We start from the raw sequence: 57,671 nt of genomic DNA on the forward strand, positions 1-57,671 counted from the left end.
GGTGTTTCTCGAGGAAGGCCATCGCAAGGACTGGCTGGAGTCGCACCTGATCGTCGGCCTGGGCAGCGTTGCCCTGGTCAGCCTGATCACCTTCGTCATCCTGCAGTTTTCCAAGCCACACCCGCTGATCAACCTGCGCATCCTCGGCAACCGCAACTTTGGCCTGTCGAGCATCGCCAGCCTGGGCATGGGTGTGGGCCTGTACGGCTCGATCTATCTGCTACCGCTGTACCTGGCGCAGGTACAGGGTTACAACGCCTTGCAGATTGGCGAGGTGATCATGTGGATGGGTATTCCGCAGTTGTTCCTGATCCCGCTGGTGCCGCAACTGATGAAGGTGATATCGCCCAAGGTACTATGCGCGCTGGGGTTTTGCCTGTTCGGCGCTGCCAGTTTCGGTTCGGGGGTGCTCAACCCGGACTTTGCCGGGCCGCAGTTCAACCATATCCAGATCATCCGCGCCCTGGGCCAGCCGATGATCATGGTGACCATCTCGCTGATTGCCACCGCGTATATCCAACAACAGGATGCCGGGTCCGCGTCGAGCCTGTTCAATATTCTGCGTAACCTCGGTGGCGCGATTGGTATTGCCTTGCTGGCCACCCTGCTGGATGCGCGCACCAAGGTGTACTTCGACTACCTGCGCGAATCGGTGGTGCCGAGCAACCCACAGGTGGCTGAGCGGCTGGCGCAATTGGCGGAGCGCTTGGGCAATGACAATGCAGCGCTGGGCAAACTTAGCGAGATTACCCACCAGCAGGCGCTGATCATGGCTTACAACGATGCCTTCCACTTTGTCGGGATCGGGTTGGCGGTGAGCATGGTGGCGGTGTTGCTGACCCGCAAGTTGCCGGAAGGGTTGAAGGCTGGGGAAGCCCATTGAGGCTATTACAGATTAGATACGGTCCCTGTGGGAGCGGGCATGCCCGCGAACACCGGCGCAGCCGGTGCCAGCCACCGCGTTGAATTCTTCGCGGGCACGCCCGCTCCCACAGGGCCCGCGCCCGGCTTCAGCTGCTAATCAACCGCTCCCTCAGCTGCGCAATCTCGTCACGCAACTGCGCCGCAGCTTCGAACTCCAGGTCGCGGGCGAACTGCATCATTTTCTCTTCCAGCTGCTTGATGCGCTTGGTGATCTCGCCCGGCGTACGCAGTTCGGCCTCGTAACGGGCGCTCTCCTCCGCCGCCTTGGCCATGCCCTTGCGCTTCTTACTGCGCGCACCGGGCACGGTGGCACCTTCCATGATGTCGGTGATGTCCTTGACCACACCCTTGGGCACGATGCCGTTGGCTTCGTTGAAGGCGATCTGCTTCTCGCGGCGGCGCTCGGTTTCGTCGATGGCCCGCTGCATCGAGCCTGTTACGTTATCGGCGTACAGAATGGCCCGGCCATTGAGGTTACGTGCCGCGCGGCCAATGGTCTGGATCAGGGAGCGCTCGGAACGCAGAAAACCTTCCTTGTCCGCATCGAGGATGGCCACCAGCGACACCTCGGGCATGTCCAGGCCCTCGCGCAGCAGGTTGATGCCCACCAGCACGTCGAAGGTGCCCAGGCGCAGGTCGCGGATAATCTCCACCCGCTCCACCGTATCGATGTCCGAGTGCAGGTAGCGTACCCGCACGTCGTGGTCGGCCAGGTAATCGCTGAGGTCCTCGGCCATGCGTTTGGTCAACGTGGTCGCCAGCACTCGCTCGCCTGCCGCGACACGCTTGCGGATCTCGGACAGCAGGTCGTCGACCTGGGTCAGCGCCGGGCGCACCTCTACCTGCGGGTCGACCAGCCCGGTCGGGCGCACCACCTGCTCCACCACGCGTCCGGCATGCTCAGCCTCGTAGGGGCCCGGAGTGGCCGAAACGAAAATGGTCTGCGGGCTGACATCCTCCCACTCGTCGAAACGCATCGGCCGGTTGTCCAGCGCGGAAGGCATGCGGAAGCCGTACTCGACGAGGGTCTCCTTGCGTGAACGGTCGCCCTTGTACATGGCGCCGACCTGCGGAACGCTGACGTGTGATTCATCGATCACCAGCAGCGCATCGGGCGGCAGGTAATCGTACAGGGTGGGCGGCGGCGCCCCGGCCGGGCGCCCGGACAGGTAACGCGAGTAGTTTTCGATGCCGTTGCAGTAGCCCAGCTCGAGGATCATCTCCAGATCGAAGCGGGTGCGTTGCTCCAGACGCTGCGCTTCGACCAGCTTGTTGGCCTTGTGCAGGTATTCCAGACGCTCCTTCAGTTCTTCCTTGATGCCCTCCACCGCTTCCAGCAGGGTTTCCCGCGGGGTCACGTAGTGGCTCTTGGGGTAGAACGTGAAACGTGGCAGCTTGCGGAAAACCTCGCCGGTCAACGGATCGAAGGCGGCGATGTTCTCCACTTCATCATCGAACAGCTCGATGCGGATGGCTTCCAGATCCGATTCGGCCGGGAAGATGTCGATCACATCGCCGCGTACCCGGAAGGTGGCGCGGGCAAAGTCCATTTCGTTGCGGGTGTACTGCAGGTCGGCCAGGCGGCGCAGCAGCGCGCGCTGGTCGAGCTTGTCGCCACGGTCCACGTGCAGGACCATTTTCAGGTAGGTCTCAGGGCTGCCCAGGCCGTAGATGCACGACACAGTGGTCACGATGATCGCGTCACGCCGCTCCAGCAGCGCCTTGGTCGCCGACAGGCGCATCTGCTCGATGTGGTCGTTGATCGAGGCGTCCTTCTCGATGAAGGTGTCCGACGACGGCACATAGGCTTCCGGCTGGTAGTAGTCGTAATAGGAAACGAAGTACTCCACCGCGTTGTTGGGGAAGAATGCCTTGAACTCCCCGTACAACTGGGCGGCCAGCGTCTTGTTGGGCGCCAGCACCAGCGTCGGGCGCTGCACCTGCTGGATGACGTTGGCAATGCTGAAGGTCTTGCCCGAACCGGTCACCCCGAGCAACGTCTGGTGCGACAGCCCCGCCTCGATGCCTTCGACCAACTGGCGGATAGCCTCGGGCTGGTCGCCAGCCGGCTGGAAACGTGTGACGAGCTGGAACTCGGACATGAAGGACCTCGCGGTGCAGCAGCTGTAAATTTAGCCAGTAGTCTATACCCAAATGCGCCCGTTCGGGGGCGCTTTCAAGGCACAGGTGTGGGCGCCTGCAACGGTGGACACGGCATTTAGACCAATGGTCGAAAAATATTTGCGCAAATAGCCCCAAAAGCTGCGCCAGAGTGTCGCGGTGACCGGTCGGTATCACTATACTGACTCCCCGTTTGTGCACCGCTTCAGTGCATTCGGCTGGAGCGTGTACGCCCTATCACACTCCAATCAGAGCCAAGGTAACAATGAGCCTGTTTTCCGCTGTCGAGCTGGCACCCCGCGACCCTATTCTGGGCCTCAACGAAGCATTCAACGCCGACCCACGTACCGACAAGGTCAACCTGGGCGTAGGCGTGTATTGCAATGAGGAAGGCCGCATTCCGCTGCTGCGCGCCGTGATCGAAGCCGAAACCCAGCGTGCCGCCCAGCACGCTTCGCGCGGCTACCTGCCGATCGACGGCATCGCCACCTACGACCAGGCTGTGCAGAAGCTGCTGTTCGGCGCCGAGTCGCCACTGCTGGCCGCCGGCCGCGTGGTCACCGTGCAGGCCGTCGGTGGTACCGGCGCGCTGAAGATCGGTGCCGACTTCCTCAAGCGCCTCTCGCCCAACGCCGTGGTTGCCATCAGCGACCCTAGCTGGGAAAACCACCGTGCGCTGTTCGAATCGGCCGGCTTCCCGGTGCAGACCTACCGCTACTACGATGCGCCGACCAACGACGTCAACCGCGCGGGCATGCTCGAAGACCTCAACGCCCTGCCATCCGGTTCGATCGTGGTGCTGCACGCCTGCTGCCACAACCCGACCGGTGTCGACCTGAACCTGGACGACTGGAAGAACGTCCTGGAAGTGGTCAAGGCCAAGGGCCACGTGCCGTTCCTCGACATGGCCTACCAGGGCTTTGGTGACGGTATCGCCGAAGACGCCTTCGCCGTGCGCCTGTTCGCCGAGTCGGGCCTGGAGTTCTTCGTTTCCAGCTCGTTCTCCAAATCGTTCTCGCTGTACGGCGAGCGCGTCGGCGCACTGTCGATCGTCACCGCCTCCAAGGACGAGAGCACCCGCGTGCTGTCGCAGGTCAAGCGCGTGATCCGCACCACCTACTCCAACCCGCCAACCCACGGCGCAACCATTGTTGCCACCGTGCTGAACAGCGCAGAACTGCGCCAGATGTGGGAAACCGAACTGGCCGAAATGCGCGAGCGCATCCACGGCATGCGCAAGCAGATGGTATCGCTGCTGGCCGAATACGGTGCCAACCGCGACTTCAGCTTCGTTGGCCGCCAGGTCGGCATGTTCTCCTACTCGGGCCTGACCGTTGAACAGGTCACCCGCCTGAAGAACGACTTCGGCATCTATGCCCTGGACACCGGCCGTATCGCGGTGGCCGCGCTGAACCAGAGCAACATCCACGTGGTGACCAAAGCGATCGTGGAAGTGCTGTAACTCATTGTTTTGCCTGGGGGTGGGTTGACTTCTCCCGGGCAATCAGTAAGATACGCGCAGATTCCGCGATAGCTCAGTCGGTAGAGCAAATGACTGTTAATCATTGGGTCCCTGGTTCGAGTCCAGGTCGCGGAGCCAGACATTGAAGAAGCCCCCGGATGCGCAAGCAACCGGGGGTTTTTTCGTTGCGCTGGAATTATTGGTCAGCAACGGTGAACGGCGGGCCGAGATTGGCCAGCAGGGCCGGCCCTTTCGCGGGTGAACCCGCTCCTACAACGGCCTGCGCCGAATCACCGATGCGTGTGTAGGAGCGGGTTTACCCGCGAAGAGGCCGGCATCGCCAACAGAGGCCTCAGCCACTGCGCCCAATCGGGTAAAACGCCCCCCGACTCCACACCCCAAGCCATTCCTCCCCGTCGATCACATGCGGCACCGCCAGCTCCACCAGTTGGTAAAACACATTGCGATTTATCAGCGCCTCCAGGTTGCTGCGCATCAGCACATACGGTGATGGCTCCTGCGTCAGCGGGTCGATCACCACCCGCAGGGGGTTATCTGGCCCCGCCTCGACCTGGTCCTCGACATTGCTGGTAAAACGCAGCACCTGCTGCTCGCCTTCGCCCTGCACTTCAAGCAACACGGCCACGAACGGCGCATCGTCGACACGAATGCCGACCTTCTCTACCGGGGTAATCAGGAAGTAGTCATCGCCGTCGCGGCGAATGATGGTAGAGAACAGCCGCACCATCGGCTTGCGCCCGATCGGCGTGCCCAGGTAGTACCAAGTGCCATCGCGGGCAATGCGCATGTCGATGTCACCACAGAAATCCGGGTTCCACAGGTGCACCGGCGGCAGCCCCTTGGCCTTGGGGATCTGCGCCAGAAGGTCATTGGCCTTGCCGGAGTCGCTCATCACGCTTGCCTCATTCACTCATGCCCAGAAGGCTACGAGCGTACTCGCGCATCGGCGCACCAAGCAAATCCTCCGGGGTGTTGTCGTGGAACGTCAACAAACCGCCACGGCTCTTGATGCGTGCGGTGTCGATCAGGTAACGGGTACTGGTTTCGATCAGCATCATCTGCACCACGCCAGTGTCCCAGCCCAAGCGGTCGACGGCCTGCTCGTCATACCACTCGTCACCATTGCCGATGCGATCGTCGGTACGTGCGAAGCGCGTATACAACACGTAGTCCGCACCCACCGCGCGCGCCTGGGCGATGGCCTCTTCGAGGCCCAGCGGGCCCTGGGCGCGACGTACCATCGGGAAGTATTCGACGAAGCTCTTGAAGGCCTGCTGGGCCACTGCATTCTGCCGAGGCACCGGCCCCTCCCCCGGCGGCACGAATGCACCCTGGCCAATGAAGATGAACGAATCAGGCTGCAGGCGGATCGACAAGGAGCGACGAGTTTCGCTGTGGTCCAGCAGACCGGCATCGCTCATGTGATAGCGGACGCCTTCGCCCATATCGCTGACATTCATGCAGCCGCCCAGCGCCATCAGCGCCAGCAGCAAGACCAGGCTACGCATCTTTCCTCCAGTGGCCGGCGACGAAAAACCGGCGAATAGCCGGCGGATGCAGCTTTTGCGCCAGCTTCAGCCACCGATCACTTTCATGACTGTCACGCCGCCGGAAAAGGCCACGTCCTGCTTGTCAGCCAAAGCCTTTACCAACAACCGCTGCAAGGCCGGCAGCGCCTGATGACGCGGTTTTTCCAGCAGGTCGCCGACGAAGTGCCGGTTACCTGACGACAGGCAGCCATGCAGCCACCCCGTAGAAGACAGGCGCAGCCGCGAGCAGGTACGGCAAAACGGCACGCTTTCGTTGGCAATGACGCCGAAGTGGCCCCTGCTGGGGATGTGGTAACGCATGGCAGTGGCGTCCAGCGGCGCATTCACCTGGGCGTAGGTATGCTGGCCGCCGATCAGCGCAAGCAGCTGGTCGAGGCCTACAAACTGCTGGAGGAAGGCGTTGCGATCGTGAGAGAGGTGGCCCATGCGCATCAGTTCGATGAAGCGCAGCTCGAAGCCGCGCGCAAGGCAGTAATCCAGCAAGGGCAGTACCTGATCAAGGTTTTTCCCGCGCATCGGCACCATGTTGACCTTGATTCGCATACCCAGGGCGCTGGCCTGCTCCATTGCGTCCAGCACAGTGCCCAGGTCGCCGCCACGGGCAATCTGGCGGAAAGCCAGCGGGTCGAGGGTGTCGAGGGAAACGTTCAGCCGACGAATCCCGGCCGCCTGCAGTTGCGGCAACTTGCGCGCCAGCAACTGGCCGTTGGTGGTCAGCGAGACGTCATCAAGGTCGAGTTTGGCCACGGCAGCCAGAAAGGCATCCAGGCGCGGGCTGACCAGTGGCTCACCGCCAGTAATCCGCAGGCGCTCAATGCCGGCGGCTTCGATCAGATAGGCCACGCCACGGGCCAAGGCATCCGCCGACAGCTCGTCCTGCGCCGCCACCAGCCGCTTTCCGTCAGGTACGCAGTAGGTACAGGCGTAGTTGCAGGCAGCCGTCAGGCTGACGCGCAGGTTGCGAAAGCGCCTGCCTTGACGATCGACAATCATGAATGACTCCGGCATGGATGAAGGGGCCGGCAAAACCTGACTCATAAATCAGGTTTTTGCAAGCCCCAATGCGCAATGCCGAATTTCCAAACGATAGCCAAACGCTTCGGGCTGCACTGCCGCGCAGCGGACGCACGAAGCAGTTTCGTTAAATGCTCAGTTCGAGGGTTCCGGGTCGCGCTTGCGCTTGTTGCCCATACGCACGCCAATGTCCATCAGGAACTGGAAGAAGCCTTCCTGGTCTTCCAGCACGTTGCTCCAGAACGGCGAGTGGTACAGCGCCACAGCGCCGTGCACCAGCGCCCAGGCAGCGCAGTAGTGGAAATACGGCGGCACGTCTTCGAGCTTGCCTTCGCTGATACGGCCCTTGATCAGCTGGGTCAGGCGGTCGAAATTGGAGGCACGGATGCTGTGCAGCTGCTCGACCATTTCCGGCACCTGATTGCCCTTGACCACCTTTTCTTCAAGGCGGTCGAACAGCCGGTAGCGTTGCGGGTCGCGCATGCGGAACTCGAAGTAGGCGCGCGACAGCGCTTCCTTGTCACGGTCGACGTCGGCCGAGTGCAACAGCTCGTTCAGGTCACGCTCGTAATCGAGCATCAGGCGCAGGTAGATCTCCGCCTTGGACTTGAAGTGCTTGTAGATCGTGCCTTTGCCGATGCCCACGGCGTCGGCGATCATCTCGACGGTGACGCTGTCTTCACCTTGCTCGAGAAACAGCTTGAGCGCGGTATCGAGGATTTCCTGTTCGCGACGGCGAAACTCACGGACCTTACGAGGTTCTTTCTGCATGGGAAGGACTGGATGACAATCGAAGCGGTTTATTATGCCTAACTTGCGGGAAATTGCACGGATCATCCACGCATGTCTGTGTTTCACGATGCATACGGCCATGCGCTGCGGGAGGAACGAAACGTTGGCGTATTCCAAATCTGTTTAAAAAACGTCCAATATGCACTGGCACTGCGCCAAACCTGACCAATACTTGAAGTGTTGGCGCGGCGCATCCCCCCCAGTGGCGCGCCGATAAAGGTGCTCAGGGACCGCGTACCTTTGTTTTACTCCTAATGGTCTTAACCCGGATTCCTCCCCCAGAACCCGGGTTTTTTTTGTGTTTTTGTGGGGAGGATGGTGTGACGGCTGTCAGGTGCGTGACGCAAGATTGTCAGCGCCTGTGAGATCGGGCGCCGCCCGCGCGGCGCTCTCGGGTAAATCCGCTCCTACGCTTGTTTCGGGCCAATTAGGCCTGGGGGATTTGCGTGCGAACGCCTTGGCACACGCCTCGATATCGCGTCGTACAAACAAGGCGGCCGCGCGCGCCTGGCACAGGACGGACTGGCCCGAAACAAACGTAGGAGCGGGTTTACCCGCGAAGCGCCGCGCGGGCGGCGCTCGATCTCATAGGCGCTGCAAGGGCTGTGTCAGGCACTTGTGACCCTCACACAATCTCTAACCCCGGTAAATCAAGCCACCCGCGCCAACGGGAACAGCCGCTTGAAGTTGGCGGTAGTCTGCTCGGCCAACTGCTCATAACTGGCCCCACGCAGCGAAGCCACATACTCCGCCACCTCCCGCACATACTGCGGCAGGTTCGGCTTGCCCCGATGCGGAATCGGCGCCAGGTACGGCGAATCGGTCTCCACCAGCAAGCGATCGACCGGCACCTGCCGCGCCACTTCCCGCAAGGCATCGGCATTGCGGAAGGTCACGATTCCCGACAGCGAGATGTAATAGCCAAGGTCCAGCGCGGCCTTGGCCATGTCCCAGTCCTCGGTAAAGCAGTGCAGTACGCCAGCCTGCGGCAGGTTGGCCTCACGCAGCAGCGCCAGGGTATCGGCACGCGCCGCCCGGGTATGCACGATCACCGGCTTGCCGGTCTGCCTGGAGGCCTCCAGGTGCAGGCGGAACGAGGCCTGCTGCAGCTCGGCAGCCTCCGGCTCGTAGTGGTAATCCAGCCCGGTTTCACCAATCGCCACCACATGCGGGTGGGCCAGTTCGCGCAACAACCATTCCAACGCCGGGGTTTCGCCAGGGGCAAGGTCCAGCGGATGCACGCCCACCGAGCAGTCGACGTCAGCGTACTGCTCGCTCAGCGCCTTCACTGCACCCGCATTCTCGGCACTGACGCCAATGCACAGGAAATGCCCGACCCCACGCTCACGCGCCGCCTGCAGGGCAGCATCGAGGGAGCCCTGGTGAGCAGTGAGGTCAAGACGGTCGAGGTGGCAATGGGAATCTACGAGCATGGGATAACGGCACACATGAAAAATGGAAAATCAGCGGGCACCCGGCAGTTGCAGCCAGTGAGCCAGCAGCGATTCAAGCAACAAGGCGCGGTTGAGGTTGGCCTTGCCCAGTACCTTCTGGCGCTGTTCGAGGATCCATGCCTGCACCTCCAGCACCTTGGCCTGGCGGCTCTTCTGCGCCAGGTATTGCACGACCTTGCGCATATCGGCCAAGCCTAACCCTTCTTCGTCCTGGGTCAACTGGTAGCGCAGGATCAGGTGCGTCCAATCGCAGAACCAGTCGAACAGCAGCAACAACGGTACACCGCTCCAGGCATCGGCCAGCTGGCTGGGCGATTGCTGCTGCTTGAGCAGCTTCTTCACCCCGTCGGTTACCAGCGCGCGTTGCTCGCGAACCCCCTGCGCCTGCAGGCTGACCGCCATCAATGGCGAACCTGCCGCCAGCGCCAGCAGCTCATCGCGCTCGACCTCGTCGCAGTCGGGTAACGCGCCAGTCAGCCATGCCTGGCTCTGGGCCAGACTGGGCTGCGGACAGGCCACCTGCTGGCAGCGGCTCTTGATCGTCGGCAACAGACGGCTGGGCTGGTGCGTCACCAGCAACAACACGGTATCACCGGAAGGTTCTTCAAGGCTTTTGAGCAGGGCGTTGGAGGCGTTGACATTCATCGCCTCCACCGGCTCGATCAACACCACCTTGCGCCCGCCCAACTGCGCGGTCTGCACCACAAAGGCCACCAGCTCGCGTACCTGGTCGACCTTGATCGGCTTGTCAGCCTCCTCCGGCTCGAGGACGAAGTTGTCCGGGTGGCTGCCGGCCTTGAGCAACAGGCACGACTTACACGCCCCACAAGCGTCCAGGCCCTGCGGCTGCTGGCACAACAGGCGCGCCATCAGACGCTCGGCCATGGCCCGCTTGCCAATACCCTGCGGCCCATGCAGCAGGTAAGCGTGGGCGTGGCGGCTGCGACCGGCCAGTTGCTGCCACAGCGCCTGCTGCCAAGGGTAGGCCTCAGCCACGGCAACGCTCCAGAATGCCTGGCAGCAGTACGTCGATGTCACGCTGCACCGCCTCCAGGGATTGTGCCGCATCAAGCAGGCTGTAGCGCTGTGGCGCGCCTTGGGCGCGCTGCAGGTACGCCTGGCGCACCGCTTCGAAGAACGCCTGCCCTTCCTGCTCGAATCGGTCCAGGCGGCCACGGGCGGCGGCGCGGGCAAGGCCCACTTCCACCGGCAGGTCGAAGACCAGGGTCAGGTCCGGGCGCAGGTCGCCCTGGACGAATTGTTCCAGAACCGCGATACGCTCGACCGACAGACCACGCCCGCCACCCTGATAGGCATAGGTGGCGTCCGTGAAACGATCACACAGTACAACAGCCCCGCGGGCCAGCGCCGGGCGGATGACCTGCGCCAGGTGCTGGGCGCGAGCGGCGAACACCAGCAGCAGCTCGGTGTCGGCCGCCATGCCTTCGTCGCTGGGCGTCAGCAACAGTTCACGCACCTTTTCCGCCAGCGGCGTACCGCCTGGCTCACGGGTCAGCACCACGTCCAGGCCGTGCTCGCGCAGGCGCGCGGCCAGGTAGTCGCGATTGGTGCTCTTGCCCGCGCCTTCGGGGCCTTCCAAAGTAATAAACAAGCCGCTCACAGGCAGTCCTTAATGTTGTTCGTCAGGCGTCGGCCGCTCGGCCGCTTGCGCACCGCCGGCAGGGGCATCCTGCGCGGGCGCTTCATCGGGGGCTGGCTGCGCAGTTGGCTCATCCGCTGCTGACGGGTCCGCTGCTGGGGGCTCAGGGCGCTGCGCATCGTCGGCGCCCGATGCCTGTTCGGCATCATCGGCACCTGGCTTGGCCTCTTGCTGCGGCGCGGGACTGGAGCGGTAGTCCGATCGGCGCTTGAGCTGGAACTCGCGCACTGCCGAATTGTGGTCGTCGAGGTCGTCGGAAAACACATGGCTGCCATCGCCGCGGGCGACGAAGTAAAGACTGGTGCCATTGGACGGGTTCAGCGCCGCGTGAATCGCCTCGCGGCCGACCATGGCGATCGGGGTCGGCGGCAGGCCGGTCATGGTGTAGGTGTTATAGGGCGTCGGCTCGCGCAGGTCGGCGCGGGTGATCTTGCCGTTGTAGCGTTCACCCATGCCATAGATAACCGTCGGGTCGGTCTGCAGCATCATACCCAGGCGCATGCGCCGCACGAACACGCCGGCGATCTGCCCGCGCTCCTGCGGAATGCCGGTTTCCTTTTCTACCAGGGAGGCCATGATCAGCGCCTGGTACGGGTCACGATACGGCAGGTCGGTGGAACGCTCGGCCCACTCCTTGGCCAGCACTTCGTCCAGACGCATGTAGGCCTGCTGCAGCAACTCGACATCGCTCATACCCCGCACGAAGCGGTAGGTGTCGGGGAAGAAACGGCCTTCGGGGAACACACCGGTATGGCCGAGCTTGTCCATGACCTCGGCATCCGACAAGCCCTCCAGGGTATGCTTGATCTTTTCATGCTTGGCCACGGCCGCACGCACCTGGCGGAAGGTCCAGCCTTCGACCAGGGTGAGGTTGTACTGCACCACGTCGGCACGGCGCCAGGCGTCGAACAATTGCTCGACGGTCATGCCAGGGGTAAGACGGTACTCACCGGTGTGCAGGGGGGTGCCGGCCATGTTGAAGCGCCAGTACAAACGCAACCAGACAGCGTCGTCGAGCAACCCTTCCCTTTGCATGCTGTAGAACATGCGGTTGGGGTTAGTGCCATTGGGCACATCCAGCAGGCGTTCCTGCGTGATGCGCAGGGGCTGCTCCAGGACCGAGTTGACCTTCCAGGCCGACCAGCCAAACACCAGGCCGGCAAGGATCAAGCCCATTTCCAGCAACAGCAGGAATTTACGTCTCACGAATTCAGGTTTCCAGTAACGTACGGGCAACGGCCTGCAGTTTACGAGTGAGCGGGCCCGGCGACCAGTTTAGCGCGGCTACGCCACACACGGGCCAAATGCCGTAAACGCTATTGCAAACAAATACTTCATCCGCTTGCTCAAGCGCCTCGAACGACAGGTCGCAGACGTGTGCCGCAATACCCAGCAGCGGGGCCTGTTCCAGCAGTGCGGCACGCATCACGCCCGCCACGCCACAACGGCTAAGGTCGGCGGTAAGCAGCGCGCCATCGCGCACCAGAAACAGATTGCTGTATACCCCTTCGATCACCCTGCCCTGCGCGTCACGCATCAGGCCTTCGGCATGGTCGCTGTCCTGCCATTCGGCACGGGCCAGCACCTGCTCCAGGCGGTTAAGGTGTTTGAGGCCGGCCAGCAGTGGTTGTTCCCCAAGCCGGGTCTGGCAAGGGAACAAACGCACGCCATGCTCAGCATGCTCGACAGGATAATGGGGTAATGGGCTGCCTTGCAGGATACGCCGCGGCGCTGCATCGACAGCTGGCGCATAGCCACGCTGGCTATCGCCACGGGTAAGGATAAGTTTGACGACACCCTCACCCAGCTGGCTGGCGTAACGCAGCAACTCGTCGCGCACCAGCGCCAGGTCGGTGTTGATCGCCAAGCGCTGGCAGCCCAGCGCCAGGCGTGCAAGGTGGCCGTCCAGCAAGCTGGGCCGGGCACCTCGCACGGCGATGGTTTCGAACAGGCCATCGCCGTAGGCCAGGCCGCGGTTCTGCAGGTTGAGTGCAGTCGCCGGCTGGCCGTCGATCCAGCTGTGCATCAGTCGGCAAACCGGCGGAATACCAGCGAGCCGTTGGTGCCGCCAAAGCCGAACGAGTTGGACAGCACCACGTCGATCGGCATGCTGCGCGCCTGGTGGGGAACGAAGTCGAGGTCACACCCTTCGTCCGGCTCGTCCAGGTTGATGGTCGGTGGGGCCATCTGGCTATTGATTGCCAGCACGCTGAAGATCGCTTCCACCGCGCCCGCGGCGCCCAGCAAGTGGCCCGTCATCGACTTGGTCGAGCTGACCGCCAGCTTGTAGGCATGCTCGCCGAACACGCGCTTGATCGCCGCCACTTCGGCCACATCGCCCGCCGGGGTAGAAGTGCCGTGGGCGTTGATGTAGCTGACGTCTTCCGGCTGGATACCGGCATCGCGCAAAGCGTTGGCCATGCAGCGGGCAGCGCCCTCGCCAGAGTCGGGTGGCGAGGTCATGTGGTAGGCGTCGCCGCTCATGCCAAAGCCAACCAGCTCGGCATAGATAGTCGCACCGCGGGCCTTGGCGTGCTCCAGCTCCTCGAGCACCAGGGCTCCGGCACCGTCGGACAATACAAAGCCGTCACGACCCTTGTCCCACGGGCGGCTGGCCCGGCTGGGTTCATCGTTGCGGGTAGACAGTGCGCGCGAAGCGCCAAAACCGCCCATGCCCAGACCACAAGCGGCCATCTCGGCGCCACCTGCGATCATCACGTCAGCTTCACCGTAGGCGATATTGCGCGCGGCCATGCCGATGCAATGGGTGCCAGTGGTGCACGCAGTGGCGATGGCATAGTTCGGCCCTTGCAGACCCAGGTGGATCGACAGGAAACCGGAGATCATGTTGATGATCGAACCCGGCACGAAGAACGGCGAAATGCGGCGCGGCCCTGAATCGTGCAGGGTGCGGCTGGTTTCTTCGATGTTGGTCAGACCACCGATACCCGAGCCCATGGCCACGCCAATACGCTCGCGGTTGGCATCGGTGACCTCCAGGCCGGCATTACGCACGGCCTGGAAACCAGCCGCCAGGCCGTACTGGATGAACAGGTCGAGCTTGCGGGCCTCTTTGGCCGACAAGTACTGCTCAACCTCGAAGCCTTTCACCGAGCCGCCAAAACGGGTGGAGTAGGCAGACAGGTCCGTGTGTTCGATCGGACCGATGCCACTGCGGCCAGCCAGAATGCCCTGCCAGGTGCTCGGTACATCGGTACCCAGTGGCGACAGCATACCCATACCGGTGACCACGACGCGTCTACGCGACACAGTACTCTCCTTTTCTAATAACAGAGTCTCTTGCCATTGCATTCAAGTGCTGGAATGAAATGGCAACAAGCTCTTGGTGCGCGGTGAACGAAGCCGCCTGATAAATGCGAGGCGCTCGCAAAGAAAAAACCGCACGCCGGCGAAGGCAGTGCGGTTTTCCCCGACAAGAAACGTCGACTGTAGCGTCTTAGGCCTGGTGGGCTTTGACGTAGTCGATGGCAGCTTGAACGGTAGTGATCTTCTCGGCTTCTTCGTCAGGGATTTCGGTCTCGAATTCCTCTTCCAGAGCCATCACCAGTTCAACGGTGTCAAGCGAATCGGCACCCAGGTCATCGACGAAGGACTTAGTCTCAGTCACTTCTTCTTCCTTGACGCCCAGTTGCTCGGCGACGATTTTCTTGACGCGTTCTTCGATGGTGCTCATACCTAGTTTTCACTCCTAATGGATATATGTCAGGCAGCTGGCCGGTGGCTAATTTTATAGAAAGACGTTCGCTTTTCAAGCTAAACGCACCTTCAGGCTAGTCACCACACCCGCTGCCTGGAATCTGGTTGCAGCTTTATAACGGATTTTAGGCTCGCAGTATGACTCTTTTTTTACGAAACCCGTCACATTGAGTTGCAGTATTACATGTACATCCCGCCGTTGACCGGCACGGTAGCGCCGGTCACGTAGGCGGCGCCGTCGGACGCCAGGAACGAAACCACCTTGGCAATTTCGTCAGCCTGGCCCAGGCGGCCCAGCGGAATCTGGGTCTGCAGGGCTTCGCGCTGAGCTTCCGGCAGCTCGCGGGTCATGTCGGTATCGATGAAGCCCGGGGTCACCGAGTTGACGGTGATGCCACGCGAACCCACCTCACGCGCCAGGGCGCGACTGAAGCCTTCCAGACCGGCCTTGGCCGCCGCGTAGTTGGCCTGACCTGCGTTACCCATGGCACCGACGACCGAGCCGATGCTGATGATACGACCCCAACGTGCCTTGGTCATGCCACGCAGCACGCCCTTGGACAGACGGTAGAGGCTGTTCAGGTTGGTGTCGATGACATCGAACCACTCGTCGTCTTTCATGCGCAGCATCAGGTTGTCACGGGTGATACCGGCGTTGTTGACCAGGATGGCCGGCGCACCGAACTGCTCGCCAATAGCGGCCAGTACGGCTTCAACCGATTCGGCGCTGGTCACGTTCAGCTCCATGCCGGTGCCGGTGATGCCGTGTTCTTTCAGGGTGGCAGCGATGCGCTCGGCGCCGGACGCCGAAGTGGCGGTACCGATCACGGTCGCGCCCTGGCGGCCCAGCTCGAGGGCGATGGCCTGGCCAATGCCACGGCTGGCGCCGGTAACCAGTGCAACTTTACCTTGCAGGCTCATGCAAGCTTCTCCAAATCAGGCCAGTGCCGCGCGGGTGGCAGCAACGGCGTCAGGGGTGTTGAGGTTGTAGGTGGTCACGCCGTCGGCGCAACGCTTGTTAAGGCCAGCCAGGACCTTGCCCGGGCCACACTCGACCAGGTTGACCGCACCGTTGGCGGCCAGGGTCTGCACGCACTCGACCCAGCGTACCGGCTGGTACAGCTGTGCCAGCAGGTCGTGCTTGAGGGCATCGAGGTCGGCGGCGACGGCAGCAGTGACGTTCTGCACCACCGGAATCTGCGGGGCCTTCCATTCGATGGCATTGACCGAATCGGCAAAGCGCTCGGCGGCGGGCTTCATCAGGGCGCAGTGCGACGGGACGCTCACCGCCAGTGGCAGGGCGCGCTTGGCACCTTTGGCCTTGCACAGCTCCATGGCGCGGTCTACCGCCGCCTTGTTACCGGCGATGACCACCTGACCAGGCGAGTTGAAGTTCACGGCGCTGACCACTTCATCTTCAGCGGCTTCGGCGCAGAGTTCCACGACCACAGCATCGTCCAGGCCGAGAATGGCAGCCATGGCGCCGTGACCGGCCGGTACGGCTTCCTGCATCAGCTGACCGCGGCGCTCGACCAGGCGAACGGCATCTTTCAGGCTGATGCTGCCAGCGGCGACCAGGGCGCTGTATTCGCCCAGGCTGTGCCCGGACACGAAGGCAGGCTTGGCACCGCCCTCTTCCAGCCACAGGCGCCACAGTGCGATGGACGCAGTAAGGATTGCCGGCTGGGTCTTGTCGGTCTGGTTGAGTTGCTCTTCCGGGCCGTCCTGGACCAGCTTCCACAGGTCGTAGCCGAGCGCTTCGGACGCTTCCTTGAAGGTTTCGATGATCACTGGCTTCTCGGCGCCGAGCTCGGCGAGCATGCCCAGCGACTGGGAACCTTGACCGGGAAAGACGAATGCGAGGGATGCAGACATTGAACAAGCCCTTATGATCTTGTCGTCGGATAGTGTGCGCCAGGCCCGAGGCCAGGCGCGGAATCTGAAAACTTGGATGGAAACATAGACCAAGCGGTCACATTTAAGCACTTCATCGGCGAAATGCCTAAGGCAACAGATCTTCAAGGCGGCCGTGCAGCCGCTGCGGCAGGTTTTCCTGAATTTCGATCAGCGCCCGCTGGATGGCACTCTGAAACCCCTGCACGCCCGCCGAGCCATGACTCTTGATGACGATACCCTGCAGCCCCAGGAAGCTCGCCCCATTGTGCCGCGCCGGCGCCAGGTCGGCCTGCAGACGCTTGAGCAGCGGCATGGCAACGGCCCCGGCAACGCGGGCAAAAGCACCGCCCTTGAACAGTTTTTCGATGCGCGCACCAATCATCGTCGCCAGGCCCTCGCTGGACTTGAGCAGTATGTTGCCGACAAAACCGTCGCACACCACCACGTCTGCCTCACCCCGGTACAGGCCATCCCCTTCGACGAAACCGACATAGTTGAGGCCGCGGGCGTTCTGCAACAGCGTGGCAGCCAGCTTGACCTGCTGGTTACCCTTGATGTCCTCGGTACCGATATTCAACAGCGCCACGCGTGGCCGATGCACACCCAGGGCCTGAGCGGCCACCGAGCCCATTACCGCGAACTGGTAGAGGTTTTCGGCACTGCAGTCGACATTCGCGCCCAGATCGAGCAGTTGGCAGTAACCCGCCTGGGTCGGGATCGCCGCCACCATGGCCGGCCGGTCGATACCCGGCAGGGTCTTGAGCACGAAGCGCGACAACGCCATCAGCGCCCCGGTATTGCCGGCACTGACACAGGCCTGGGCTTTTCCGTCGCGCACCAGTTCGAGGGCGATGCGCATCGACGAATCCGGCTTGCCACGCAACGCCTGGGATGGCCGCTCGTCCATGCCGACTACCTCACTGGCGGCGACAATCTGCAGGCGCGCGCGATCCGCAGCTGGCAGGCCGCTGACGAGATCTTCAAGGAGGGAGGGTTGACCGACGAGGGTCAGATGAAGCGAGGGGGTAGCCGAAAGGCAGGCAATGCTAGCCTGGACAATGCTGCGGGGACCGAAGTCCCCGCCCATTGCGTCGATCGCGATGACCTGAGCGGACAAGGATTACTCGTCAGCGCCCTTGTCGACCACTTTACGACCACGGTATACGCCTTCTGGCGAAACGTGGTGACGCAGGTGAACTTCACCGGTGGTTTTCTCTACCGACAGCGCGTTTTCCGACAGGGCGTCGTGCGAACGGCGCATGTCACGGGCAGAGCGGGATTTTTTGTTCTGCTGAACAGCCATAATTGATTAACTCCTAAACGTTTGGGTCACGCTTTAACTGCGCCAAAACACTGAACGGGTTGGACCGCGATACCTCGTCCTTGCTCGATTCGGGCTCGTCTGCGCCCGCCGGCTGCTGGCATTCTTCCGGATGATGAGCAGGCACGATTGGCAAGGCGAGCAAAAGCTCCTCCTCAACCAATGCCTGCAGATCCAAAGGATCTTCGCCCAGTTCCAGCACGTCATAGCCTTTCGGCAACGACTGGGTATTCGCACCCTCCTTCACCACGGCGTATGTACATTCGCTGTGGATCGGTAGGGTGACCAGCTCAAGACAACGCTGGCAAACCATCTTGACTTCGACGTCCAGCTCGCTGTGGATAACCACCACGTGCTGTTCATCTCGTTCAAAATCGAACTTCGCCTGCACCGTACCGACATTGTCGGAAAGCGGGTCGCAGAGTCTTTCCAAATCAGCGAGTTGCAGCGAACCGTTAAGGGTTACGCCACGATCGGCTAATTTGCGCGGGTCAACGTGAGGTGGAATCGGGTCATTCAACATAGGCGCAGCATTCTAGGGATGCCCCCCGCCCCTGTCAAAGGAAATTAGGCGGCATCGTGCGTGATAGAATTGGTTCAACCGAACCCGGAGTCTACCATGCTTCCTTTGTTACTGGCTTCCAGCTCTGCCTATCGCCGCGAACTGCTCGCACGCCTGCACCTGCCCTTCACCTGGGCAAGCCCCGATATAGACGAGCAACGCCTGGATGGCGAACCGCCCGTAGAGCTGGTGCGCCGGCTGGCCAGGCAAAAGGCCGAGGCATTGGCAGGCAGCCACCCCCGACACCTGATCATAGGCTCGGACCAGGTTGCGGTATTGGGCGAGCAGGTGCTGGGCAAGCCGCATACGTTCGAGCGCGCCTGCGAGCAACTGCTGGAGTGTAGCGGGCAGCAGGTGAGCTTTCTTACCGGGCTGGCACTGCTGAACAGCGCCACCGGGCAATGCCAGGTGGATTGCGTGCCTTTTACCGTGACACTGCGTGAACTAAGCAGGGAGCAGGTCGAGCGTTACGTGGCAGCAGAACAGCCGCTGGATTGCGCAGGGAGTTTCAAGGCGGAGGGGCTGGGGGTGAGCTTGTTCCAGAGCACGCACGGGTGCGACGCGACCAGCCTGATCGGGCTGCCGCTGATTCGGCTGGTGGATATGCTGACCAAGGAAGGGGTGATGGTTCCGTAACCTGGCTGGGGATTTGGGCGCCCGGCAGATCGAGCGCCGCCCGGGAGGGTGAACGATCGGGGATGCTGGACGGCGGGTCCGGCCTATTCGCGGGTAAACCCGCTCCTACAACGGGCGTGGCGACACCACCTCATGCCCGCGAATGCGATGGTGCTGCGACGGTGAATGGCCAGGGATATTGGCCGGCAGGCCTGGCCTATTCGCGGGTAAACCCGCTCCTACAACGGGCATGGCGACACCAGCTCATGCCCGCGAATGCGATGGTGCTGCGACGGTGAATGGCTAGGGATATTGGCCGGCAGGCCTGGCCTATTCGCGGGTAAACCCGCTCCTACAACGCACCGCTGGGCACCCCGATCGATGAGCGAGCCTGCGCGCGATGCGCCGCGCGGGCGGCGCTTGATCTGCCAGACACCACAAGAACTGCGACGAACTCAACGCAACTGCGGCCCCTGGAACCCCATCCACATCGCCAGGTGCTCAGCCACGCTGGCACCCACGCGCTTGGAGAAGCGATCGAAAGGCGACTCCTGAACGGTGAAGTCAACCAACTCCTTCTCGCCCACGATCTCACGCGCCACATAGCTGGCACTGCCCAAGCCATCCACCAGCCCCAGCGCCTTGGCCTGCTCACCCGACCAGATCAGGCCGCTGAACAACTCCGGGTGCTCCTTATCCTTCAGGCGCTCACCCCGCCCCTGCTTGACCATGGCGATGAACTGCCGGTGCGTGGTATCCAGCACACCCTGCCAGAACCGGGTCTCTTCTGGTTTTTCCGGCGAAAACGGATCAAGGAACGCCTTGTGCTCACCCGATGTATAGGCACGGCGCTCGACCCCTAGCTTCTCCATGGTGCCAACAAAGCCATAACCCGCCGCCGTCACCCCAATGGACCCCACCAGGCTGGCCTTGTCGGCATAGATCTCGTCCGCCGCACTGGCGATGTAATAGGCACCGGAAGCACCAAGGTCAGCGATCACCGCATACAGCTTGATGGCGGGATATTCGGCACGCAGGCGACGGATTTCGTCATACACGTAACCCGCCTGCACCGGGCTGCCACCCGGGCTATTGATGCGCATCACCACAGCCTTGGTCTTGTCGTCCTTGAACGCTTCGCGCAGGCTCTTGACGATGTTATCGGCGCTGGCAGCCTCCTGATCGGCAATCACCCCACGCACCTCGACCAGCGCGGTATGGCTGGCACTGCGCGAAGCGGCCTTGTCCATGTCCATCAGCGGCGAGAACAACGCCAGAATGCCGAACAGGTAGACGAAGGTCAGCAGCTTGAAGAAGATCCCCCAGCGCCGCGACCGTCGCTGCTCCTGCACGCTGGCCAGCAAGGTCTTTTCCAGCAGCTTCCAGCTGTTGCGCTCTTCGCGCTCCCCGGGCTCGGCCTCAGGGGCTTTCCATTCGTCTGCCATGCTTACCTACCTTGGAAGTGGAATTGCGGAACCACCCAGCCACTCGCGCAACTGGGAAAAGTGATCGATGCATACCTGCGGGCCAAACTCGGCCAGCGCCTGCAGCGACATGGCACCATAGCCAACCGCCACCGAATGCATGCCGGCATTGCTGGCCATCTGCAGGTCGAATGCCGAATCTCCGACCATCAGCGCACGCGACGGTTCGACGCCACAATGCCCGAGGATTTCCTCAAGCATCAGCGGGTGTGGCTTGCCACGGGTCTCGTCAGCGGCGCGGGTGATGTCGAAGAACCGCTCCCAGCCATTGGCCTTGAGCACCCGATCCAGCCCGCGACGGGCCTTGCCGGTGGCCACCGCCAGGCGGTAACCCTCGGCGCGAAAGGCATCCAGCGACTCGACCACGCCATCGAACAACGGCGAAGGTTGCTGATCCAGCGCAACGTAGACATCGGCATAGTGCTGGCGGAAGCTGGCAACCTCTGCAGGCGCCAGGTGCGGGTACAGGGTGTGGATCGCCTCGTCCAAGGCCAGACCGATGATACCCTTGACCGCATCGTCGCTGCTCTGCGCCTCACCGGCGCGCTCTGCGGCGACACTCATGGCCTCGACGATACGCCCAATGGAATCGGCCAGGGTGCCGTCCCAGTCGAAGATCAGTAGCTCATAGCCTTTTTTCATGGATCAGGACGCACTCAGACGTTCAACGGTTTTCGCCCAGACCTCATCCACAGGCGCCTCGAGCTTCAATTCACCACCGTCCGGCAGCGGTACAGTCAACGCATAGGCATGCAGAAACAGGCGCTTGCCGCCCAACTCGCGAATTTCCCGGCTGAAGTCTTCGTCGCCGTATTTGCTGTCGCCAGCGATCATGTGCCCGGCATGCAGGGTGTGCACGCGGATCTGATGGGTACGACCGGTTATCGGGCGCGCCTCGACGATGGTGGCAAAGTCACCAAAACGGCGCAGGACGCGAAACAGGGTCAGCGCCTCCTTGCCTTCATCGTTCACTTCGACCATGCGCTCGCCGGAACGCAGGTTGCTCTTGAGCAACGGCGCGTTGACCTGCTTTTTCGAGGTTGGCCAATGGCCGCGCACCAGCGCCATATAGCGCTTGTCGACACCATCACCGCGCAGGGCGGCATGCAGGTGACGCAGCATGCTGCGCTTCTTGGCGATCATCAACAGGCCAGACGTGTCGCGATCCAGGCGGTGCACCAGCTCCAGCTCCTTGGCGTCCGGGCGCAACTGGCGCAGCGCCTCGATCACCCCGAAGCTCAGGCCACTGCCGCCGTGCACGGCAATGCCGGCCGGCTTGTTCATCACGATAAGCGCTTTGTCCTCGTAGACAATGGCGGCTTCCAGACGCTGCAGTAGGCCTTGGGCCACCGGCGCCGGTTCGTCTCGTTCCGGCAAGCGGACGGGCGGGACCCGCACGATGTCGCCGGCCTGGATCTTGTACTCCGGCTTGACGCGGCCCTTGTTGACCCTCACCTCACCCTTGCGCAGGATGCGGTAGACCAGTGTCTTGGGCACGCCCTTGAGGGCCGTGATGAGGAAATTATCGATGCGTTGGCCGGCAAGCTCCGGCGCGACTTCGATCAGCTGAACGCCGGAAGTCGGAGGGGTATTGGTCGTCATTGCGAGATCATAACAATTTTTTATGGAATTGAAGCACTTAATCATTGCTGCTATAGTCGCGAACGCCGCCAAAAGCGGCAGGCCAGCGGCACCAGGCTCTTTGCCGGTCCCTGACCTTCGCAATTCTCCAGGACGCGAGGCCGTCCTACGGGGTTTTCGCCAGTTTACCGAAATGCCTGGAATCGCCACCAGCGCCGTGTAGAGAAGACCGAAAAAAAACGACAAGTGCGGTGTTTCACCTGCTTACCCGATTCTTTTCGCTGCACCTCTGCCCGCGAGTCGCTTCCACGCATCGCCCGGCGAATGCTTCGGAAATACCTGCCTTGGACATGAATGGCGCCAGCGCAGAACCAGCGCTGGCGAAAAATGCAACCCGTTGCGGATTCAGCGCGCGGCAGCACCCGAATTATCAGGGATACGTGCAGGGTGGAGATGCACAGCCCTCGGACCGTGTAGCACCGCGTCCGGCCACCAGCCCACTGACGGCTGGTGAGCGGATAAGGTCCTGAACAGATGCCCTCCGGGCGTCCACGGCTGACGGTTGATTCCTCCTCCTGACTGAGTGCACAAGGCCCGCTTGGTTGATTCGGATACCTATTCGAAGCCACCGGGGCCTTGTTGGCACCGCAGCAAACAGGACGCGTCGTCGCGACAACGGCAGGCTGGGCAACCGGCTGGTGCCGAACGTCGCTCGACACGGGGGTGGCCCGGCCACCCTTTGCGCACCTTGGCACCGACCATGAGACGTCGTGTGTGCCGAACGCCGTTTCCGGCAGCCCGGAAACCGACGGTACAACATGAAAAGAATGCTGATTAACGCGACTCAACCCGAAGAGTTGCGTGTAGCCCTGGTGGACGGCCAACGTCTCTACGACCTGGACATCGAGTCCGGCGCGCGCGAGCAGAAAAAGGCCAACATCTACAAAGGCAAGATCACCCGCATCGAACCCAGCCTCGAAGCCGCCTTCGTCGACTTCGGTTCCGAACGTCACGGCTTCCTGCCGCTGAAAGAAATCTCCCGCGAGTACTTCAAGAAAGCCCCAGAAGGCCGGGTCAACATCAAGGAAGTGCTCAGCGAAGGCCAGGAAGTCATCGTTCAGGTCGAGAAGGAAGAGCGCGGCAACAAAGGCGCCGCCCTCACCACCTTCATCAGCCTGGCCGGCCGCTATTTGGTGCTGATGCCCAACAACCCGCGTGCCGGTGGCATCTCGCGCCGCATCGAAGGCGAAGAGCGCAACGAACTGCGCGAAGCCCTGAACGGCCTGACCGTACCGGGCGACATGGGCCTGATCGTGCGCACTGCCGGCCTTGGCCGCAGCAGCGAAGAAATGCAGTGGGACCTGGATTACCTGCTGCAGCTGTGGACCGCCATCAAGGAAGCGTCCCTGGACCGCGCCGCGCCATTCCTGATCTACCAGGAAAGCAACGTCATCATCCGCGCCATCCGCGACTACCTGCGTCAGGACATCGGCGAAGTACTGATCGACAGCATCGACGCCCAGGAAGAAGCGCTGACCTTCATCCGCCAGGTGATGCCGCAGTACGCCAGCAAGGTCAAGCTGTACGAAGACAGCGTACCGCTGTTCAACCGCTTCCAGATCGAAAGCCAGATCGAGACCGCCTTCCAGCGCGTGGTCGACCTGCCGTCCGGCGGTTCGATCGTGATCGACCCGACCGAAGCCCTGGTGTCCATCGACATCAACTCGGCGCGCGCCACCAAAGGCAGCGACATCGAAGAAACCGCCCTGCAGACCAACCTGGAAGCGGCCGAGGAAATCGCCCGCCAGCTGCGCCTGCGTGACATCGGCGGCCTGATCGTCATCGACTTCATCGACATGACCCCGGCGAAGAACCAGCGCGCCGTTGAAGAGCGCGTGCGTGAATGCCTGGAAGCCGACCGCGCCCGCGTCCAGGTAGGCCGCATCTCGCGCTTCGGTCTGCTGGAAATGTCCCGTCAGCGCCTGCGCCCATCGCTGGGCGAAAGCAGCGGCATCGTCTGCCCACGCTGCTCCGGCACCGGCATCATCCGTGACGTCGAATCGCTGTCGCTGGCCATCCTGCGCCTGATCGAAGAAGAAGCCCTGAAGGACCGCACCGCCGAAGTACGTGCTCAAGTGCCGATCCCGGTAGCCGCGTTCCTGCTGAACGAAAAGCGTAACTCGATCACCAAGATCGAGCTGCGCACCCGTGCGCGCATCATCATCCTGCCGAACGACCACCTGGAGACCCCGCACTTCGAAGTCCAGCGCCTGCGCGACGACAACCCTGAAGTGCTGAACAACCAGTCCAGCTACGAAATCGCCGCCGCCGAAGCCGAAGAAGCGCCGCAACCGACCGCCACCCGCACGCTGGTACGCCAGGAAGCTGCAGTGAAGACGGCCCCGGCCCGCGCCAACGCACCGGTACCGGCCGCCGCTGAAGAGCCCCAGGCTGCCGCGCCGGTGGCCCCTGCCCCGAGCGCTCCGGAGCCAAGCCTGTTCAAAGGCCTGGTGAAGTCGCTGGTGAGCCTGTTCGCCGGCAAGGACGAGCCTGCCGCCGCGCCAGTGGCTCCCGCCGCCGAAAAACCGGCTGCCGAGCGCAGCCCGCGCAACGAAGAACGCCGCAACGGCCGCCAGCAAAGCCGCAACCGCAACGGCCGCCGCGACGAAGAACGCAAGCCGCGTGAAGAGCGTGCCGAGCGCGCACCGCGTGAAGAGCGTGCACCGCGCGAGGAACGCGCCCCACGCGAAGAGCGTGCGCCGCGTGAGGAACGTGCCCCACGTGAAGAGCGTGCACCGCGCGAAGAACGTGCGCCGCGCCAACCACGCGAAGACCGCCGTGGCAACCGCGGCGAAGAGCGCGTTCGCGAACTGCGCGAGCCGCTGGACGCTACCCCGCCAGCCGAACGCGAAGAGCGCCAGCCGCGTGAAGAACGTGTAGCCCGCGAAGAGCGCGCTCCACGTGAAGAACGCGCACCGCGTGAAGAGCGTGCCCCACGTGAAGAACGCGCACCGCGTGAAGAACGCACCCCTCGCGAAGAGCGTGCTCCACGTGAAGAACGCGCCCCGCGTGAAGAACGTGCTCCACGTGAGGAACGCGCACCGCGCGAAGAGCGTGCTCCACGCGAAGAACGCGCCCCCCGCCCACCACGCGAAGAGCGCCAACCACGCGCTGCTGAAGAAGCAACCGAACAGGCAGCCGAGCTGGCCGAAGAGCAACTGCCAGGCGAAGAGCTGCTGCAAGACGAGCAGGAAGGCACCGATGGCGAGCGCCCGCGCCGCCGCTCCCGTGGCCAGCGTCGTCGCAGCAACCGTCGTGAGCGTCAGCGCAATGCCAATGGCGAGCTGATCGACGGCAGTGAAGAAGAAGGCAGTGAAGAGCAGCCACAACAGCACCAGGCCACCGAGCTGGGTGCCGAACTGGCTGCTGGCCTTGCCGTGACGGCTGCTGTCGCCAGCAGCAACATCAGCTCGGACGCAGAAGCCCAGGCTAACCAGCAGGCCGAGCGTGCTACCGCCGAAGTCGCTGCCGTTGCAGAAACCGACAACAGCGAAGCCGCCCAACCGGTCGAGCAAGTCGAAGCGGCCACCAAAGCTGAAGAAGCGTCCGTGGCCCCAGCGGTCGAGCAGCCGGTCACCGAGCCAGTGGTCGCAGCCGAGGCAACTGCCGAGCCTGTGGTCGAAGTGGCCCCGCAGCCTGTCGTTGAAGATGCACCTGCTGTTGAGCCAGTCGTGGCTGCAGAAACCGCGGTCACTGAAACCCCGGCAGAAGCCCCAGCGGTAGAAGCCGGTGAAATCGAACAGGCCCCGGCCGTGGTCGAAGTCGCTCCAGTTGCCGTGCAGCCTGCCCCGGTTGTCGAAGCCCAGCCAGAAGTGGTGGCCGAGCCTGCACCGGCACCTGCAGTGGTCGAACCTGCCACTGTCATGCTGGCCAACGGCCGCGCACCGAACGACCCACGTGAAGTGCGTCGCCGTAAGCGCGAGGCCGAGGCTGCTGCCAAAGCCGCACAGGAAGCTGCTGCAGCTTCCCAGGAACCAGCGTTGGAAACCGCCGATGAGCACAAACCTCATCACGGCTGATAGCCAAAGCTGAATGAAAAAGCCCCGCCAGTGCGACTGGCGGGGCTTTTTTTTGGTTTGCCTGACTGGCCTCTTCGCGGGTAAACCCGCTCCTACACGGCGGCCTGTGTCCAACCCCCGATGTGTGTCCACCACCGATCAGGTGTAGGAGCGGGTTTACCCGCGAATACGGTGGCGGCGTCAACAGTGAACGGCGGGTGGAGATTGGCCAGCAGGACCGGCCCTTTCGCGGGTAAACCCGCTCCTACACGACGGCCTGTGCCCAACCACCGATCTGTGTCCACCACCAATCCGGTGTAGGAGCGGGTTTACCCGCGAATACGGTGGTGGCGGCAACGGTGAACGGCGGGTGGAAATTGGCCACCAGGCCCGGCCTCTTCGCGGGTAAACCCGCTCCTACGGGGGTTCACAGCCGGCAAATCAGTAAAGATTAGGCTCCATCTCCAGCTCAACCCCAAACCGCTCGAAGATATCCGCCTGAATCTTGCGCGCCAGCGCATGCATCTGCGCCCCGCTCGCCTGGCCATAGTTGACCAGCACCAGCGACTGCAAGCGATGCACGCCAGCATCACCCTCACGATGGCCCTTCCAGCCCGCCTGCTCAATCAACCAGCCCGCCGCCAGTTTCACCTGACCATCAGCCTGTGGGTATGCCACGACACCGGGATACTGCGCACGAATACGCTCGACCAGATCAGCCGTTACCACCGGGTTCTTGAAGAAGCTCCCGGCATTGCCCAACTCTGCCGGATCTGGCAGCTTCTCGCGGCGAATGCTGCAGATTGCATCACTGATCGCTTGCGCGGTCAGCTCGGTCACACCCCGCTCAGACAGGCGTTGGCGCACCGGGCCGTAATCCAGATGAGCGTGCAGGGTGCGGGTCAGGGCAAAGCGCACCCGCAGGATCAACCAGCGGCCAGGGTTGCGCTTGAAAAGGCTGTCGCGATAGGCGAAAGCGCATTCTGCCAAACCGAAGTCACGCAGCTCGCCCGTCTCACGGTCCAGAGCTGTCAGCCCGGCGAATACGTCCTTGATCTCCACCCCGTATGCGCCCACGTTCTGCATCGGCGCAGCACCGACGGTGCCGGGGATCAGGCTGAGGTTCTCCAACCCGCAATAGCCCTGCGCCAGCGTCCACTGCACAAACGCGTGCCACGGCTCACCGGCCTCGGCCTCGACCACGATACGCTCGCCATCGTCACTGAGCACACGCCGACCACGGCTGGCCATGTGCAGCACCAGTGCATCGATATCGCGGGTCAGCAGCAGGTTGCTGCCACCCCCGATCACCAGTACCGGCAGGCCCCTTTGCTGTGCCTGGTCCAGTGCCTGGCGCACCTGCTGGTCGTCCTGCACCTGACTGAAATAGCGCGCCTTCACGTCGATGCCGAAGGTATTGTAAGGCTTGAGCGATACCTGCTCCTGCCACTGCACGGTCATAGACGCCCCTTGATTTCCAGTACCAGCGCCTGGCAAGCCGCTTCCACAAGATCCAACACCTGCTCGAAGCCGTCGGCGCCACCGTAGTACGGGTCTGGCACTTCATCCAGGGCTGCACCGTAGCGGCGCAGGAACAGGTCGAGTTCACCCACTGCCGTGGACGGGCGCAAGGCGCGCAGATCGCGCAGGTTGTGCTCATCCATGGCCAACACCAGGTCGTATTCGGCGAAGTGCGATGCCTTGACCTGTTGGGCGCGTTGCTGCGACAGATCGTAACCGCGCGCCAGCGCCGCCTTGCAGGTGCGGCTGTCTGGCGCCTTGCCGACATGCCAATCGCCGGTGCCGGCAGAAGCCACCTGCACCTTGTCGGCGAGCCCGGCGGCCTGCAATTGATGGCGCAGCACGCCTTCGGCGGTGGGCGAGCGGCAGATGTTGCCCAGGCACACGAACAGGACGCGCATCAGGCCTCCAGCAAGCGCCGTACGCGCTCCAGATCCTCAGGGGTGTCGACACCCACGGCAGGCGCCTCGATGGCGTCCTCGATGTGAATGCGTACGCCGTGCCACAGGGCACGCAGCTGCTCCAGCGCTTCAGCCTGCTCGAGCCAGCATGGGCCCCAGCTGACGAAGTCGTGCAGGAAGCCGACACGGTAAGCGTACATGCCAATATGGCGGCGATATGGCACCCCTTCCGGCAGCACGTCGCGGGCCTTGGCGAAGGTATCGCGGGCCCAGGGCAGCGGCGCTCGGCTGAACGTCAGGGCCAGGCCGTTCTTGTCACTCACCACCTTGACCGCGTTAGGGTTGAACACGGTTTCTGGCTCATGGATCGGCTCGGCCAGGGTGGCGATACCGGCTTCCGGATGCGCAGCCAGGTTGGCCGCCACCTGGTCGATGATCACCGGCGGGATCAGCGGCTCGTCGCCCTGCACGTTGACCACGATGGCGTCAGGCGGCAAGCCGAGGTACGCGGCCACTTCGGCCAGGCGGTCAGTGCCCGATTCATGATCGGCACGGGTCATCAGCACTTCGGCGCCGAAGGCCTGGCAGGCTTCAAGGATGCTGGTGTCGTCGGTGGCGATGACCACACGGCTGGCACCGCTCTTGCGGGCCTGCTCCCACACATGTTGCACCATCGGCTTGCCGGCAATCAGCAGCAGCGGTTTGCCTGGCAGGCGGGTGGAGCGCAGCCGGGCGGGGATTACTACCGTAAATTCCAGGCTCATTTGTCAAGACGCTCGTCGTCAGTCAGGGTGCGTGCCTCGCTTTCCAGCATGACCGGGATACCGTCGCGAATCGGGTAGGCCAGGCCGGCGCCCTTGCTGATCAGCTCGGTCTTGTCGGCGCTCAGCTTGAGTGGCCCCTTGGTAATCGGGCAGGCCAGGATATCGAGCAGTTTGGTGTCCATTGGAGGCTTCCTTTAGGCCAGGTGGCCGGAAATTGAAAACGGGCTCAGGGTTTGCGCAACAAGCGTTGCAGCTGGTTGTCGAACCAGGCGCTGAAAGCCGGCGTAGGTTGCGCTTCGACGGCCAGGTACCACCAGTCGTCAGCGGCAAAGGCCCGGCATTTCACCGCGTCCTTCTCGGTCATGACCAGCGGCAGTGGCGGGCTGAAAGCCAGGCTCCGGGCACTGAACTGCGCATGGTCGGCGAAGGGATGCGGCACCGGCTGCCAGTTTAGCCCCAGCAGGGTGTTGAAGAAACGTTGCGGGTTGCCGATACCGGCCACCGCATGCAGGCGCTGGCCGGCGGGGAAATGGTCGAGCGCACGGCGCTCGCCACTGCGCACGTTGACCAGGGCGGACGGCTGCAGGCAGAAACCGAAACCATCGGTGCGGTCTTCGCTGGCGCCGTTGAACAGCACCGCGTCAGCCTCACGCAAGCGGTCGGCCGGCTCACGCAAGGGCCCCGCCGGCAGGCAGCGGCCATTGCCCAGGCCGCGGGCAGCGTCGATCAGCACCAGTTCCAGGTCACGGGCCAGGCGGTAATGCTGCATACCGTCGTCGCACAGGATCAGGTCGAGGGGTTCGCTGGCCAGCAATGCCTGCACGGCACGTGAGCGATCTGGGTCGATCATCAGTGGCACGCCGGTGCGTTGCACGATCAGCAGCGGCTCGTCGCCCGCCTGATCGGCCGCCTGATCGGCCTGCACCCGCCAGGGCAGCTGTGGAGGCTTGGCACCATAACCGCGGCTGACCACACCCACCTTCAGCCCCTGCTGGCGACAGTGTTCGATCAGCCAGAGGATCATCGGCGTCTTGCCGGTGCCACCGACGGTGATGTTGCCCACCACAATAACCGGTACCGGTGCCCGGTAGCTGGCACTGTCACCCCTTAGAAAACGCGCGCGCTTGCGCGTGACCACGCGGCGATACAAGGCCTCCAGCGGTCGCAGCAGCGCCAGCGCCGGATGCCCGGCATACCAGGCAGCGAGCAAGCGATCGGCGAACGCCATCAAGGCGTGCCCTGGGCCGCCTCGACGGTGGTCATGCGCAACTGGCTGAAACCGAGCTTGCCGGCAGCATCCATTGCGGTGACCACAGCCTGATGCGGGGTCTTGCCGTCGGCGCTGATGGCCAGCGGCAACTTGTTGTCGCCGCCCGACTCGCGCTCTATGGCCTCGCTCAGGGTGGCCAGGTCGCTTTTGGGCAGCAGGTGGTTGTTCACCGAATACACGCCTTCGGCGCTGATGGTGATTTCCACCAGCTTGCCCGGGTCGGCCGGCGCCGGCTCGGCGCTGGTAGCTTCGGGCAGCTCGACGCGAAGTTGCGTTTCGCGGGTGAAGGTGGTGGTAACCACGAAGAACAGCAGCAGGACGAACACCACGTCAATCAGCGACGCCAGGTTGATGTCGACGTTCTCCCGCTGGCGATTGCGCCGGAACTTCACGCCTTGCCTCCGGCCACTTCCACTTCACGGTCACCCTGGATCACTTCCACCAGCTTGATCGCCTCCTGCTCCATGCCGATCACCAGTTCATCGATGCGGCGCAGCAGGAAACGGTGGAAGAACACTGCCGGGATACCGACCATCAGGCCAGCCGCAGTGGTGACCAGGGCCTTGGAGATACCACTGGCCAGCACGGCGGCGTTGGCGGTCATCTGCGAGCCCATGAAGGCGCTGAAAATGTCGATCATGCCCAGCACTGTGCCCAGCAGGCCCAGCAGAGGCGCCATGGCGGCGATGGTGCCGAGGGTGCTGATGTAGCGCTCCAGTTCATGGATGACGCGCGAGGCGGCCTCCTCGATGCACTCTTTCATGATCTCCCGACCGTGACGCGAATTGGCCAGGCCCGCCGCGAGGATTTCACCCAGTGGCGAATCGGCACGCAGGGCCTTGAGCTTGTCACTGGTCAGTTGCTTGTCCTTGATCCACATCCATACCTGGCCCAGCAGGTGCGGCGGGGTGACGCGACTGGCGCGCAAGGTCCACAGGCGTTCGACGACGATAGCCATGGCAGCGATGGAGCTCAGAATGATCGGCAGCATCATCCAACCACCGGACTTGACCAATTCCCACACAATAAACGCCCCTTCGGAAAAAGGCCGCCACTCTACCATAGGCGCGCCGAGGGCTCATCTGCCGGAGGTCAGGGAATTGGGGTCTGGGCTGGCAGATGCCTGCCTCTGCCTCACTCCCCTCGAACCCGCCAGAACCGCCGCTGCCCCCTAACCCCCTCGACTACCCCATGCCGCCCCAGCACCAACCGCAATGCCCCTCCACCGCCGTATCATGCATCACCACCCCATGCCGCCCATACCGTTCGACCACCTGCACGTGCGGGTGCCCGAAGCTGTTGTTGCGCCCCCGCGAAATCAATACCCCGCGCGGTGCGGTAGCCCGGACGAACGCCTCGGTGGACGAGCTGCGGCTACCATGATGCGGCGCCTGCAGCCAGTCGATACGCGGCATTTCAGTGTCCGCCAGCCAGGCCCTTTCGGCAGCAGCTTCCATATCCCCCGCCAGCAGCAAGCGCTCGCCCTGCGCTTCCACCAACAAGACACAGGAACGGTCATTACTGCTCTGCCCGTCCACCCAGCGCCACAGCGAAAAACGCACGCCATCCCAATCCCATTGCTCGCCACTGGCACAAGGCTGCAACGGAATATCAACCAGTGCTTCCCCACCGATTATCCGCTTGATCGGCAAACCACGCGCAATGGCTCCGGCCCCGCCCGCATGATCGGCGTGCGCATGGCTGATCACCATCACGTCAAGGCCGCCCACCCCCAGCTTGCGCAAGGTTGGCAGCACCACGCGTTCCCCCAAGTCGCTTTCCCCCCTGGCCGGCCCGGCATCGTAGAGCAGGCTGTGATGCCGCGTACGCAATAGCACCGCCAGCCCCTGGCCAACATCCAGCTGCCAGACCTCGACCTGGCCGAACGGCACCGGCTCCCGGGGCACCCACAGCGCCAGCAGCATCACCCCTCCCAACCCGCGCAGCGGCACACCACGGGGCAGCAAAACCAACAGCACACCCAGACATACCAGCAGCCAGGCCCACAACGGCAGGGCCGGCGGCACCCATGCCGGGCGCTGCTGCGCCACCAGCGCCAGCCCGCGGAACAGCACATCCAGCAGGCCACCTGCCAGCCAGAGCAACGCCTCGCCAACACCCCCCAGCGGCAACATCAGCGTGCCCAGCAACGCCAACGGCAAGACCGCCAGGCTGACCCACGGCACCGCCACAAGGTTGGCCAGCGGCGCACTGAGGCTCACCGGCAAGCCGGTGGCCAGCAACACCGGCAGCAAGCCGACGGCGATCACCCATTGCGCTCGTGTCCAGGCCTGCCAGGGCCGCCAACCACCCAACCGGGCACTGAAGCAGTAGATGAGCGTGGCCACGGCGGCGAACGACAGCCAGAACCCAGGCAGCAACGCCGCCAGTGGCTCGAAGACAAGCACGGCGACCAGTGCAAGCAGCAACGGAAAAAACGCGCCAAGGTGGCGAAAGCGCAGACGCCAGAGCAACACCACGGCCAGCATCAGGCAGGCCCGCTGCACTGGCACCCCACCACCCGCCAGCCACCCGTAGGCCAGCGCTGCGGCCATGGCCAGGCCGCAGGCCCAGGGTAACCACGGTAGCCTTGCCGGCCATAGCCCCCAACGCGCCAGCCCGGCGACCAGGCCATAGAGCAAACCGGCGACCAGGCCGATGTGCTGGCCGGAAATCACCAGCAGGTGCACCGTGCCGGTGGCCTGCAACGTCTGCCAGTCCTCCCGGGCCAGGCCCGCACCATCGCCAAGCACCAGGGCCACCAGCGCTGCCTGTCGGCCATTGGCTTCGACCATCAGCAAGCGCTGACGCAGTGCATCGCGCCAACCACCGGCGACTGGCGCCAGCAACTGCCCCGCCTTGACCGTACCCGTCGCGCCCACCCGTCGCGCCAGCAACTGCGCTTCACGGTCGGGCCCATGCGGGTTCAGCAGCCCGTCCGGGCGCTGCAAGGTCACGGCCAGCCGCCACTGCTCGCCCGCCCGCAGCGGCGGGCCGTCGAACCAGCTCAGTTGCAGGCGCTGAGGCAGTTCGGCCCGCCGCGAGCGTGGCGCTTCCAGCTCGAAACGCACACCGTGTGCAGTGCGGGCCGGCAAACCCGCCACCCGCCCCTCCAGCCACAAGGTGCGCCCCTCCAGGCCGGCAGCCAGACGATCATCAAGGGCCAGCTGAGCAGACCCGCACGCCCAACACAAACCCAGCAGAAACCAACCCAGCGGCCAGACGCGGGTAAACAGGCTGCCGACAGCGCAGGCTGCCAGGGTTATCAACCATCCGACCGATGGCAATGCGGGCAGAAAGCCCAGGCACAACAGCCCGAGCGCGAGCGCAAACATCCCTGTGCGCATGAGGTAGAGCTCCAGAAGGCGAATCACCTCCTGAGGCATAGCCCAATTGCCGGCAACGCTTGCTCAACAATTGTCACAAACTCTAAACGAGTCGGAGCAGGATTAAGGGCATACTGCCAGGGTCAACGCTCCGGGAGCCTACATGCCGCGCCGACTTTTCAAACGCTACATGCCGGACCCGACCAGCATTCGGGAACACAAATCCTTACGCTTTTTCGGCAAGTTGCTGCACGATCCCAACCTCTGGCACCTGAACCGCCATTCGGTGGCCAGAGCCATGGGTGTGGGCCTGTTCGCGGCGCTTATTCCCATCCCGATGCAGATGCTGCTGGCGGCGGCCCTGGCGATCCCGGTGCGCGGCAACCTGCCGGTCGCCGTCAGCCTGGTGTGGCTGACCAACCCGTTGACCATGCCGCCGGTGTTCTTCGTCACCTACATGACCGGTGCCTGGCTGATGCAGGTACCGCCGCGCACCCTGCCCGACGAGCTGACCTTCCAGTGGATCACCGACCAGCTGTCGACGCTGTGGCAACCCTTCCTGCTCGGCTCGGTGGTGTGCGGCGTAGTGCTGGGCATCCTTGCCTACTTCTCCACCATGTTCTACTGGCGCTGGTGGGTGGGCCGGCAGTGGCGTCGTCGCCAATGCCGGTGCAAGGCTTCAGGCCCGCATGCCGCGGCCGCTGACCAGCAAGCGAACGCAAACAACGTAGAGCACCGCAGTGGCCACCAGCATGAAGGTGATCGCCGTGCCAATGCTGATATCCGACACCCCTAGAATGCCGTAGCGGAACGAGTTGACCATGTGCAGCACCGGGTTGGCCAACGACACGGTCTGCCAGAACGGCGGCAGCAGGTTGATCGAGTAGAACACCCCGCCCAGGTAGGTCAGCGGCGTCAGCACGAAGGTCGGGATGATCGAGATGTCGTCGAAGTTGCGCGCGAACACTGCGTTGACGAAGCCAAGCAGCGAAAAGATGGTGGCCGTCAGCAGCACCACCACCACGGTCACGCCCAGGTGGTGCACCTGCAGGTCGGTGAAGAACATCGACAGGATGGTCACGATCACACCCACCGCCAAACCACGCAGCACCCCACCCAGCACATAGCCGACGAGAATGGTGTGCGGCGACACTGGCGACACCATCAGCTCTTCGATCGAGCGCTGGAACTTGCTGCCGAAAAAGCTCGACACCACGTTGCCGTAGGAGTTGGTGATCACCGACATCATGATCAGCCCCGGCACGATGTACTGCATGTAGGTGAAGCCACCCATGTCGCCGATCTGTCGGCCAATCAGGTTACCGAAGATGACGAAGTACAGGACCATGGTGATCGCTGGTGGCAGCAACGTCTGCGGCCAGATGCGCAGGAAGCGCCGCACTTCGCGGTAGACGATGGTGTTCAGGGCGACCCAGTTGGTGCGCAGTTCCACACTCATACGGCCACCTTCGACAGGTTTTTTTCCACCAGGGACACGAACAGCTCCTCGAGTCGGTTGGTCTTGTTGCGCAGGCTCTGCACTTCGATGTTCTGCAGCGCCAGCTGGCCGAACAGTGCGGTGATGCCGATGTCCTTCTCCACCTGCACTTCCAGGGTATGCGGGGTCAGCAGCCGGCACGGGTAGCCCTGCAGTACCGGCGCCGCGGCCAGGTCCTGCTTGAGGTCGAGCACGAAGGTTTCGACATGCAGCTTGCCCAGCAACTGGCGCATGCTGGTGTTCTCGACGATGGTGCCATGGTCGATGATGCCGATGTTACGGCACAGCTGCTCAGCCTCTTCCAGGTAGTGGGTGGTGAGGATGATGGTGATGCCCTTCTGGTTCAGCTCGGTGAGGAAGCTCCACATCGAGCGGCGCAGCTCGATATCCACCCCGGCGGTGGGTTCGTCCAGGATCAGCAGGCGCGGTTCGTGGATCAATGCGCGGGCAATCATCAGACGCCGCTTCATGCCGCCGGACAACGAACGCGACTGCACATCACGCTTGTCCCACAGGCCCAGCTGGGTCAGGTACTGCTCGGCGCGCTCCTTGGCCAGCTTGGGCGGGATGCCGTAGTACCCGGCCTGGGTCACGACGATGTCGAAGGTCTTTTCGAACTGGTTGAAGTTGAACTCTTGCGGCACCACGCCCAGGCAACGCTTGAGCGCGGAGGGCTCGCGGTCCAGGTCGTGACCGAACACGTTTACTGTGCCGCTGGTCTTGTTCACCAGGGTCGAGAGAATGCCGATGGTGGTGGATTTACCGGCGCCGTTGGGGCCGAGCAAGGCGAAGAAGTCGCCTTCGGCAACATCAAGGTCGATGCCTTTGAGGGCCTGAAAGCCATTGCCGTAGGTCTTGGTCAGCTGTCGGATGGACAGGGCGGAACTCATAGCGGGTCACTTACCGAAGAAAAAGGTGCAGGACACGCCAGGTAAAGTCACTGGCGCAGTGAGTGCAACCATGGTGCAAGGCCAGGCTGCACAAGTACAGTCACATCTATTGATAATGACTATCGAAGCGGGTTCAAGTGAGCGCGGTCATCACGGCGGCCTGGTAGGCCGGGCGTTGCTTCAGGCGTTCATACCAGGCTTGAAGGTGGTACATGTCCGGGCGCTCGATGGGAAGTTCGAACCAGGCATAGATGAAGCTACCCAGTGGGATGTCGCCCATGCCGATCTGGTCACCGGACAGGTATGGCTGACTGGCCAGGGTTTCGTCGGCAATGGCCAGCAATTGCGCGCACTGCTTGTGCGCGGCGTTGATCGCCACCCAGTCGCGCTGGTCTTCCGGCGTGCGCAGCAGGCCCCAGAACAGGGGCCGGAAAGGGGTAGCGAAGGACGATGTGGTCCAGTCCATCCATTTGTCGGCCAGGGCGCGCTGGCGAGGGTCTGCCAGATACCAGCCCTGCTCCGTGCCGTACTCCGCGCACAGGTAGCGGACGATGGTGTTGGATTCCCACAAGGTCAGGTCGCCGTCTTCGAGCATCGGCACCAGGCCGTTGGGGTTGCGGGCGCGGTAGTGCGGCTCGTTGACCACGCCGAAGGCGCCGCCGGCGTCGATGGATTCGAAGTCCAGGCCCAGCTCGTGGGCGATCCACAGCGCCTTGCGCACATTGCTCGAATTCTTGCGGCCCCAGATCTTCAGCATGGCAACATCCTTTTGAGTGCGGAGGTGGCACAGTCTACTCCAGACCTTCGCCGCCTGTACGGGCCTCTTCGCGGGCAAGCCGCCCCTACATCACTCTGTAATGTTGCCACATACCGTCGTAGGAGCGGGTTCACCCGCGAAAGGGCCGGACCTGCCAGCCAATATCCCAGATCATTCACCGTCGCAGCACCATCGCATTCGCGGGCAAGCCCGCTCCCACATCGATCGGGGGGCTCGCCACACCGTCGTAGGAGCGGGTTCACCCGCGAAGAGGCCGGTACAGGCGAACAAATGAACTGAAACTCCCACCGCCACACCCTGTCACTGTTCTGAACATGCCGTTCACAGCATTGCGTCTAAGCTATCTGGAATGGCTCAAGCCCTTGGTTCCAAGGAGGACCGATTATGTTGCTGTTGTGGTTGGTGGTGCTGGTGATCGGCGCGGCGTACCTCACGCACCGGCGCCTGGCGCCCTTGCAGATTCTCGGCATCCTGGCGGCCTATGTGCTGTTGATGGGCATTTTCAGCAGTGCCCCCGGCTGGCTGCTGGCGCTGATCTGGGTGGTGCTGGCCCTGAAGATCGCCCTGGTTGCGCTCCCGCAGTGGCGACGCAAAGTTTTTACCGCCCCGGTATTCCGCTGGTTCCAGCGCACCCTGCCACCCATGTCGCAGACCGAGCGCGAAGCCATCGACGCCGGCACCGTGTGGTGGGACGGCGAACTGTTCAGTGGCCGCCCCGACTGGCGGACTTTGCTGGCCTACCCGGCACCAAAGCTGACTGAAGAAGAGCAAGCCTTCATCGATGGCCCTACCGAAGCGCTGTGCGCCATGGTCAGCGACTGGCAGATCGGCCAGGACCTGGACCTGCCGCCCGAAGCCTGGGCACATATCAAGCAGCATGGCTTTTTCGCCTTGATCATCCCCAAGGAATACGGCGGCAAGGGCTTCTCCGCCTACGCCCACTCTCAGGTGGCGATGAAGCTGGCCACCCGCAGCGGCGACCTGGCCTCCACGGTGATGGTGCCCAACTCCCTGGGCCCTGCCGAACTGCTGCTGCATTACGGCACCGACGAACAACGCAACCACTACCTGCCCCGCCTGGCCCGAGGCGAGGAAATCCCCTGCTTCGCCCTCACCGGCCCACTGGCCGGCTCCGACGCTGGCGCCATGCCCGACACCGGCATCATCTGCAAAGGCCAGTGGCAAGGCGAAGAAGTGATCGGCCTGCGCCTGAACTGGGAAAAGCGCTACATCACCCTCGGTCCAGTCGCCACCCTGCTGGGCCTGGCATTCAAGGCCTACGACCCGGACCACCTGCTGGGCGATGAGGAAGCACTGGGCATCAGCCTGGCACTGATCCCCACCGATACCCCCGGGGTGGAAATCGGTAAACGCCATCTGCCACTGGGCGCCGCGTTCATGAATGGCCCCAACAGCGGCAAGGACGTGTTCGTCCCCCTGGACTTCCTCATTGGCGGCCAAGCCATGCTCGGCAAAGGCTGGATGATGCTGATGAACTGCCTGTCGGTAGGTCGCTCCATCTCACTGCCTGCCGTGGGTACAGGGGCCGCCAAGTACACCAGCCTGGTGACCGGCCAGTACGCCAATATCCGCGAGCAGTTCAACGTGCCACTGGCAGCCTTCGAAGGTATCCAGGAATCACTGGCACGCATCGGTGGCAACGCCTGGCTGATGGACAGTGCCCGCCTGCTGACTGCCAAGGCCGTGGACCTGGGCGAGAAACCCTCGGTGCTGTCGGCGATACTCAAGTACCACCTCACCGAGCGTGGCCGCGAATGCATCCAGCACGCCATGGACGTGCACGGTGGCAAGGGCATCATCATGGGCCCGAACAACTACCTGGGCCGCAACTGGCAAGGGGCGCCGATCTTCATCACGGTCGAAGGCGCCAACATCCTTTCGCGCAACCTGATGATCTTCGGCCAGGGCGCCATCCGCTGCCATCCGTTCGTGCTCAAGGAAATGGCGTTGGCCGGGCGTGAGGACCACGATCAGGCACTCCAGGAATTCGATGACCTGCTGATGAAACACATCCTGTTCGCCGCCGGCAATGCGGCCAGCACTTTGGTGTTCAACCTGGGGCTGGGGCTTTTCGAGAAAGTACCGGGGGACACGCTGAGCCAAGGCTACTTCCGGGCCCTCAACCGCCAGGCCGCCGCCTTTGCCCTGCTGGCGGACCTGTCGATGATGCTGCTGGGCGGGGCGCTCAAGCGCCGGGAGCGCCTGAGTGCGCGGCTGGGCGATGTACTCAGCTACCTGTACCTGTCCAGTGCCGCACTCAAGCGCTACCACGATCTCGGTTCGCCCGAGCACATGCAGCCCCTGCTGCGTTGGGCCATGGAAGAAAGCCTGGGCCAGGCGGAGCATGCCCTGGACCGGTTGCTCGACAATTTCCCCAACCGCTTCGTCGGCTGCGCGCTACGGGTGCTGGTGTTCCCCTTCGGCCGCCGTCACACCGGGCCGAGCGATGAACTGGACGCCGAGGTGGCAGCGCTGATCGGGCGCAGCAAAGGCGACCCTGCGCTGGAAGAGCTGCTTGCCGGTTGCTTCAGGCCGCAAGCCGACGGCGACCCGGTGGCAGCCTTGCAACGGGCCTGCGACCTGCTGGAGGAGGCGACGCCGCTGCACAGCGCGCTGCATCAGGCAACCAAGGAAGGCAAGGTACGGCCGGCGCCCGGGCAGTCGGTGCTCGATGCGGCAGTCGACAGTGGTGTACTTCAGCCTGATCAGGCGCAACGCCTGCATGCAGCCGAGCAAGCGCGCCGTGCGGTGATCGACGTGGATGCCTTCGACAAGGCACAGCTGCTGTCGGAGCAAGGCAAGGTACGCTGAGACAGGGGCCGTTTTGCGGCCCCTTCCCCAACCGGCGTATACTCCGCGCCCCGTTTCAACCACCTCGAGGACCACCCCAATGGCTAACCCCCACCTGGAATATCACCTGCAACTGCTGAACCACCTGCGCACCATATTGGTGGCCCTGGGTGAAGCCGAGCAGGTGCCGGAGGAAAGCCACGCCCTGTTCCTCGAACGCTTCGACGAACTGCTGACCCTGCTGCCGCAAAACCCACTGGAAAGCCAATACCTGGGCCAGGACCTGATATGCCAGGTGATTCAGCGCTACCCGCAAATCGCCCACCTGGTGCCACGGGACCTGCTGTGGTTCTTCGGCGGCGACTGCCTGCACTACATGCCCGATGAAGAACTGTCCGTTTACCAGCAACTGGAGGAGCGCCGCTACGAGGCAGAGCAGAATGACGAACCCTTCGACTGGCATGCTGAAAAACAGCTATTGAGCCCAACCGGCCCAGCCTCCCGTCACTGATCTTTCCATGCACCCGGCGCTCTAGCCGGGTGCTTGTCGACATTTCAACACGCTGGTCGCACTCCGCCCTACATCCGCTTCGCCCCCCCGCCCGTACGCTGTCGCTCGTTTCAAGGATGCCCTGGCAACCCTGAAACGCTGCGTGCCTTTCACGCAGCCAGCCAACCTATCAACGTACGGATTGAACCATGAACAAGATCTTCATGACGCTAGCCTTGGGCCTGGCAAGTACCACGGCTTTTGCCGATGAAAGGGGCCAAATCCTTTTCAAAGGGCATATCAACGGCGGCGGTACTTGCCCGATCGAGATTGTCATACCGGGCTCGGGCGCAATTGGCGCCGTTGAGCTTGGAAACTACGCGGTCAAATACTTCGACACCAACACCGTCACCCCCGACATCCCATTCGCGTTACGCGTTGATGCAGATGTAGGCAGCTGCAATATTCCAAATCCTTACACAAGCCAAGTCACATTCAACTCTCACCACGGCGATGCAGGCCCGGGAAATGCTCACTATGCCATTCGCAGCGGCGGTGGATTAGCGCAGGGCCTGGCGTTGACCATCAAGGATGATACGTTCACAAATATCGCTCCGCGAACGCCATCCAAGGACTACGACATTGCATCCACAGGCGTAACGGACCTCAAGTTCTACGCTTCGTACTTGAAGACCGGCACAGTGACCGATGGTGATGCCAACGCAGATGTGAACTTCAGTATCACGCTGCCTTGATGCCCTGCCAGGTGCCTTCGCGCACCTGGATCCCACTGTCACTCAAAATCGGTCATTTTCCATGCTCCCCGTCACCCGCACTTCGACGATGCTGGGCGGTTGCCTGCTGCTTCTAGCCAGCTTGCTGAACAGCGCCCAGGCCGCCCTTACCATCAGCAGCACGCGCATCATCTACGAAAGCAGTCAGCGCAGCGCTTCGGTGGTAGTTGCCAACCCCAGCCAACGCCCCTTCGCCGCCCAGACCTGGGTCAATACCCAGGCCGATGACACCACCACGGCCGTACCGTTCATGACCGCCCCGGCCTTGTTCAGGCTGGCTGCAGGCAAGGACCAATCGGTTCAGATCAGCGGCCTGCCAAACGACCTGCCCCAGGACCGCGAATCGTTGTTCTTTTTCAACCTGCAAGAAATTCCCCAGGCCATCGACGGTAAACAGAACACCCTGAACATTGCCCTGCGCACGCGGATTAAATTGTTCTACCGCCCGACGCAGGTTCAAGGTAATCCGGTGCACAGGCTCAAGGAGCTACGCCTGGTCAGAACCCTGCGCGACGGCCGCCCACACCTGACTTTGCACAACCCCACGCCCTATCACTACACCTTCAACCGGCTGGACCTGGTCAAGGGCAAGCAACAGGAAGCCCTGCCGGGTGTAGACATGGTGCCCCCCATGTCCGAGCTCGGCTACCTGCTGCCCCCCAGTCTGGAAGGCCCTGGCTTGCAGGCCATCGTAGCGGTGATCAATGACTACGGCGGCATCAGCAAACCGCTGACGCTTCCGGTGCACGACACCCCCTGACCTCCGGCTACTCCTGAAGGAACCACAATGATCCTGCAACCCCACGGGTGCAGGCGTATTCGCCTGCGCCACGTTTGCCCAATGGTTCTCTGCCTGGCGTCCGGCAAGGTGCTGGCAACACCCACACCACCGGTAGGCGCCGAGTTCGAGGCAAGCTTTCTGTACCTGTCCCCTGGGCAGCCCAGGACGAACGCCGCTCAGGCCCTGCACGCGCTGTCCGAACAGCAAGAGTTGCCGCCCGGGCGCTATCCCGTGCAAGTGCTGGTCAACCTGAGCCCCGCCGGCGTGCATGAACTTGTGTTCGAGCCGCCAGCTGGGGATGGGCAATTGCAGCCGTGCCTGCCCCCCGGCCTGATGGCCGAACTGGGGCTGCGACTGGATGCCATTTCTGACCCCACCACACTTGAAAACGCCTGCCTCGACCTGCCCAGGCTGGTGCCGGGCGCACGCGTCGACTTCGATGCCAGCCTATTGCAACTGGCTATTTCCATACCGCAAATCGCACTGCAGCGCGATATGGCAGGCCAGGTAGACCCGGCGCGCTGGGAAGATGGCATACCGGCCGCCTTCGTCAGTTACCAGGCGGCCACGCAGCAAAGCCAAAGCCGCGGACGCGGCAGCCAGAACAGCCAGGATTTGTTCCTGAACAGCGGCATCAACCTCGCCGGCTGGCGTTTGCGCAGCAACCAGTCCTGGCGCCGCGACGAGCAGGGCCGGCAAACCTGGGACCGTTCCTACACCTACGCCCAGCACGACCTGCCAGGCAGTTGGGGCAACATCACGCTGGGCGAAACCTTCACCAGCAGCGACATATTCCGCAGCGTGCCAGTCACCGGCGTGCGGCTTGCCTCCGATTTCGACATGCTGCCTGACGCGGTGCGCAGTTATGCCCCCACCCTGCGCGGCGTGGCGCAATCGCGCGCCAAACTCGAAGTGTGGCAGAACGGCTACCCGATCTACTCAACGTATGTCAGCCCTGGCCCGTACGCTATCGACGACCTGAACGTGGGCGCCACGGGCGAGCTGGAGGTGGTACTGACCGAAGCCGATGGCCAGGTGCGGCGGTTCATCCAGCCCTATGCCAGCATTACCAACCTGCTTCGTCCCGGGGTCTGGCGCTACAGCACCACGCTGGGCCGCTACAACCCGGCCCAAAGCCATGATGACCCGCTGCTGTGGCAAGGAACAATGGCATTGGGCATGGTCTGGAATGCCACCCTGTATGGCGGCTTGATGGCCAGCCAAGGCTACACCGCCGGCGCCATCGGCATCGCCCGGGACCTGGGGGCAATCGGGGCGCTTTCCTTCGATATCACCCATGCACGCAGCGATATCGCCCCCATGGAACATCGTTCCCTGCAAGGCATGAGCTATGGTGCCAGATACAGCAAAGCCTTCAACAACGGCACACACTTGCGCTTTGCCGGGTACCGCTATTCCACCCAAGGCTATCGAGACTTCGACGAGTGGGTCAGCCAGCGCAGCAGCGACCGATTGTTCCTGGGCAGCCGGCGTAGCCGAATAGAGGGCTCGATCAACCAGCGTGTGGGCGAGCGCAGCACACTCAGCCTTACGCTTTCGCAGCAGGATTACTGGCAACGCAGCGATAGCCAGCGTCAGTTCCAGCTCAATTTCAACACCTCGCACAACGGCGTCAGCTACAACCTCTACGGGTCGCAATCACTGACGCAAAACAGTTCGGGCAGTGACCGTCAGTTCGGCCTGAGCATATCGCTGCCGCTGGATTTCGGCCGCAGCAGCAGTTTAAGCCTCGACTTGCAAAACTCTGCCCACGGTACTTCGCAGCGGGCAGCGTTGAACGGCCAAGTGGACCGCGTAAGCTACAGTGCCACAGTCGCATCCAGCGAACAGCGGCAACAAAGCGCCGGCCTGTCCGTGGCCTACCAGGCACCTCAGGCCACCCTCGGCGCCGGCCTGTCGGTATCGGATGACTACAGCAGCCTGTCGCTGAACATGAGTGGCGCGGCATTGCTGCACGCTGATGGTTTGGAATTCGGGCCCTACCTGGGCGAAACCATTGGTCTGTTGCATGTCCCCGATACCGCTGACGTGGGGTTACAGAGCCACGGCGCCGTGCGCACCAACACCAAAGGCTATGCCCTGGTTCCCCATTTGCGTCCCTACCGGCTGAACCAGCTCGTGCTCGACACCGACCGGCTGAACCCGGAGGTCGAGATCAGCAATGGCATCGCCAATGCCATACCTCGCCGCGGCGCAGTCATCAAAACCCAGTTCCAGGCCCGTCGCGCCAACCGTGTGGTGCTGACCCTTGCCACCAAAGACCAGCAGCCTTTGCCCTTTGGCAGCCAGCTCCACGACGCCAATGAAAACGTGTTGGGCATGGTCGGCCCGGCAGGCCGCGTGATGGTGTCTGTTGCCGACGGCCTGCAGCGCCTCGAAGCCCGCTGGGGCGAAGCGTCCGAAAACCGCTGCAGCTTCGCGCTGGACCCGCAGACCATTGCTCAACAGCAAGGCTATCGCGTGCTATCGCTGACATGTGAATGACTTCACCCGCGCCCTTCTCGCCATGCAACTCGTGCCCAGAACGGCCGCTCAACACCAGGAACCGCGAATGAAACGCCTCATGCCTTGGGCGCTGCCCATAGCGCTGCTCAGCAGCTATCAAGCCCACGCCGCCGACCGCTGCAATTGGAACACTGGCAGCCAGCCAATGACCATAACCCGCATACTCAGCGGCGTGATGCATGTCCCTGCGAACGCCGAGCCAGGCAGCGCCATCGGCACACCCAACCTGTCCTCGTATACCCAGTCCATGCCACGATCGGAACTGCTCTGCTTTAACGATGGCGACGTACTCTGGCGTTTCGACATGAACGCCAGGGATGTATTTCCCGACCCGCTCCCCCCCGTTGAAGGTGAGCCCTCCGATGGCTATATCCTGAAAACCAACATCGACGGGGTCGGCGCGCGCATCCGGCTACGTGCACCTTTCAACGGCGCAGTCCCCACTTTCTTCATGCCAGAGGGTGGCCCACACAACCCTTTCATCCCGATGCGGTCGACCATGCAGGCCAACAACCAGCTTGGGGGCTTCAAGCTCAGCGGTATCACGAGCGAGGTCACCCTGGTCAAAACGGGGGATATTGCCCCCGGCCAGCATACGGTCGACACCGAATTGTTCACCGGGCATTTCGATGCCACAGGCTTGGGCCTGGTACTGCGCTATCGGTTACAGGCCCAGGTGTTGCAAACCCAATGCACCCTCATCGGCGACCCGATAAGCGACACCCCCGTAGAGCTGCAGACATGGGACAAGTCGCATTTCGTCGGCAAAGGCACCACAACAGCGACCGTGCCGTTTTCAATTACCCTGAGCAACTGCAAGACAGACCCGGGGGGACTGACCATGGCAACCATCGAACTCGACCCCACCAAGGGGTCGACCCCCGTACCGGGGCTGGACGGCGTATTCACGCTCACCACTGACTCCACGGCGGAAGGGGTTGGCATTCAGGTGCTGAAAGATGATGGCACCCCCCTACCCCTGCAACGGGAAGAGCACCTCCAGCCGATCCAGGAAAACACCACCGTGCTGAATTTTGGCGCACGCTTCTACCAGACTGACGAGGCCAGCGCAGTCGTTGCCGGCGACGCGTTCGGCGCTTTGAACTTCACCCTTCGCTACCGTTGAACCGAGCGGACAAAACGGCGCCCAAGTCCATTAAGGACTTGGGCGCCGGATTGATCCAGGTGCAGGTTGCAGTATCAGAACTCGCTCTCGGTCGAACTCAGAATATTCTGCGGGTCATAACCGTACAGGCACTCCCCTTTTTCAGGGTCTGTCACCTTGATCAGACGGTTGAGCGCATCATATTCCAGAATACGACCAGCTTCGTCGTGTGTCAGGTTGCCATTTTCATCGTATTTAAGCTCTGTATAAGTGGGCTCAAGATCGTCGACTCTGTTTTCAATGCCTGAAAGCTGAGCGGGATCCGCAGGTTCATTGAAATGGTAGATCGCCACAAGCTGCCCACCGCCGTCATAAAGCGTCACCACCTGACGAATGTTATCCACCGCGTCAAAGCCAAACACCTGGCGGGCTATCTTCTTGCCATGAGGGTCAATTGGGCACAGGTCGCCCTCGCAGGTATAATTGACCAGCCGGCCGCGCAAATCATACCTGTACGTTTCTTTCCGCAATACGGTGGGCGTTTTCGCAGGGCCTTCTGTAAGAACGCGCTCAATGATGCGGTCAAATTCGTCATATTCCTGGGTCAGTACTTGCTCGGGCCTTTGGCTGAAGGTGAACGTTCGCGAACGCTCGCGCTCCAGGTCATCATATTCCAATGTCGTTTTAAGCGTATTGACCGGTTCGCTTGATGCATCGGTGGTTGCATAGCTCGCTGTACGCCCTAGCTCGTCGTATGCGAATTGGCTCGACAGGTCTCCCAGCGTGGTGGTATCAAGTCGACCCACATTATCGTATTCATTGATCTGGGTCTGGTTCAGCACATCCCGGTACGATTCCATTCGCCCCCTGTAGCTGTAGCCATACTCCATGTCGTAATTACCACGCGTTTCAACGCGTACTTCACCCGTGCTGTAGTACGTGCGCGAAATCGATTGTCCTTGGGCCTCGACACAGCTTTCCAGGCGTGCGTTCTGCTTGTCGAATACATAATTGGCTTCTTTGCCCCCCAGTCTTCGTAGCACAGGTTCTTCTGTGAGGTAGGGACGATAATCGTATTCGATAACACCCAATGGCGTGCTTACCTTGTTGGGTTTGAGCTCACCCGTCTTGTATTCATATTCCTGTAAACGGCCACCGGTTTTCGACCAATCCATCAGGTCCAGGCCGTTGAAGTGTTGCTCCCCCAGCAGCTCAAGGTCATTCACCCGAATGGTGATGGGTAAATCCTTGTCGGTGTGTGCCGCAAAGGTTCTGTAAACAACCTCATCCTTACGTAGTTCATGAGCCAGCAGGCGATCGAAACCATCGTAGGTGAATTTTTCTCTCTGCTTTTGCTCCGCGTTACCCAGCCCTGACTCTTCCTGATGTTTGCGACCCAATCCATCGTATTGGGTCAGCGTTTCGCTCTTGAGTACGGTTTCCTGTTCATCAGTCGGCTTCTCCTTCACCCAGCGTCGAACCTGCACAGGCAATTCAAAACGGTTCAGCTGGGTTTCAGTGACCCCGGTCTTGGCGCCGTTTTCCAGTTCGTTCCCCTCATCGTCCAGCACCTTCTGCCGCCACTCGCGTTTGATCGGGCCGGTTTCTCCATCGCCGATCGGGTTGGTTTGCGCGAACTCGCCTACGCCATCAGGGCCGATGACACATAATTGCTCACCCCAGGCATCGTACTTGTAGCGGCTTTTCAAAGGCAGGTCACGGCCCTTGAGCCAGTCAATTTCAGTCTCTTCCAGCAACCTGCCCCATGCGTCGAACCGGGCCGTGTAGATGGGTTTGGTTTCCCCTTTGGGCAGACCATTGTCCGGGTCTTCCCGTTCTTCCCTGATCGTGCGATGAGCACCATCGAAATAGGCCACAGTCATCACACCCTTCACATCGTATTGTGTCTGGGTGGCCTGAACGCCCTCGTCGTTGCTCAGTTGATATTCGTAGCGTTTAAACGCCTCTTCTTCCTTGCCCGGGCTGACGATCTCCCGCTCGACGCGCAGCAGTGCGTCCCATACGGTCATGATTTCCGTATTGGTTTCATCACGGCTGAGCACCGTTTCTCCCGATGCCAGGGAGCGCTGCACTCTGATTTCCTTGCTGGTGCCGTCGTAGCCAGTCAGTAGCTGCTTGTCCTGCAGCACTTTCATGGTGCCCTTGACCAAGGGGCCCCGCCCCTTGGCAGCATCCCAGCTGAGTGTTTCGAAGGTGTAAGTGTGCGCCATCAGGGTGTCGAGCGTGTCCGGTTCGTTCGGTTCACCCTTTTTCGGGTTCGGGTAGCGCGTTTGCTGGCTCTTGAGGCGACCATGTTGCAATGGTTTGTCAGCCTCACTGCCCGTTTCATCCTCAGCTTGCTCAAAAGCATGGTGTGTAGCTTTTGTTTCATTGCCACTGGTATAGGTTTCCACCTGCACTTCCAGCCAGTCCTGCTGCTGGGTATGCGGTTGGGCACTGGTCAGCGTTGGCAACTGCTGATAGGTGTAATGCGTGGTGCGTACCGGAGCACTGCCGGGATAGCCGGCTGCCGGCTTCTGGATTTTTTCTTTCAGGTAGGTAACGAAGCCTTCTGCATGGCCTGGGAAGCCCGGCTCTTCTGCCTCATACCAAGTGTAAGTCTCTTCAATACCAGTGACGGCCCTATGCGTCTTCAGGTTGCCGTGATCGTCGTAGGTGCTGGCTTCCGCCAGCCTGAACCTGGCGGACGGGTCGTCCTTCAACCACCAGGACGTATCGATGCTGTGGACCAACTGACAATACTTCGGCTGGTCCTTGAACAGGGCGCCAGGCTTGAGGTTATACCCCGTCTGGACTTCCTTGATCTGGTTGCCGATAACTTCGGTTTCGTCGGCATTCAGCGCCTCGCCTACATAGGTCGTTTCCCTGGTAAGCAGGTGGAACTTGTTGAACTCGCGGACGGTGCTGCGTACGGGCTTTTCATCAACCCAGAGTGTCTCTGTGGTGGCATAGTCATAATCGATAACCTGGCGGAACAGATTGTCCAGGCCATCGTTTACCCAGGTCAGCGGTGCATTGCCACCCAGGAAGTTGTGACCGTTGCTGGAATAGGTGTAACGCGTGTCGATCGAGGGTTGCTTATTGCCTGGGTGCTCCACATGCCGTGTAACCCTTGGCAGCGGTGCCAGACCCGAACCGATCGGGAACAGGTGACCGCCATCATCATAGCGGAGTTCATCCTTACCGTCCGAAGGGGTGTAGACCGTGCTGATGCAATCGATATCTCTGATGCGGCTATACGTAAAGCGCCACCTCGGCGGTTTTTCGGTGTGCAGACCGGCGCGGTCCACCGGGTTGTCGATGGGCAGTTCGATGCGGTCCACCCGGTTGTCGGTCCCCAGCACCAAGGTATAGGTGGCGATACCCGTGTCTGTCGGCATCGTCAACTGCACGTTGTCATTGCGAACGACTTCCAACAAGGTGACATCGCGCATGTCGGTAATCTTGGTCAACATCGGGAAGCCGTTATGAGTGCCGTATTCCAGGTTCAGCCAATGGCCCTGGCGACTGAAGATGCGGGTCGGCACTGCCCTGACGTTCGGGCTCGAACCTTTTAGCTCGAGCACTTCCACCACGCCGGAGCGGTGCACCACCCGCCAGCGGTCTTCAGCATCCTCATAAAGGTGGAACGTGTCGATTTTTCTCTCCGACATCGTCAACTGGTTGGTAGTGCCGGCACGGCCATCGGCTTTGAACGTTTCGCCATTGGCCAGGGAAATGATCCGGCGGTTCTGGGCAGGGTCGAATTCGGTGGTGCGCAGGTTCCAGCCTGTACCAAAACCACTGTCGGCAATGCTGAGCGGGCTATAGCGCAACGTCACGTCAAACTCGGGCCCCGACTGGTCGTTGCCCGAAATGCTGCGAAGCTTGGCGGTGAAAGTGTACAACCCCGTGCGTGAATCGACGCCACCCGTCAAGTGGCTCATGAAGTTGAAGGCATTGGAATGGACCGAACGTTCATCGGACATCATCGTTCTCCTTGGAGTAGCTCGGGATTAGAGGTCGATTTTGACGCAAGAGAGTTTACCGCCCACTTGTTGATCACCTTCATACTTCTTTAAATCAAGAAGAATACCGGCCGTAATAATAGAATTTACTGGGGCCGGCGCCAAATCTGCAATCTTTCGCCATGTGGTCGTTGTCGGCTGTATATATGTTCTAATTTTGAACCACCACGACTTTTCATTGCGGCAATCAGCCTCGGAGTACAGTGTAATCAATGTACCCGACGGGGCGTTCTCGATTCGATACCAATACATATCGTCGTTTTTACAACCCTCATCCGGAAAATCATATTCATGAGGTCCATCCGGTTTGATTTCGATTGAGCAGGTATTTCCAGAATCAGGCTCATCCTTACCTCCCGCTAAATACAGTTGTGCCGTGCCTTTCGTCTCAGAAGGCTTGTCAAGTGCATAAACACCTGCGGCCACTGAAAGCAAAGCTGAGAGCATAACGACACGCCACGCAGACTGGCAGAATCTCATGATTTCACTCCTTTCTATATATTGAACAGGCCGCCCGCGCAACAGGCGGCCCATCCGCTTAAACTGGTGTGAACAAAGTATGTTCGATGTAGTTTCGATGACCGAGCGTAGTGGCGCCTCTGTAGGCGAAGCGCCGATAATGGGCATTACCCTGTCGATCCCGTAGCAAAACCACTATGGATCTCGAAAGCTGATCACGCGTAGCGTTCTCTCCCCCGACGTAGAGGAAATCCATCACCCGATGATTAGTGATTACCAAAGTGCCCTGTTCAAAAGCATCGTCAAATACCGTGCTTTTCAGTTCCTCTCGGCCGGACATGAGCTTTGACAAGTTCTCATCAAAGTCGATCGGGACGCTATTAGGCACCCCCGACTTCCATTTATCGGCGTCCTTGGCTTCGCTGTCCCGGAAGATAGAACCGGTAAAACTGAACATTACCTCGTTTTTGTTTTGGGACTCCCAACGAATCATGGAAGTGCTGATATGGGGGTCTGATTCGTTACGCGCCAGAAACTCAATGGTTTCGAAGCGGCTTTTAATCAACTTGAGTATCCAGTAATCCAGCGTCACCAAATTATAATCGAACGCCGGGTCACCGGGGTCGTTCGGCTGACCCGTACTGCCTTCAACGCGCACGTACCTCCAAGAATAGTCCTGTTCCCCGAAGTCAGGAGGTGATTTGGGCGTTATTTCAATCGTGGACCCCACGCTGCCGCTGTTATCATCGGATTTATAGGTCCCCCCCGTTTCGGCCATGAACATGCTGTAGAAGGTGGTCGCCTGCCCCGCCCTCTCCTTGGTATGAAGGTAGAGATCCTGCCGGACTGTCGCCTCTTCGCTTCTGACAGGAAGCGCCTCGGCCAATTGCGAATACACCAAATCAAAACGGTTAGCTACGCGACGGGTACCCCACTTTCTCTTGTCGGCTGCATCCAAGCCGCCACTAGGGTTTTCGTGATCATTCAGCGAATCCACTTCCTGTTTATCTTGCTTGATGGTCAAGCCGATGGTGGCGCGTTCGTCTTCAGTCAATTTATAGTATTTGCCATCCACAGGCTCGGTTTCGACAACTACCTGCAGCCGTAAAGACTGGAACCCGTTCCTCAGCAGTTCGCCCCTGGCACCTTGCTCGGTCCCTCCCGGTACGGTGATGGTATAGCTCGTCAACCTGACCCAGGAGCCTTCTTCCACCAATTGCGCTTCGCCAAATTCGAGCAAGCTGTAGCCTGACGCCAGCACCACGCCATTCTCCACCAACTCGCAGGTCACGACACTGGCGCCCTGTTCTTCACCTGAAGGGGCGATATAGTTACCTTCGCCATCCAGGGTACCCGGGCCGATCAGTTTCCAGCGCCGACGTGCGTCTGGCAGTAATTCCGGGTCTCGCTCTATCAGCGGCACGACCTCACCTGGCTTCAGGCCGGTTGCACGTACAGGGTCGATGACCATCGATTGCAAACCATTGAGCATGACCAGTGTCGACATACGCTGCTGGCTGCCTGTGGCTTGCACTTGCTGGACAGTCAGCTGGCGCCGGCTGGCGGCCTTTTCGGCGGTATAGGAATTTCGGTGGCCGTTGGTCTGCGCAAGCTGACCGCGCGGCTCTCCGAGCAGCGACCACTCGATATTGCCCCCCGGCATGGCCGCGCTCAGTGCAATCGGCGTGCGCGCTGCAAACACACCCACCCGCGGCGCGATCTGCACCTGCTCGAACTGCACGATCAGTTGGGTGGTCACGCGATGCGTTTCTTTACCATCGTCAGAATCAAGCTCGGCTGTAATCAAGATTGTCAGGCTGTGATGGCCAATATCCTCAAGCCCAACAGCCTGGTAAAAACCATCAGGGCCGATTTGGCCATCGCCCACCGCCAAATGGCTCTGGCGGCTGCGGGCATACCATTTGCTGGCTTGCACCTCCTCCCCAGCCTGATCGCGCAGGGTAAACTTGACTGAACCGCCCGCAGGCACGGTAGTGGTGGGCGAGTCGATGGTATATAACGGGGGTACAGCGACAATATTGCCAAATACTGCGAGGTCGTGCGGGGTATGCCGTTCGCGCTCCTCGAACTTGTGCAACGTCCCGAACAGTATCGATGCCAGAACATCCAGGTTGTCGTCACGCACATGGCCTAGCATGGCTTTGTCCACAACGATGGTCGCCGAATAAAGCTCGCGTCCGTCTTCGTCCAGGTCATCGGGAATCAGGTAGGGAAAAGACTCTGGTATCTGGCCTGGATCCGTATTTGCCCGCAACTGAATGAAGGTAAGTACCGCACCGTCGCCATAATTGTCCGCCCCCAAGACGTTGGCGCCTGGTGCCGGCTGGGTCAGGATAGTGAAGCTGACGGGCGACAACGCCGAGTAGCCTGAGAAGTCAATCATGCCCAGTTCGAACTGGCCTTGGTGCGCGGGTAACCGTTTGAACCAACCTTGCATGGCGGCAGTGATCAGGCCGTTTACGTGCTCGTCTTCCCCCCCCAGGTTGCAGCTGAAACTGGACGCCTCCGCCAGGTCTAGCGTGACCCTCCCGCGCCGGTCGATCTCGCCGGTCACCAGCTTGAGGTCGACGTTCACCACCAGCGAATAACCCATGGACGCATCGATGATGAAGCGCGTCTGCAGGTTTTCTGCCAATGGCGATTGACGCCTGTAGACCCCGGCCAGGATAGGGAAGGTCAGCTGTGCTGTGGAGTTCTTTAGCGACGCATTGGCGAATGACAGCAGCGGCGGGCCAAATTCGATCTTGCGCAACACGCTTCGTGTGCGGATATGGTCTTCATGGTCGACGTCTGCATTGAACAGCGGAACGAAACTCAACGCACTAAAACGCTGTTTGTATTGCTCGAGCAGCACATCGTTAAGGCGCGCGCGGCTGAACGCCGCAACGGCCCCCCAACTTTCGGTGATGGGATGCTTGTCCATCCGCTGCAACACATAGGAAATGGGGTTTGACATGTCATTCTCCTGTCAGTGAACGCGAGTGGGTCATACCGAGCGCGTCTTCGATGCCAGCATCTGTTGGCACAAGCCAGTAAAGCGGCTGGGCTGCGAGGGCATGACCAGGTGCCCTTCAAAGAGCCCGTACCCCTCTGATTCATGGGAGGCAATCACCACAATGCCGGGGGATTGCGGCCCACTCTGCGCGGGCACGTACAGGCCGGTATCAGGGTCGATTTGCCCCGTCCCCACTGCCAGGCGCCACTGTGCGGCCACCGGGTCTTTGTTCGAACCTACGTAAGCCTCAAATTGCATGCTGCCATCGCGCTGTGGTGCAGTGGCCAACTTCACCCTGAGCATGGGCTGCCGCAGGGTGACCAGCACATGTACGGCCTGCTTGCCGGCGGGCTCTTCGAGCTCCACCTCAAGCGATTCCACCCAATAGGTTTGTTCTTCGTTCGAATCGACTGCCTTGGCCGTGTAGCGGCAACGACGCCCCTGGTCTTCTTCCACCTTCTCGCCGCTGTACTTAGGGTCAGGATTGACCATCGTCCATTTCAGCGGTTTGGTGTCGAGGGACGCTTCGTCCAGCACCCCTGCATTCAAAAGGCGCTGTGTGCCGGCTTGCATCACGGTGATGAAGGGGTTGACCGTCAGTGGCTGGCGCAGCACCGTAACGACGGCAACGCTTCTCTGGCCCGCCGCGTTGGAGGCGATCACCAGCACTTGCCCCGAGCGCCTCTGCAAGGTGTGCGCAGGAGGTGCCCGGAATTTGCCATCGACGAAGCTGCCAGGGTCGGAAGGCCCGCCAGGGAGGGTTTCCAATGTCCAGGTCAGCGCCTCGTTTTGCGGGTTATCCACTATGAATTCATGAAAGCCGCCCGCGAGCACATTCACATCGTCATCGCGGATGCGAAACGCAGCATCGTGGCTCAGCGAACCCGAAGCCAACAGCGCACCGGGAAACGCCAGGTCGGCAGGGTTGAACTTTATGGTATGGCCACCCCCGATTGTCAGCGCTTCCATCCACTGCTCCGGGGCTGCAGGGTTGAGTTTTTTCGCAATCGCCAGCAGGATTGCCCGCTTCACCGCGTAGGCCGCAAAGTCCCCTGCCTGCAAGCGCAGTTCCTCGTATTCATCACCCTCGGGAAGGCCGCGCCGGGCATGGGCTTCCTGTGCCTCCGGCCAAGGGGAGAAAAACTGCCCCTCCAGCAAGCCCTGATCGTTTTCAACGTTGGGTAGCAAATAAAAACGGTGTCGCAGTGACAGGGCAAAATCCGCCTTGAACTCCGAAGGTACCTCTTCACCCTTGGCTAGGCAGCTGAAGTCAATCGTGGCCTCGCCATGCCACTGCAAGGTGATCAGGTCCAGCTCGAAAGTGGCTGCAACCCCACCTGCCGCCCCTATTTGGAAGGGCTTGGCGGCAAAGATATATCCTTGCGACTCATAATTCGTAGGCGGTATCTGCAAGGTGCCCGCTTCAGCAACCACCTCGACAAGCCGCCCGTCTTCACTGCGGTGGCTGAAACGCCCCCCGTCCAACAGCTGGGTGAAACCAGCGAGGAAGGCATTACGGTGTAGCACACGTGAACTGAGCAACTGCACCGCATCTTCTGGCTCAGGCGGGTCTGGCAGCAGACGTGGGAAATCGCCATTGATATTGGGCAAGTCCCCTGCACTGCCATATTGCGAAGACGCAAACACGACCAAGGTGTCACCCTTGTCCTGGGCATCCGCCTGTGTGGCAAGCTGGGCAACCCTCAATTCAAGCTCCGGTTGCCCCTGCAAACCCGTGACCAGCGGGTACTCAAGTTTTTCGGCCTCTACTGGCAATTGCTGACGCAACCAGTCACCCGCCAACAGTTGTTCGCTGTCGTACTCACTCACTGCAAGGCGCATGTCTTCGCCTTTGGACACATCCAGCACCAATGCGCCATTCTTGAAATCTGCGCTGGCTTGTTGTTTAAGCTCAAGACCTTGTAGCGCATCATGCTCGGATAGGCTGAGCACTTTATTACCGCCTTCGGTCATGACAAGGGTTCCACCATGCAAGTTGGCCACCATTTCCAACCGGGTGCTCTCGTAACTCGCGCGCTTAATGCCCACTTGTGGCCCTGACAACTGGTACCCTGCAAAGTGGTAAACGATATCGCTCATGTCAATTTCAAGCTGGCCAGATAAACCTGCAATTTCGTGTCCCTGGCTTAGATGGGTGGCATGGGTTTGCCGAAGCGCGGTATTGCCTGCGGTCAGGCACACGCCCGTAATGCTGTCCCATTTCATCAGGTCCGGGTTATCGACCAACCAATCACCCAGCAATAACGGTTTGTTCATGCTCATGACGAGTCTTCCTTTATACTTTGGGCAGTTGGAAAGCACCTACGCCGCGCACAGCCTCCTCCAGCCTCGCCGGGGGCAAAGTTTGCACCACATACTGGTGGGAAACTCCGTAATAAACCGTATCATGCGTTGCTGTTATCACGGCAAATGGATCACTGCTGGACGCATCATGGGTATAGATACCGGTAATGGGGTCGATGACACCCGAGCCGTACACTACTTTCCATTGGGCTTGATCCGGAGTTAATTCAACGTTACCCACCTTGGCTTTCAATTGCACAGTTCCAGCCGCAACATCCACTTCACGCGTAATTTTCATTGGCAGCCCCGCATTGCCTTCGGTGATTACCAATGCGACGCGCGCGGTCTCCCCATCAGTGGAATCACTCAGCGTAATTTTATCGAGCGCGAAAGAGGCAGACTCGTCAGGGTAGTCATCCAGGGGGGGCATCACTGCAGGGGGGGTATAAACTGCAGTCTTACCGTCGGCGGCCAACTGGCCATATTGAGGCGGCTCCCAGTTCAGGTTCGTTACATCACCCAGGTAGCCGGCTTGCAAGTTGACCGTGGGGGGCGTGCTGTTGACCTGTGTCACATAGAGGAGCGGACTGATGTGCAAACCCGACTTCAAGACAGTCATCAGTGCCGAACTGCTGAAGTCGGTGTCTATGTGTCGCGCATTGACACGCAGCCGTACAAAGTCGCCATCGAAGTCCGAGGCAGCCGGCGGTGTGTACAAGCCGGTATGTTCATCGATCGAACCGATCTGCCCGTTGGAAACAGAATCCAGTACAGGCTCGCACGTCCAGCGAATCAGGCCGGGGTGCGCCGGGACCGTGTTGAACTGCAAGGGCGCGCTTCCCGCCACCAGGGTATGTTGCATGGGATCGATGGCGAACGCGGTTACGGTCGGATTGACAGCGCCAAAGAAAGCGACATCACGTGGCGCGAATTGGTCTTGACCAATGAGGGCATTGCCAAAATTGAGCTTGATGGTTTGATCGATCAATTCCCGCAGGTTGCTGGTGAACTTAAAGTTTTTCTCGAAAGCCTCACGCAAGATGCCCTCAACACTTGGACTTTCGACATCTATTCCCTTGAAAAAATGGTAACTAAGGGCCGCCACTACGAGAATTATCGGAGCAAGCATCAGACTCAACAAGGCAATAAAATCCGCCTCATCCGAGCCAACTGGCGGCGGCTTTACTACTTTAATCTCTCCGAGCACTGGCGCTGCAGCCTTGTGCTCCAGCATCTCCAGAGAAACGAACTTCAAGTTCCCCCCATCCACATCCTCAAGCTCATAGGAGCTTGTAAATGTGTAGCTAAAATCATCCTCGGTATAACTAAAAAATTCCGAAGAATCAAAGAACCCAGAACCCAGCATCCGACGTATGAAATGCAGTTGATCATCTAAGTAAAATGGCGTCAAACCTAGTACACCCTCGACTTTCCACTTGATTTCTACCTTATTTCCATTTATCGAAACTCCAAATTCTTTCTCAAGTTTCAGAACAATCTTCGACACCTCAGCCGCGAAGAGCACCAGCCGGGGTATCCCCTGGATGGGCTCTGACTCGAACGTGTGCGTAATAAACTGCTCCTCAATGAACATTTCTCCATTTTTGGCAACAGCCCCTATCAGCCTGCCCTCTTCGTCGTGACGAAGATCAAACTCAACGTCACTCACGATCGTTTTCAGGGACCGCACCAACTCCGCCAACATGATTCGAGAGGGTCCAAACAACACCGTCGCGTCATAGGGCCTGTCATTGGGAAGGAGGTAGCGAAAATCATTGCCAGGGATGTGTCCTTCTTCATCCCCTTCAAAGCGCACCATGGCCAGTACCGCGCCTTCGTCATCGTCTGGGTCGCGCATGCGTGCCTGCGTGCGCAAGGCAAACGATTTGGCGCGCAGTAACGGATCACCACCTGCTTCTATCTGGCCAAGCGTAAACACACGTTCTGGGGCCTCCAGCCCGTCAAACTTTTGCTTGAACCACTCACCCACCAACCGTTGCTCAGTGGGGTCGTCTGACACGTTGATCCAGAAGTCGGAGCTTTCTTTCAAATCAAGTCGCACGCGCCCCTCTTCACCCACCACACCGGGCACATTGGCCAGTAGCAGTTTCAGGTTAAGTTCCGGCCCCAGCAGCGGGCTGGTTTCGCGTATTTCCCGAACCTCCCACTCCCCGGCTGCATTACGCAGACCCAACTGTGTTCCCGACATGACCTGTGTGGTCAAGCGCGCGGTGGAATCGTTGGCGTGCCCACCCAGGAAGCCCAATCGCGGCCAATCCAGGGTAAACTGGTTCAGTGCAAAACGCCGGTCCGCGCCATTCTCGATACTCCCGCTCAAGGGCTTGAGGTAAGAGTCTGTTTTGAACCGACGAATGTAAACTTGCAGCAGCAGACGATTCAGCTTCTCTCTGTCCATGAAGGACATCATCCCCCAGTTCAGGCTGCGCTCCTCCTCTTGCAGCCACGCATACAGTTGTTCAAAGTTATATTCAGCCATGGTTCTATCCTCATAAAACCTAAGATCGTTGATACTTATCAATCACGACTCATCGCAACCAAAACTTGCCGTATAACCGAACTCAAGGCACTACCTTAAACTCGGCAGTCTGGCCTTGAACAAAGCTTGTACCTTCATCGAAACTGACTTTTACGTACACATGAAAATGGGTATTCTCCT

General features: G+C 61.2%; 46 protein-coding genes, 1 tRNA gene and 2 pseudogenes (2 of these 49 only partly in view). 12 read left to right on the forward strand and 37 right to left on the reverse strand.

Annotation, left to right across the window (positions count from 1 at the left end; genetic code table 11):
* Positions 1-883: the 3' portion of an MDR family MFS transporter gene (locus tag ACI7M0_RS19025; protein WP_172402858.1), read on the forward strand. 608 nt of this gene lie to the left of the window's left edge; the window shows 883 of its 1,491 coding nt (coding positions 609-1,491); its start codon lies off the left edge, out of view; it ends in the stop codon at positions 881-883.
* Between the two features lie 127 nt (positions 884-1,010).
* Here the strand turns inward: ACI7M0_RS19025 and uvrB are convergent, their stop codons facing one another.
* The gene (gene uvrB / locus ACI7M0_RS19030; protein ID WP_010952992.1) at positions 1,011-3,026 is read right to left on the reverse strand and encodes an excinuclease ABC subunit UvrB; all 2,016 of its coding nucleotides are present in this window, start codon (positions 3,024-3,026) and stop codon (positions 1,011-1,013) included.
* A gap of 284 nt (positions 3,027-3,310) precedes the next feature.
* Here uvrB and ACI7M0_RS19035 point away from each other — a divergent pair, with 284 nt between their 5' ends.
* Together ACI7M0_RS19035 and ACI7M0_RS19040 are read left to right on the forward strand one after the other, a co-directional pair.
* Entirely contained in the window at positions 3,311-4,507 is a 1,197-nt protein-coding gene (locus ACI7M0_RS19035; RefSeq protein ID WP_010952990.1) for an amino acid aminotransferase, read from the forward strand.
* 62 nt (positions 4,508-4,569) lie between these two features.
* Positions 4,570-4,645 (forward strand) — tRNA-Asn (locus ACI7M0_RS19040).
* Positions 4,646-4,859: 214 nt separating this feature from the next.
* On the opposite strand, the gene ACI7M0_RS19045 is transcribed toward ACI7M0_RS19040, so the two are convergent.
* From ACI7M0_RS19045 to ACI7M0_RS19120, 16 genes are all read right to left on the reverse strand, one after another.
* The gene (locus ACI7M0_RS19045; protein WP_129933670.1) at positions 4,860-5,420 is read right to left on the reverse strand and encodes a DUF1285 domain-containing protein; all 561 of its coding nucleotides are present in this window, start codon (positions 5,418-5,420) and stop codon (positions 4,860-4,862) included.
* A gap of 10 nt (positions 5,421-5,430) precedes the next feature.
* Complete coding sequence (locus tag ACI7M0_RS19050; RefSeq protein ID WP_020193440.1) at positions 5,431-6,036, reverse strand: DUF4823 domain-containing protein; 606 nt, start codon at positions 6,034-6,036, stop codon at positions 5,431-5,433.
* A gap of 66 nt (positions 6,037-6,102) precedes the next feature.
* On the reverse strand, positions 6,103-7,071 hold the full coding sequence (locus tag ACI7M0_RS19055; RefSeq protein WP_129933671.1) for a GTP 3',8-cyclase MoaA: 969 nt from the start codon (positions 7,069-7,071) through the stop codon (positions 6,103-6,105).
* A 156-nt stretch (positions 7,072-7,227) separates the two neighbouring features.
* The gene (locus ACI7M0_RS19060; protein ID WP_003247170.1) at positions 7,228-7,863 is read right to left on the reverse strand and encodes a TetR/AcrR family transcriptional regulator; all 636 of its coding nucleotides are present in this window, start codon (positions 7,861-7,863) and stop codon (positions 7,228-7,230) included.
* A 671-nt stretch (positions 7,864-8,534) separates the two neighbouring features.
* The gene (locus ACI7M0_RS19065; RefSeq protein ID WP_010952986.1) at positions 8,535-9,317 is read right to left on the reverse strand and encodes a TatD family hydrolase; all 783 of its coding nucleotides are present in this window, start codon (positions 9,315-9,317) and stop codon (positions 8,535-8,537) included.
* Positions 9,318-9,347: 30 nt separating this feature from the next.
* Positions 9,348-10,334: a DNA polymerase III subunit delta' gene (locus ACI7M0_RS19070; RefSeq protein ID WP_129933672.1), complete on the reverse strand. Its 987-nt coding sequence runs from the start codon at positions 10,332-10,334 to the stop codon at positions 9,348-9,350.
* Positions 10,327-10,959, reverse strand: coding sequence for a dTMP kinase (tmk, locus tag ACI7M0_RS19075; RefSeq protein WP_020192642.1), 633 nt, complete (start codon positions 10,957-10,959; stop codon positions 10,327-10,329). Before tmk ends, ACI7M0_RS19070 begins: the two co-directional genes overlap by 8 nt.
* Before the next feature lie 9 nt (positions 10,960-10,968).
* Entirely contained in the window at positions 10,969-12,204 is a 1,236-nt protein-coding gene (gene mltG, locus ACI7M0_RS19080; protein ID WP_129933673.1) for an endolytic transglycosylase MltG, read from the reverse strand.
* 4 nt (positions 12,205-12,208) lie between these two features.
* Positions 12,209-13,024 (reverse strand): aminodeoxychorismate lyase, encoded by an 816-nt coding sequence (gene pabC, locus ACI7M0_RS19085; protein WP_129933674.1) that lies wholly within the window; start codon positions 13,022-13,024, stop codon positions 12,209-12,211.
* On the reverse strand, positions 13,024-14,268 hold the full coding sequence (fabF, locus tag ACI7M0_RS19090; protein ID WP_003247162.1) for a beta-ketoacyl-ACP synthase II: 1,245 nt from the start codon (positions 14,266-14,268) through the stop codon (positions 13,024-13,026). The genes pabC and fabF overlap by 1 nt, the downstream gene beginning before the upstream one ends.
* Before the next feature lie 187 nt (positions 14,269-14,455).
* Positions 14,456-14,692: an acyl carrier protein gene (gene acpP, locus ACI7M0_RS19095; RefSeq protein ID WP_003247161.1), complete on the reverse strand. Its 237-nt coding sequence runs from the start codon at positions 14,690-14,692 to the stop codon at positions 14,456-14,458.
* A gap of 203 nt (positions 14,693-14,895) precedes the next feature.
* Positions 14,896-15,636: a 3-oxoacyl-ACP reductase FabG gene (fabG, locus tag ACI7M0_RS19100; RefSeq protein WP_003247160.1), complete on the reverse strand. Its 741-nt coding sequence runs from the start codon at positions 15,634-15,636 to the stop codon at positions 14,896-14,898.
* Positions 15,637-15,651: 15 nt separating this feature from the next.
* A complete protein-coding gene (fabD, locus tag ACI7M0_RS19105) occupies positions 15,652-16,590 on the reverse strand; it encodes an ACP S-malonyltransferase (protein ID WP_129933675.1) in 939 nt (312 codons plus the stop codon).
* 127 nt (positions 16,591-16,717) lie between these two features.
* Complete coding sequence (plsX, locus tag ACI7M0_RS19110; protein ID WP_104962283.1) at positions 16,718-17,728, reverse strand: phosphate acyltransferase PlsX; 1,011 nt, start codon at positions 17,726-17,728, stop codon at positions 16,718-16,720.
* 3 nt (positions 17,729-17,731) lie between these two features.
* Positions 17,732-17,914 (reverse strand): 50S ribosomal protein L32, encoded by a 183-nt coding sequence (gene rpmF, locus ACI7M0_RS19115; protein ID WP_003247154.1) that lies wholly within the window; start codon positions 17,912-17,914, stop codon positions 17,732-17,734.
* A 13-nt stretch (positions 17,915-17,927) separates the two neighbouring features.
* Positions 17,928-18,455 (reverse strand): YceD family protein, encoded by a 528-nt coding sequence (locus ACI7M0_RS19120; protein ID WP_010952934.1) that lies wholly within the window; start codon positions 18,453-18,455, stop codon positions 17,928-17,930.
* A gap of 96 nt (positions 18,456-18,551) precedes the next feature.
* On the opposite strand from ACI7M0_RS19120, the gene ACI7M0_RS19125 reads away from it, so the two are divergent.
* The gene (locus ACI7M0_RS19125; RefSeq protein ID WP_049586855.1) at positions 18,552-19,130 is read left to right on the forward strand and encodes a nucleoside triphosphate pyrophosphatase; all 579 of its coding nucleotides are present in this window, start codon (positions 18,552-18,554) and stop codon (positions 19,128-19,130) included.
* A 434-nt stretch (positions 19,131-19,564) separates the two neighbouring features.
* On the opposite strand, the gene ACI7M0_RS19130 is transcribed toward ACI7M0_RS19125, so the two are convergent.
* From ACI7M0_RS19130 to rluC, 3 genes are read right to left on the reverse strand one after another with little or no spacing between them, the layout of a single operon-like run.
* Positions 19,565-20,554: a S49 family peptidase gene (locus tag ACI7M0_RS19130; protein ID WP_010952932.1), complete on the reverse strand. Its 990-nt coding sequence runs from the start codon at positions 20,552-20,554 to the stop codon at positions 19,565-19,567.
* 6 nt (positions 20,555-20,560) lie between these two features.
* On the reverse strand, positions 20,561-21,235 hold the full coding sequence (locus ACI7M0_RS19135) for an HAD family hydrolase (protein WP_129933938.1): 675 nt from the start codon (positions 21,233-21,235) through the stop codon (positions 20,561-20,563).
* A gap of 3 nt (positions 21,236-21,238) precedes the next feature.
* On the reverse strand, positions 21,239-22,195 hold the full coding sequence (gene rluC / locus ACI7M0_RS19140) for a 23S rRNA pseudouridine(955/2504/2580) synthase RluC (RefSeq protein ID WP_003247149.1): 957 nt from the start codon (positions 22,193-22,195) through the stop codon (positions 21,239-21,241).
* A 797-nt stretch (positions 22,196-22,992) separates the two neighbouring features.
* Between rluC and rne the strand changes: the two genes are divergently transcribed.
* On the forward strand, positions 22,993-26,253 hold the full coding sequence (gene rne / locus ACI7M0_RS19145; protein ID WP_129933939.1) for a ribonuclease E: 3,261 nt from the start codon (positions 22,993-22,995) through the stop codon (positions 26,251-26,253).
* A gap of 420 nt (positions 26,254-26,673) precedes the next feature.
* Here the strand turns inward: rne and murB are convergent, their stop codons facing one another.
* From murB to ACI7M0_RS19185, 8 genes and pseudogenes are all read right to left on the reverse strand, one after another.
* The gene (murB, locus tag ACI7M0_RS19150; protein ID WP_129933940.1) at positions 26,674-27,693 is read right to left on the reverse strand and encodes a UDP-N-acetylmuramate dehydrogenase; all 1,020 of its coding nucleotides are present in this window, start codon (positions 27,691-27,693) and stop codon (positions 26,674-26,676) included.
* Positions 27,690-28,154 carry a low molecular weight protein-tyrosine-phosphatase gene (locus ACI7M0_RS19155; protein WP_064491353.1) on the reverse strand — a complete coding sequence of 155 codons (465 nt, stop codon included), beginning with the start codon at positions 28,152-28,154 and terminating at the stop codon, positions 27,690-27,692. The genes murB and ACI7M0_RS19155 overlap by 4 nt, the downstream gene beginning before the upstream one ends.
* Positions 28,154-28,918, reverse strand: coding sequence for a 3-deoxy-manno-octulosonate cytidylyltransferase (gene kdsB, locus ACI7M0_RS19160; RefSeq protein WP_129933941.1), 765 nt, complete (start codon positions 28,916-28,918; stop codon positions 28,154-28,156). Before kdsB ends, ACI7M0_RS19155 begins: the two co-directional genes overlap by 1 nt.
* On the reverse strand, positions 28,915-29,100 hold the full coding sequence (locus ACI7M0_RS19165) for a Trm112 family protein (protein WP_003247142.1): 186 nt from the start codon (positions 29,098-29,100) through the stop codon (positions 28,915-28,917). Before ACI7M0_RS19165 ends, kdsB begins: the two co-directional genes overlap by 4 nt.
* Before the next feature lie 44 nt (positions 29,101-29,144).
* The gene (lpxK, locus tag ACI7M0_RS19170) at positions 29,145-30,146 is read right to left on the reverse strand and encodes a tetraacyldisaccharide 4'-kinase (protein ID WP_129933942.1); all 1,002 of its coding nucleotides are present in this window, start codon (positions 30,144-30,146) and stop codon (positions 29,145-29,147) included.
* A complete protein-coding gene (locus tag ACI7M0_RS19175; protein WP_010952926.1) occupies positions 30,146-30,580 on the reverse strand; it encodes a biopolymer transporter ExbD in 435 nt (144 codons plus the stop codon). The genes lpxK and ACI7M0_RS19175 overlap by 1 nt, the downstream gene beginning before the upstream one ends.
* Positions 30,577-31,212, reverse strand: coding sequence for a MotA/TolQ/ExbB proton channel family protein (locus ACI7M0_RS19180; protein WP_026031862.1), 636 nt, complete (start codon positions 31,210-31,212; stop codon positions 30,577-30,579). The genes ACI7M0_RS19175 and ACI7M0_RS19180 overlap by 4 nt, the downstream gene beginning before the upstream one ends.
* A 110-nt stretch (positions 31,213-31,322) precedes the next feature.
* Positions 31,323-33,535: pseudogene (locus ACI7M0_RS19185) on the reverse strand (DNA internalization-related competence protein ComEC/Rec2).
* A 142-nt stretch (positions 33,536-33,677) separates the two neighbouring features.
* On the opposite strand from ACI7M0_RS19185, the pseudogene ACI7M0_RS19190 reads away from it, so the two are divergent.
* Positions 33,678-34,184: pseudogene (locus tag ACI7M0_RS19190) on the forward strand (DUF2062 domain-containing protein); the annotation flags it as partial.
* Between the two features lie 9 nt (positions 34,185-34,193).
* Here the strand turns inward: ACI7M0_RS19190 and ACI7M0_RS19195 are convergent.
* From ACI7M0_RS19195 to ACI7M0_RS19205, 3 genes are all read right to left on the reverse strand, one after another.
* Positions 34,194-34,973: an ABC transporter permease gene (locus ACI7M0_RS19195; RefSeq protein WP_003247128.1), complete on the reverse strand. Its 780-nt coding sequence runs from the start codon at positions 34,971-34,973 to the stop codon at positions 34,194-34,196.
* A complete protein-coding gene (locus ACI7M0_RS19200) occupies positions 34,970-35,902 on the reverse strand; it encodes an ABC transporter ATP-binding protein (protein ID WP_010952922.1) in 933 nt (310 codons plus the stop codon). The genes ACI7M0_RS19195 and ACI7M0_RS19200 overlap by 4 nt, the downstream gene beginning before the upstream one ends.
* Positions 35,903-36,035: 133 nt before the next feature.
* Positions 36,036-36,659, reverse strand: a complete 624-nt coding sequence (locus ACI7M0_RS19205; RefSeq protein ID WP_010952921.1) for a glutathione S-transferase — start codon at positions 36,657-36,659, stop codon at positions 36,036-36,038.
* A gap of 405 nt (positions 36,660-37,064) precedes the next feature.
* On the opposite strand from ACI7M0_RS19205, the gene ACI7M0_RS19210 reads away from it, so the two are divergent.
* The 6 genes from ACI7M0_RS19210 (at position 37,065) to ACI7M0_RS19235 (ending at position 45,208) form a co-directional block, all read left to right on the forward strand.
* Positions 37,065-39,512, forward strand: coding sequence for an acyl-CoA dehydrogenase (locus ACI7M0_RS19210; protein ID WP_129933204.1), 2,448 nt, complete (start codon positions 37,065-37,067; stop codon positions 39,510-39,512).
* Between the two features lie 79 nt (positions 39,513-39,591).
* Positions 39,592-40,002 (forward strand): PA2817 family protein, encoded by a 411-nt coding sequence (locus ACI7M0_RS19215; protein WP_064491463.1) that lies wholly within the window; start codon positions 39,592-39,594, stop codon positions 40,000-40,002.
* 188 nt (positions 40,003-40,190) lie between these two features.
* Positions 40,191-40,736: a fimbrial protein gene (locus tag ACI7M0_RS19220; protein WP_129933206.1), complete on the forward strand. Its 546-nt coding sequence runs from the start codon at positions 40,191-40,193 to the stop codon at positions 40,734-40,736.
* Positions 40,737-40,797: 61 nt separating this feature from the next.
* Positions 40,798-41,535, forward strand: coding sequence for a molecular chaperone (locus ACI7M0_RS19225; RefSeq protein WP_129933209.1), 738 nt, complete (start codon positions 40,798-40,800; stop codon positions 41,533-41,535).
* A gap of 27 nt (positions 41,536-41,562) precedes the next feature.
* Complete coding sequence (locus tag ACI7M0_RS19230) at positions 41,563-44,061, forward strand: fimbria/pilus outer membrane usher protein (RefSeq protein ID WP_129933211.1); 2,499 nt, start codon at positions 41,563-41,565, stop codon at positions 44,059-44,061.
* A gap of 79 nt (positions 44,062-44,140) precedes the next feature.
* The gene (locus ACI7M0_RS19235) at positions 44,141-45,208 is read left to right on the forward strand and encodes a fimbrial protein (protein ID WP_177413611.1); all 1,068 of its coding nucleotides are present in this window, start codon (positions 44,141-44,143) and stop codon (positions 45,206-45,208) included.
* A 74-nt stretch (positions 45,209-45,282) separates the two neighbouring features.
* Here the strand turns inward: ACI7M0_RS19235 and ACI7M0_RS19240 are convergent, their stop codons facing one another.
* The 6 genes from ACI7M0_RS19240 to ACI7M0_RS19265 form a co-directional block, all read right to left on the reverse strand.
* Positions 45,283-49,176 (reverse strand): RHS repeat domain-containing protein, encoded by a 3,894-nt coding sequence (locus ACI7M0_RS19240; RefSeq protein ID WP_129933214.1) that lies wholly within the window; start codon positions 49,174-49,176, stop codon positions 45,283-45,285.
* A gap of 27 nt (positions 49,177-49,203) precedes the next feature.
* Entirely contained in the window at positions 49,204-49,695 is a 492-nt protein-coding gene (locus ACI7M0_RS19245; RefSeq protein ID WP_129933217.1) for a hypothetical protein, read from the reverse strand.
* A gap of 58 nt (positions 49,696-49,753) precedes the next feature.
* Positions 49,754-52,651 carry a hypothetical protein gene (locus ACI7M0_RS19250; protein ID WP_129933219.1) on the reverse strand — a complete coding sequence of 966 codons (2,898 nt, stop codon included), beginning with the start codon at positions 52,649-52,651 and terminating at the stop codon, positions 49,754-49,756.
* Between the two features lie 30 nt (positions 52,652-52,681).
* Entirely contained in the window at positions 52,682-54,973 is a 2,292-nt protein-coding gene (locus ACI7M0_RS19255; protein ID WP_129933221.1) for a hypothetical protein, read from the reverse strand.
* Positions 54,974-54,986: 13 nt separating this feature from the next.
* The gene (locus tag ACI7M0_RS19260) at positions 54,987-57,491 is read right to left on the reverse strand and encodes a hypothetical protein (protein ID WP_129933223.1); all 2,505 of its coding nucleotides are present in this window, start codon (positions 57,489-57,491) and stop codon (positions 54,987-54,989) included.
* 82 nt (positions 57,492-57,573) lie between these two features.
* Positions 57,574-57,671 carry the final stretch of a hypothetical protein gene (locus ACI7M0_RS19265; RefSeq protein ID WP_129933225.1) on the reverse strand. 1,747 nt of this gene lie beyond the right edge of the window, so only the last 98 of its 1,845 coding nucleotides appear in the window; its start codon lies off the right edge, out of view; the stop codon is at positions 57,574-57,576.

Origin of the sequence: Pseudomonas sp. 10(2024), from assembly GCF_045164175.1 — a bacterium.
GTDB lineage: Bacteria > Pseudomonadota > Gammaproteobacteria > Pseudomonadales > Pseudomonadaceae > Aquipseudomonas > Aquipseudomonas alloputida.

Bases quoted from the DNA above. Each gene is read 5' to 3' on its own strand.
- ACI7M0_RS19220 (WP_129933206.1), top strand. From the start codon at position 40,191: ATGAACAAGATCTTCATGACGCTAGCCTTGGGCCTGGCAAGTACCACG.
- ACI7M0_RS19055 (WP_129933671.1), bottom strand. From the start codon at position 7,071: ATGATTGTCGATCGTCAAGGCAGGCGCTTTCGCAACCTGCGCGTCAGC.
- ACI7M0_RS19060 (WP_003247170.1), bottom strand. From the start codon at position 7,863: ATGCAGAAAGAACCTCGTAAGGTCCGTGAGTTTCGCCGTCGCGAACAG.
- ACI7M0_RS19240 (WP_129933214.1), bottom strand. From the start codon at position 49,176: ATGTCCGATGAACGTTCGGTCCATTCCAATGCCTTCAACTTCATGAGC.
- ACI7M0_RS19035 (WP_010952990.1), top strand. From the start codon at position 3,311: ATGAGCCTGTTTTCCGCTGTCGAGCTGGCACCCCGCGACCCTATTCTG.
- ACI7M0_RS19155 (WP_064491353.1), bottom strand. From the start codon at position 28,154: ATGCGCGTCCTGTTCGTGTGCCTGGGCAACATCTGCCGCTCGCCCACC.
- ACI7M0_RS19165 (WP_003247142.1), bottom strand. From the start codon at position 29,100: ATGGACACCAAACTGCTCGATATCCTGGCCTGCCCGATTACCAAGGGG.
- ACI7M0_RS19045 (WP_129933670.1), bottom strand. From the start codon at position 5,420: ATGAGCGACTCCGGCAAGGCCAATGACCTTCTGGCGCAGATCCCCAAG.
- ACI7M0_RS19200 (WP_010952922.1), bottom strand. From the start codon at position 35,902: ATGAGTTCCGCCCTGTCCATCCGACAGCTGACCAAGACCTACGGCAAT.
- uvrB (WP_010952992.1), bottom strand. From the start codon at position 3,026: ATGTCCGAGTTCCAGCTCGTCACACGTTTCCAGCCGGCTGGCGACCAG.
- ACI7M0_RS19130 (WP_010952932.1), bottom strand. From the start codon at position 20,554: ATGGCAGACGAATGGAAAGCCCCTGAGGCCGAGCCCGGGGAGCGCGAA.
- ACI7M0_RS19255 (WP_129933221.1), bottom strand. From the start codon at position 54,973: ATGAGCATGAACAAACCGTTATTGCTGGGTGATTGGTTGGTCGATAAC.
- ACI7M0_RS19225 (WP_129933209.1), top strand. From the start codon at position 40,798: ATGCTCCCCGTCACCCGCACTTCGACGATGCTGGGCGGTTGCCTGCTG.
- pabC (WP_129933674.1), bottom strand. From the start codon at position 13,024: ATGCACAGCTGGATCGACGGCCAGCCGGCGACTGCACTCAACCTGCAG.
- ACI7M0_RS19050 (WP_020193440.1), bottom strand. From the start codon at position 6,036: ATGCGTAGCCTGGTCTTGCTGCTGGCGCTGATGGCGCTGGGCGGCTGC.
- ACI7M0_RS19135 (WP_129933938.1), bottom strand. From the start codon at position 21,235: ATGAAAAAAGGCTATGAGCTACTGATCTTCGACTGGGACGGCACCCTG.
- ACI7M0_RS19215 (WP_064491463.1), top strand. From the start codon at position 39,592: ATGGCTAACCCCCACCTGGAATATCACCTGCAACTGCTGAACCACCTG.
- lpxK (WP_129933942.1), bottom strand. From the start codon at position 30,146: ATGGCGTTCGCCGATCGCTTGCTCGCTGCCTGGTATGCCGGGCATCCG.
- ACI7M0_RS19245 (WP_129933217.1), bottom strand. From the start codon at position 49,695: ATGAGATTCTGCCAGTCTGCGTGGCGTGTCGTTATGCTCTCAGCTTTG.
- kdsB (WP_129933941.1), bottom strand. From the start codon at position 28,918: ATGAGCCTGGAATTTACGGTAGTAATCCCCGCCCGGCTGCGCTCCACC.
- murB (WP_129933940.1), bottom strand. From the start codon at position 27,693: ATGACCGTGCAGTGGCAGGAGCAGGTATCGCTCAAGCCTTACAATACC.
- fabG (WP_003247160.1), bottom strand. From the start codon at position 15,636: ATGAGCCTGCAAGGTAAAGTTGCACTGGTTACCGGCGCCAGCCGTGGC.
- ACI7M0_RS19195 (WP_003247128.1), bottom strand. From the start codon at position 34,973: ATGAGTGTGGAACTGCGCACCAACTGGGTCGCCCTGAACACCATCGTC.
- rluC (WP_003247149.1), bottom strand. From the start codon at position 22,195: ATGACGACCAATACCCCTCCGACTTCCGGCGTTCAGCTGATCGAAGTC.
- ACI7M0_RS19250 (WP_129933219.1), bottom strand. From the start codon at position 52,651: ATGTCAAACCCCATTTCCTATGTGTTGCAGCGGATGGACAAGCATCCC.
- rne (WP_129933939.1), top strand. From the start codon at position 22,993: ATGAAAAGAATGCTGATTAACGCGACTCAACCCGAAGAGTTGCGTGTA.
- ACI7M0_RS19065 (WP_010952986.1), bottom strand. From the start codon at position 9,317: ATGCTCGTAGATTCCCATTGCCACCTCGACCGTCTTGACCTCACTGCT.
- fabD (WP_129933675.1), bottom strand. From the start codon at position 16,590: ATGTCTGCATCCCTCGCATTCGTCTTTCCCGGTCAAGGTTCCCAGTCG.
- ACI7M0_RS19210 (WP_129933204.1), top strand. From the start codon at position 37,065: ATGTTGCTGTTGTGGTTGGTGGTGCTGGTGATCGGCGCGGCGTACCTC.
- ACI7M0_RS19120 (WP_010952934.1), bottom strand. From the start codon at position 18,455: ATGTTGAATGACCCGATTCCACCTCACGTTGACCCGCGCAAATTAGCC.
- rpmF (WP_003247154.1), bottom strand. From the start codon at position 17,914: ATGGCTGTTCAGCAGAACAAAAAATCCCGCTCTGCCCGTGACATGCGC.
- ACI7M0_RS19205 (WP_010952921.1), bottom strand. From the start codon at position 36,659: ATGCTGAAGATCTGGGGCCGCAAGAATTCGAGCAATGTGCGCAAGGCG.
- ACI7M0_RS19230 (WP_129933211.1), top strand. From the start codon at position 41,563: ATGATCCTGCAACCCCACGGGTGCAGGCGTATTCGCCTGCGCCACGTT.
- ACI7M0_RS19235 (WP_177413611.1), top strand. From the start codon at position 44,141: ATGCCTTGGGCGCTGCCCATAGCGCTGCTCAGCAGCTATCAAGCCCAC.
- ACI7M0_RS19125 (WP_049586855.1), top strand. From the start codon at position 18,552: ATGCTTCCTTTGTTACTGGCTTCCAGCTCTGCCTATCGCCGCGAACTG.
- ACI7M0_RS19260 (WP_129933223.1), bottom strand. From the start codon at position 57,491: ATGGCTGAATATAACTTTGAACAACTGTATGCGTGGCTGCAAGAGGAG.
- acpP (WP_003247161.1), bottom strand. From the start codon at position 14,692: ATGAGCACCATCGAAGAACGCGTCAAGAAAATCGTCGCCGAGCAACTG.